We start from the raw sequence: 57,671 nt of genomic DNA, 5'->3' as shown, positions 1-57,671 counted from the left end.
GTATATTGTTCAAATATTAATTAACATTTAAATATTTTTAATATAAACACAGTTAGTATCAAAAAATCAAAGTATCTTATGGAGGAATGCTATGCCAAATTATGATTATATAAAAATGTTAAATAAAAAAGTAGAACTATTGTCTAAAGATTTAGAGAAAAGAAATTGTAAATTAAAAGTCTCAAACGAAATAGATTTTTTTACTAAAATGCCAAATAGAAAATGTATATATCAATATATTGATAATTGTATTTCAAAAAATACTTCTATTGGAATTATGTTATTAAATATTGATAATTTTAAATTATTCAATGATATATACGGATACCTAGTTGGAGAAAATTTATTAATTAATCTCATTCAAAAACTATTGTATTATGTTCCAGAATCTAAAGGAATAGTTGGCCATTTAAAAGGAGAAGGATTTTTGATTGCTATCCCAAATATATCAAAGGAAAAATTAGATGATATGGGAACATCTATTATAAAATCTGCTAGGGAATTAAAAATACAACTTCCTAATGAAAAAGAAGTCTATTCTAATGTTACATTTAGTATTGGTAGTACAGTTTGGAATGGTAAATCAGATGTAACTACTTTAATACTTTTAAATCAAGTATATAGTGCTTTAAAAAAAGCTAAAAGTGAAGGTAAAAATAGATACATTTCATTTGATTTTAATGATAATAATTTTTATAATAAATTAGAAAGTGATAAAGAATTTTTATCAGAAATATCATATGCTTTATTGGATAAACAAATTGAGGTATTTTACCAACCACTTTATAACATAAAAAGTAATACTATAGTTGGATGTGAAGCACTTGCACGCTGGAGACATCCTCTTAAAGGGCTTCTCACTCCAGATAAATTTATATCTTTATTTGAACACTCTGGACTTATAATAGAATTAGATTTATATTTATTTGAAGAAAACTGTAGAAATATAAGAAGATGGATTGATAACAATGATGTGTTTGTATCAATTTGTTGTAATTTTTCTCGTCTTCACTTTTTTAACCCTAATTTTCCAAGTACTTTAAAAAATATTACTGAGAAATACAGTATATCTACATCAAATTTTAGCATTGAAATTACAGAAAATATATTAATAGAAGATACAAATACAATTATTCAACAACTAAACGAATTACGTTCTTTTGGTTTTTCTGTATCAATAGATGATTTTGGCTCTGGATATTCATCCTTTGGTATGTTGCAAAATCTCCCTTTGGATATAATAAAAATTGATAAAATATTTTTATCCCATGACTTAAATGATTTTAAAAATACAACAATTTTGTATTCTATAATAAATATTGCAAGAGCTCTTGGTATGCTTACAGTATGTGAAGGTGTTGAAACAAAACAACAAGTAGAGTTTATCAAAAGCATAAACTGTGACATTGCTCAAGGTTTTTATTATGCAAAACCTATGGAATGTAAGCAATTTGAAAAGTTACTATCTAAAAAAAATACTTCAGATAAAATGTTTATCAAATATTCTGATATAGGAAAATCTTTAATAGAAAAAATCTTTGATGCATTTTTTATTATGCAAGATATGCAAAAACTAAGAGCAAATGTTATTGAAAATATTAAATGGTTTGATTTTTATAACAAAAAAGAACTTATATCTTTTTCTGAGGTGATAGAACACTTTGAAAAACATATCAAAGGTAAAAAATTTTCTATTCTTTATAAAAGTATAACTCCACATGATGTTGGTTCAGATTCATTACTAATTAGTGGAGAAGCTGTTTTATCTGATGAAACTACTGATTATCAAAAATATAGTAATTTCTATTTTAGTGCAAATTGTATTATTTCAGAAAATAAATTAATCTTAACAAAAATACATTTAGATTTAATTAAAACTGCTGGTTATATAAATGAATTTGAATCATATTCAATACCTAAAATGACAAACACTCATCTCGATGAAAGTAGTACTTTATCACAATTTTATTCAATGCTACCTGTAGGTATCATTCGCTATGATTTACTTGGTGATATGATTATTACATATATGAATGAGGAAATGTTTGATATTATAGGTTATACAAAAGAACAATTTTTTGGTGAAATGAGTGGCAACTTAAGAGCAATTGTTCATCCAGATGATTTAGATTTTGTTTATAAAAAAAGTTTAGAAATGATTGACACAAATAATATTAATCCTTTTTTATACAGATTTATAAAACGTAATGGTCAGATTGTTACAGTTATGTATAAACAATGTAATCTTTCTGCAATTGATGGAAGATCTATTGCACAAGGTATGTATATCGATGTTGATAAAATAAAAAATTTAATAGATATTTAATTTTAACTGTCTCAACTATAAATAAATTACAAATACTGTTATAGATTTATTAAATTAAAATTCCAATTTATGTATAATTAATAACAATCGTTCGACAAATTGATGATAAAATTCCCACTATGTGCTATAAGTTAATATATAATGCAATAAAATTAATTTAAATTTAAGGCACTAGGCTATTTAGAGTAACTATTTTTGATTTATTTGTGTTTTTATAATAAAATCATTTGATGCTATAAATCAGAGTTAACATAGATAAAATAAGTTTTTATATAAAAAACCTACTTTTACTTAAAATATTGCATAAATTTTTCTTATTTCATAGAAATGTCATAGTTCAACAAAGTTTTCTAATTTAAAAGCATTAATGTATAATATAATTAATTTATATAATATTAAGAAAGGGGAATATCATGAGCACACTCTCAAAAAAAGCACCTGAATTGGTAAGACATATTTTAATGAGTTTTTATGTAAATCGAGATATTAATGAGGTATTAAGATATCTGTCAAAAGATATTACTTGGATTGGTCCAGGGGAACAAGAGTTTCTCACTTCTTTTAATGAAATAAAAGACTATTTTTATGCTGGTCAAAATGAAGTCCCTTCTTGTGATATGAATAATGAAACATTTGAAGTTGTAAGTGAAGATAAATATAGGTGTATTGTAGTAGGAAAATATACTATTCGTACTAAAGAAAATGACCAAATGATTTTAGAGGTGTGTCAGCGTTGTACATTTGAAATAATTGAAAATAATGGACAGTTATTGGTGAGACATATGCACATATCAAATCCATATAGTGAAATGCAAGTTGATGAATTCTTCCCTAATAAAATAGGAACACAAAGTTATGATTATTTGCAAAGATTACTAAAGGAAAAAACAGAAGTAATTGAAATGATTACCAATAATATCAATGGTGGATTAAAAGGAAGTAATGATGATGATACATATTCATTCTTCTATGTCAATGAAGGATTACCCAAAATATTAGGATATACATACGATGAGTTTATTGAAATGAGTGGTGGCTCTGCAGTAGGTGCTGTATACCCACCAGATTTACCTAAAGCACTAGAAGATTGCCAACGTTGTTTTGCAAAAGGCACTACCTATTCATCTGAATATAGAATACGTAAAAAAGATGGAACATTAATGTGGGTATTAGACTCTGGAATGAAATCCTTAAATAGTGATGGTATCGTAAAAATTAATAGCATTATTACAGATATCACTCAACTAAAAAATATAGAGTCTGAATTAAAGTTAGAGAGAGAACGCTATCGCATTGCTTTACAAAACATTACAGATATTATGTTTGAATATGACATTGAAAACGATAACTTTATGATATATCAACGAGTTGAAATAGACCGAAAAATTGAACTAGAAAATTTTGAAACGAAAAATTATTCTAACATATTGAAAGATGGAAAAAGTATTCATCTTGATGATATTGGTAAATTATTAGAAGTACTTCGCGGAAATCTTCGTGAAACAATTGAAATACGACAGTTAGAATCATTAACTAAAGATGAATGGAGATGGATTCGTGTTCAATGTTCAGTTATTTATGATGGTGATCATAATCCAATCAAAACAATTGGCGTTTTGAAAGATATAACTGAAGACAAATCTAAATTAGAAAAATTAATTGCTCAAACTCAACGAGATCCATTAACACAGCTTTATAATCAAAAAGCATCAGAAAATTTTATAGATGAGTATCTTAACAGTACTAAACAAAAAAATAATGAAGCTTTAATGGTCATTGACATTGATGACTTTAAAACTGTAAATGATTCTTTTGGACATTTAGAAGGAAATGAAGTTTTAGTTGCTGTTTCAAAAATATTAATGCAAAATGCAGATGATAAGGATATAGTTGCTCGTATTGGCGGAGATGAGTTTATGATATTTATGAAATCGTTGACAAAGGATTTTGTAATAAAAAGTATTAATGATATTTTAACTGATGTAAGCAAAATAAAAGTAAAAAACAATCATCAAATAACATTAAGTATTGGTATCGCTTTTGCTACAGATTCAAGTAAATCATATAAAAACTTATTTTCTAAAGCAGATGAAGCTTTGTATTTAGCAAAAGCAAGTGGTAAAAATTGTTACAGAATATGTGAATAATATATTTATTTAACATATTCCATATTAATATAAATTTAATTTATAAGATATATACTTTTATAAATGCTATAATGAAGCACTGTAAACAGTAAATTCTTCCCAAGTTAAGTTATTACAATCAATATAATTTTTAATAATTCAACTTCTTTACTATATGCTCCAATCCTCTAACTACTACTTATATATTAAACTTTCTGAGGTTAACATATAGACCTCTTTACTGGTTTTTATACTATCTTTTAATCTTATACATATTTTATATATAACGAAATATTTTTGTATAAAAATATTTCGTTATATATAAGTTTCTAATTTTATAATCAATAATATAAGTTAAAATATTTGTCAATTTAATAAGATGTATTTTTAATTTGTGTTATTGTTTATAAGTCATCTCGATGATATACTGAAATTATTTAAAACATCTTTCATATGCTTAAAGAATAAAAGTACTATGAAAACAAAAAATTTAAAGAATATCCCCCTTTTACTGACAGTTTTTTCTTGGCATCAAAAGATGGAAATGCGATTTTTCCAAATGTCAAAAAACTTGATATTTCAGGAAGTCGCTACTTTAAATCAATTAATAAACTTAAAATACCTCTAAATCTAGAATCTTAATCAACATTTATAGTATATTCAAGTTGTAGTGCTAAGTTTACCCATTTACTCAAGTATCTAAATCTATTGTTAACTCTTTTTCATACTTTTTATAATTTTTTAATTTTTCTACTTCCACTTCAAGTAAATTGGATAAAATATTTTCATTTATGCTATCTTCATTGATTAATTTATTAAGTAAATGTTCTATATAATTACTATCTATCTTTTTTATTTCCATAAAAATTAGCCCTTCTAAATAAAATTTTATTAATTTATTTTTATTATATTATATTTGAAATTAAATCAATTTGTATTTGTAATTTTTTAGACACTCTTTATACTTATACTACTGCTATACTTTGATTAGGAAAATTAAATCTAATATAATTTTGTGATTATTTAAAAAAAGTCATATCTTAAAGGAGGTTTTTCTATTGAAGTTAAAAGAAAAATGGATTGATTTATTAAACCCAAAATATATTGAAAACGAGGAAAAAAGAAATAAAATACAGATTATAATATTTTTTTCTATAACTTTTGGTTTAACTTATTTATTAGGTTTTCTATTATATTTCAATAAGTTTATTGACCCAGAAAATTTTGGATTATTTATGATGATATTGCCCTTATCCTCAGTTGCAATCGCAAAATTTTATACAGAAGGAATGACTAATGATAAATATAAATTTTATTCATTAATAATATTATTTTTTCTAATTTACTTATTTTTACTTATTATTGAATTATTAAACTTAATAAATAATCAGCAATTTCAATCATTAAATACTATATTGGTTATTATAAGTAGTTTATCTATTATTCTTTATTCTGACAGTATAAAAGATTTGTCTCCTATAAAAAATATTAAAGTAGGTTGTTTATTAATTTTTTATTTCATGTTTTCCAAAATTATTCCAGAATCACTTAGCCTAATAATACAAGGAAATCAACCTAACTATGAAGGTATTTTTAATTATATATTCTCTTCTATGATGTTATTCTTATATATATACCCTTTTTTTGGTGAAGAATATGGTTGGAGAGGATTTTTGCAAGATATATTTTTTGATAGATTTGGTAAAAAAATTGGTATTCTAGCACTAAGTATGTGTTGGAGTTTGTGGCATTTACCTCTAATATTTACATTATATACACCCGAAACACCAGTATTAGGCTTAATAACTCGCTCAATATATATATTTGGAATTTCAATATTTTTAGGATATGTATACATGAAGACTAAAAATGTATGGTTTTGTGCTATAATCCACGCTTTAAATAATACATCTTTTCTTATATCAGGTTCTAGTATTACCTATTGTTCAACTATTACTTATTCTGATATATTAGAAATATCCATACTTATTTTAATTTTTTATGTTCCATTTCTATTTACAAAAGAATATAAGCAAAACATATAAAAATTATTATGTAAAGGAGATATACTATATTAACTTTTGGAATACCTATCTTATATTTATTGGAATAGGAATTATAATATTAACTACAATAATATACTTAATTAAATATAAAATTATTTTTTGTAGTGAAAAATATTTTAATAAATTAGAATCAATGTATGGAAATATAGATAAAAAAAGAATTGTTAAGTTGGAAGTACTTTATCGTTATGTAATAGGACTTGAGTACATAGTTATAGGTTTATTCATAAGAAAATTAGATGTTGCAATAATAGCATTAATATTAGTATCTATTATAACAATAGTATCCTATTATCTAGTCAGAAAGAAATATATAACTGTATAAATTATTTATAATAAAATGCTAATATAAGTGATAATCAAAAGAAGGTGATATGATTACTCTATCACCTTTTGCTTAGTCTAATATTGTATGATTTCATCCTGTTTTTGTTAACTAACTCTATTTTTATATAAAATCGTTCAACAAATTGCTGATATAAACTCTTAAATATGCTATAAATTAAAGTATATTATTTACAGAATGTAGATGGACTAAGGAAGGATTTTTAATATGCCTAAATCTAATAATGAGATATATAATATGGATGAATTGAAAAAATTCATAAAGAGGAAATAATTGATATAGAAAATATTATGATTATAGTTTTAAATTTTATAATAATATGAAAGAAATGAACTCTATTGAAAATATAAGAAAAGGCTAGAATTAAGTCATCCTTGAAATCTAAAAATAACCCTGTAACCTCATTTTATATTACTTTGTATGTAGCATTTTTAACAACCTTCTTTGTAATTATAATTAGTAAATTAAAAATATACTTTATTATCATTGAAAGTTTTATCTTGATTTTCTTTATTCTTATTCTAGGTAAAGCAAATAAAAAATCAATAGAGTTTAAAGAATACCAGATATATTGCATGACTTCATTACAAATGTTGGATGACATGGAAAATAAAAAATTTATAGAAAGAAAATATATAAAAAGAAGGTAACAAATAACTCTAGTTGCTACCTTCTAACCATCAATTCTTAAGTTTTGATATACTAAAATTTTCAACTTGAGACTTAAATAACTGCTCAATCTCGTCAATTATACTTTGTATCTTATTTTCATGTTCTAAATCATAATATATATTTATCTCACCGATGCTATTTATACTTATAGAATATTCTTTTCTTTCTATTATACATATGCTTCCACAATCTGATAAATCATTCTTGTATATTGATTTTAATTGTCTTTTTATCTTGAGAAAGTCTATCGCTGGATAAATATTATTTGGATAAAAACTCTTATCATTTATTAACATCTTATCCACCCCTTATCATTCTATTTATTAAATTTATACCTTAATCAAAATCATATTAAACATATTTTCCATATTTTTCATAATTATTTATAATAAAATATTAAATCTATATTTTGGCTTTTACAAACTCTCTAGCCTTATCCATTGTAGACCACACATCATTGTCATATATCTGAGTGAATTTTTTTCCTATAATCTTACTCATTTCTTTTATTTTATTGCAAGTTACTCCACCAATTACATACAGATTTTGTGTTTAATGTGGCTTATAGGCTTCTATATCTGTAACTAGATAACTTTCTTTTACTCTCTTGTAATATAGTCCTAAAATGTCTGCTGATACTTTATCATCACCACTATAAACAATTGTTTATACATTTGCTTCACATCATTATTTACAATACTCTTATTTAATATACCTTCTACAATTAACTTGGCCATACTTTCATATACAAGTTTTTTAGTTCTCTAATAATCTTCTTTATTGTCACAGAAAAAACTTTCAATTAACATTGCTGTAGGCTTTGAATCATTTAAAATATATCCACTAATATTGGTGCAACTCCAAGCAAAATAAATAATTCAAATTCTAAGTTTTATACAAAGCAAGAAGCACAATTGTTATTAGAAAAATAGAAAAATATCCTTATAGGTATACCAATTTTTCTGATGCTAACTCTTGGATTGCATTTTGGTAAAGCTGTATCACTTAGATGGTCAGTTAAAATACTTTTTTTCTATTTGTCAGTTAAATGTCAGTAATATAGATAATACAATTTACTTATAAAACATTTAAAATCACTATTGTTTAATAAAATTTATAATTATTTGCTATTTGCTGTTGACATTGGTACTATACTATAGTTTATCATCTATATTAGTAATAAATAAAATTATTAATTAATAGTTTCATAATTTTTATAATAGCTTTACAAGGAGTGATAATAAATGGATACAAAAATATCTATAGACGAAAACATAAGTTTGGGCAAAAGGTTTTTTAAATACTTAGCTCCATCTGTAGTTGCAATGTGGGTTTTCTCATTATATACAATGGTTGATGGAATATTTGTAAGTAAAGGAGTTGGAGAATTAGCCTTAGCTGCTGTTAATATATCTATGCCTTTTATTAATTTTATATTTGCGGTTTCTTTGTTATTTTCAACTGGTGCATCTACTATAATCGCAATTTATCTAGGAAAAAAAGATATCAAATCTGCAAATGAAGTTTTTTCATTTAATTTAGTATCAATAATTATACTATCATTAATTATATTGGCAGTAACCTTTTTTAACTTAGATAGATTGGCACTATTTTTAGGTGCCACAGAATCTACAATTGGTATGGTTAAAGACTACCTAGGAATAATAATATTTTTTAATGGTTTCTTTATAGTCTCCTATTCTTTAGAAGTTATAATAAAAACTGATGGATTCCCAATATTGGCTACTGTTGGTGTTATAATATCAGCCCTTACAAACATCATACTAGATTATTTATTTGTAATAGAGTTTGGATGGGGTGTAAAGGGTGCTGGTATTGCGACTGGTTTGTCTCAAGTTTTTTCTACTGTTTTTTTCTTAATACACTTTTTTAGAAAAAACTCAACTTTGAATTTTTCTAAATTTAAGGTTAATTTTAAGACACTTAGAAAAATTCTCTTTATAGGTTTCCCTGATTCAACTACTGAATTAAGCTGCGGTATAGTTGTTTTACTTTTTAACTTGAGTCTTACTAAATATATAGGAGAAAATGCGCTTATTTATTATAGTGTTATAAACTATATAAACACATTGGTTCTTATGACTATGATGGGTATCACTCAGGGTATGCAACCACTTACTAGTTTTTATTATGGTGCAGGAAACATAGATAATGTAAAGAAATTATTGAAGATGGGTGTAAAAGCTACAATAATAGCTTCAATAGCTGTATTTGCAATCTGTATGACTTTTTCAGAACCAATAGTTTCTCTGTTTATTCACCCAGAAGAGACTATATTATTCAATGAAGGAGTTCATGTATTTAAAATATTCTCTATATCATTCTTATTAGTTGGATTTAATGTAATAATTTCAGGATTCTTTGTTTCAGTAGAAAAACCATCAATTTCTACAGTTATATCTCTTGGTAGAGGTCTTATAATCGTCTCTCTAAGTTTAATTGTAATGATACTAATGTTTGGTGGTCAAGGAATATGGATGACTACTATTGTTTCTGAATTTATATGCCTTATTGCATCAATAATTTTCTTAAAGAAGAATTTTTCTACATTAGATTCTAGTCTAAAAAAAATAGCTTAAACAAAAGTAGCAATAATAATATATAAAATACAGAATACCTATTATACAATCTTGCAAACATCAATACTTTGCATACATTAAGATTGTATAATAGGTATTTTATTTATGTACTTATTTTATTTCTAAATAACCATAACCATCTTTTATTACATTTCCTTTTACTTCATATTCTACAGGAGTTCTAAATACTGGCCCATCTACTACAAATGTATGATATTCTCCATGCTCTCCACATGGGTCTGAGCCTGTTTCTTTTATCTTTTTCACAAGTTCTCTGGTTAATTTTTTTCCTAGAAATTCCTCTCCTAAATGCTTTAAGTTTACTTTTGTTATGACACTACAAAATCCACTATCTATAAATTCATATACCAATTCCTCTCTACTTTCTTGCCACAATGGTAGTTCTACCTTCATACCAACTGCATCACATCTGTCAGAGTCCCACTTTTTGTGACTTTCTATATCTATATCTCCATATGCACATATTGTTGCTCCCATGTTTTTAGCTTTTATTAAAGCTCTCTCAAAACTCTCTTCATACCCTTCTACTCCACATTCAGCAACTAACAAAGGTAGTCCAATACTATCACTTACTTGTTTAAGCATCTTATGCTCTAAGTTATGAGTCCATGATTTTCCATGTTCTTCACTTATAGTTGTCAAGAGTGCCACAGGCTTATATCCTTTTTCCAACATTCTATTTAATGCTAATATACTATCTTTACCACCACTAAATGACATTACAAATTTTTCATCAGCCATTCCTAACACCTCTTTCTTTTAACTTTACTTACTATCCTAATTATACCAAATTTTTAAGTTATATAGCAAATTATATAGTATTTTAAATCATTAGTTTACTATAAAGAATGTACCTAAAATTAAAAGTATAACCCCTATGTATTTGTATAAATGCATTGTTTCTTGTCCCAAAATCACACTATCAATAAAAAAACCGATTAGAACTTGAGATACAAGTGTTAATATAAGTGTATTTGATACCCCTAAGTTTGGAATTGCTTTTACTGTAAAATATATTATTAGCCCTCCAAATACTCCTCCTAGCAATAACTTATAATTAAAACCATTTAAAGATACTAAACATTTTAAATCTCCAGCAACTATTATACTTGCAAGAAAAAATATTGCTCCTACAGTCAAACTTATAAAGGTGGCAACCAATGCTGTTGTACTCTTACCTAATTCTCCATTTATAAAAGCTTCAAGAGCAGTAGACCCACCCGCCAATAATGCAAATATTATTGCCCATAATTTTGTCATGGACAAACCTCCTCCTATATAATTCTATTAATAAGAGTTTATGATACAACCTATTAATTAATTACTAACTAGAGTTTTATTTTTATACTATGTGGCTTTATTTGAGTATAAATTTCTGTTATAATTGTTCTATTGATTTTGGAGGTGATTTTATGTATACAAATTTTAATATCAATTTTGATAACTTTAATAAAAAGGAAAATGCTACTAAATTTATGATAATGGGAGTGTTACTTGTTATATTAGGATTCTTGTGCCTTACGTTTAAGACTCTAGGTATAAAATTAATTTCTTGGACTTTTGGAGTTGCACTTTTATTCTTTGCATATTTAAATCTTAAAAACATTAATGAGTTAAAAAGATATGCTACTAAAGAAGAAATTAAACCATCTACCAATGTTCAATGGATTCTAATAATTACATGTATACTACTTTTTATATTTCCTCAAAAAATACAGAGTATTTTCTCATTACTTTTGGGCTTTTATTTAATTTTTAATCAACTCGTAGTGTTTGTAAATAGTAAAAATAATCCATATTCTAAGTTTACAACTTGGAATATAGTTAAAACTTTATTTGGTATATGCCTTATATTGTCACCACTATTTTTATCTAGATTTATAGTCTCAATAATGTCATTTTTTATAATATTATTTGGACTTGCTCTATTTTTTTCTGGAAACAAATCTAGAAAGTATTAATTATTTTGTTGCTTTATTCTTCATTACTTAAAATAGAATTTGTTTAAGTCACCTATTTGTGGTAATATGTTTTTTGTACAAATTTAATGTACAATTTTATTAGAAATAGGTGATTACTTTGGATAAATTTAAATATGCTTTTGATAATAAAAGATATCATACTTGGAATTACTACCTTAGAAATACATTTGGAGAAAAAGTCTTTAAAGTATCAATAAATGCAGGATTTACTTGCCCAAATATTGACGGAAGTATTGGCTATGGTGGTTGTACTTATTGCAGTAAAGAAGGTTCAGGCGACTTTGCTGGAAATCCTAAGGATAATCTTATTAATCAATTTTATAATATAAGAGAAATGATGTTAAAAAAATGGCCTCATGCTAAATATATTGGCTACTTTCAAGCTTATACAAATACTTATGCACCTCTTGAGGTTTTAAAAGATAAATATGAAACTATACTATCTCTTGATGATGTTATAGGCCTTTCAATCTCAACAAGACCTGACTGTTTACCAGATGATGTAGTTGATTATCTATCTGAACTTAATAAAAGAACTAATCTATGGGTTGAACTTGGACTTCAGACAATTCATGATTCTACATCTAAAATTATAAATAGAGGACATGATTATAAAACATTTGTTGAAGGTGTTGAAAAATTAAAGGCTAAAAATATAAAAGTAGTTGTACACATTATAAATGGTCTACCTGGTGAAGATTATAATATGATGATGGAAACTGCTAAGGCAGTCGGCAAAATGAATGTGGATGGTATAAAAATACATCTATTACATGTTATAAAAGATACTCCTATGGAGAAAATGCTTCAAAATGGGATGTTAACTCTTATGAGCCAAGATGAATACATTAATCTTGTTTGTGACCAACTAGAAATATTACCTGAAACTATGATAATTCATAGACTTACTGGCGATGGTAAAAGAGATGAACTGGTTGGACCTTTATGGAGTTTAAAAAAATGGGAGATTTTAAATCAAATTGATGATACATTAAAATCTCGAAACTCCTATCAGGGGTGTAAATTTATTCAAGGTTAAATAAATGATTAAAGATAACATAATAGCTATAGATAGCTTTATATAAACATAAATCTATCTATAGTTATTTTATTGTTTCCAAAGCAAATTTCATATTAAAAATTACAATGAAAAATACCCCTATATAAATATATAAGGACAAAATACATACTCTTAAATACTTTCTGTTTTCTCAGTTTGTTTTAATTTATTAGACTTATAGAACATTTTTATTCCATCATAAGAAAGATTAAGTGCTATTACAGCTGATATCAACATTAACATCACTCCAAACAGCTTTCCTATAGAAAAACTTTCTCCTAGCATAGTGCATCCAATTATAACAGAGCCAACTAATTCTACTGATGCTACAACACCTGCAACAGATAACTCTACACCTTTAGATATACCTGCTGCATAAAAAATATATGCAAGTGCCGCTGGAACAACCCCTAACATCAACATACAAGATAAAATATTTAAATCTTTAGCATAGGTTAATATTTCCCATGGTCTAGCAGAAGGAATCATAAATATCGCTCCAAATAAAAAGCTGTAAACTAATATTGTTGAACTTGAAAATTCTTTTAAGGCATTCTTACTAATAGTTGGCATAAGTGCATACGCTATTGCAGATAATATTCCAAGCAATAATCCCATAGTACTTAAGTTTTGAAAATTTAAACTTCCACCAGTTACTGCCATAATAGCTCCAATAAAGCAAAAAATCAGCGAAAATATTTTACTTCTAGTAATACTCTCTTTATAAAAAAATTTTGAAAATACAGCTAAAAACAATGGCGATGTATACAATAAAACTGCTGCTACAGATACACCTACAGTATCAATAGCTTTAAAGTAACATAAATTAAACATAGCTTGACATATAATTCCTATTATTACTGAATAAATAATTCCTCTTTTGTTTATTTTCAAAATATGTGGTGTTCTTATAGCTGAATAAACACCTAAAACTATAAATCCAAAAAATAATCTTGTAAATGCTACTTGTTCTGATGTCAATCCACTTCCCATCAGAAACTTTCCAAACAACCCAAGTGTAGCCCATAAGATTCCTGCTGTTGCTATAAATACATACCCTTTACTTTTTTCTCCCATCTTAAATACCCCTCTACTATTATTTAGTCAATACACATCATTTTTATCAAGCAAAAACTATGCCACTTTTATTTTATTTATATCGACACTAAAAACTTAGAATTTGCAACAATATTACTAGTTTTTCAACTTTTCTATAGTTATTTCAAGTATATTTTAAGTTGATTTAGACTCGCTTTAATTGTAAAATAAGTTATATATAACTTATTCAAAGTTAAAATAGACTGAAGTTTATGTATTATATAAAGATTATACTTTTAATTATATTTAATAAATTAAATATATTTTAATATATCATTAAAAATTTAGGGGGACAATAGGGAAAATGGATTTAGATTTAGAGTTTTATAAAAAAATATTAGAGGCTTCTCATGACGAAATATGTGCATCTGATGATAAAGGTATAATAATATATTGTAATAAGGCATTTGAAGAAAATTATGGTCTAAAAAAAGAAGATATTTTAGGAAAAAATGTTTCTTTCTTAGAAGAATCTGGATATTCAACAAAAAGCCCCATACCAGTAGTATTGAGAACAAAGTCTAAATTTTCACTTGAACAAGATACTCAAACAGGAAAAAAACTTATTATAACTGCAAGTCCTGTATTTGATGAAAATGGTGAGCTAGAATTCACTGTTGAAAATTGTAGAGATATAACCGAACTTAATAATATAAAAAATAAACTTGAAGATACAAAAAAACAAGTAAAAAAATACAAATCTGAAGTGGAAACACTATATAGAACCGCTCTTAGGATTGAAGATACAGTAATTATGGATGGCATAGTTATGAGACCTATTATGAATACAGTCAACCATGTTTCTAAAACTGATGTAAGTGTACTATTATTAGGAGAATCTGGAACAGGAAAGAGTTCACTTGCTAGATATATACATCACAATAGCAACAGGTCAAGTGGTCCATTTATAACTATAAACTGTGCAACCATATCTCCACAACTACTTGAATCTGAACTTTTTGGATATACTTCAGGTGCTTTTACAGGTGCAAGTACCAAAGGTAAAGTTGGTCTTGTAGAATTGGCTAACGGAGGAACTCTTTTTTTAGATGAAATAGGTGATATACCACAAAATCTACAAGCAAAATTTTTACAATTGATACAAGATAGGACTTTTACTCCAGTCGGAAGTTTAAAAAATAAAAAAGTTGACATAAGAATTATATCCGCTACAAATGCTGACTTAATTTCTAAAGTAAAAGAAAAAAAATTTAGAGAAGATTTATATTATAGATTAAATGTTATAGAAATAAAACTCCCTCCACTTAGAGAAAGAAAGGATAATTTAGTAGAGATTATAAAATATTATTTTAATAGATATTCAAGTGACTTTAATCTAAACAAGACAATTTCAAAAGAAGCTATAAGTATTATTGCAAACTACAGATTTCCAGGTAATATAAGAGAGTTACAGAATATAATTCAAAAAATCTTACTTACTTGTAGAGATAATCATATAACAACAGACGATTTACCAAGTATACTCACTAAAAATGTAAATATTGTAAATTATGGAAATAACCCTCCAACATACACAACCAATGTAGATAATTCTCTACATATTGATTATAAGAACAAAAACTTTGACACCTTGATTATGGAGTATGAAAAAAATGTAATTTTGGATGCTTATGAGAAATTTGGTAGTTCTTATAAAGTAGCTAGACAACTTGAAATTTCTCAATCCAAGGCTAATAGGCTAATTAGAAAGTATACTAATACTTAATTTTAAATTTGATAAATAAAAACTTAACATTATTTACATATTGTAAATTTCGCCAATTACTGGTATTATGAATATGGTTGAAATTATTTAAATAAATGTGATTGACTTAATTTCATATATTTACCATTAAACTTTTATCATAAATATCATATCATAATAATATATTTAATAAGTCTAATAAACTATACGAGGTGTAAATATGTTAATGAATACCCATTTTATTATGGCAAAATCGATACTTAATAATATAGATGAAAATAAAACATTCTTTATAAGCGAAAAAAATTTTATATATGGTAATATAAAGCCAGATGCTTTTTCTAAATATAAATTAAAAAAACATTATATGGATGAATCATTTAATATGATTGCTTCTAAAATAAAATATCTGTGCAGTCTTACTATAGACAGTGTTTCTAAATATTTTTCAGTAAGTAGACTTAGTCAAGAGCTTGGTGTTATCTGCCACTTTTTATGCGATTTTTTCTGCTTAGCTCATAGTGAACGCTGGGAATTTAAGCATAGTTTGAATAAACATGTTACTTATGAAAGAGAACTTGGAGCATTTGCAAAGGATGTTGATTTATCTAAAATTAAAGGTAATACTATAAATAGTGGATTTGAAAAATTTTTTGTTAAACTTTACAATGAATACAAAAAGAAAAGCGACTATATGAATGATTTAAAATTTTCAGCTTATACTTGCAATAGTGTTATAAATTATATATTAGATTCTATTTTATCTAATACAATAAAATCATACCATATAGCAAATTGTGGTTAACTTAAGAATTTTAAACTGACAATTAATATAATCAAAATGACTGCTCTACAGAATATAAAATCTAGTTTTATAATTCTACTGAACAGTCATTTTTTTATACTGAATAGGTAATACCTTATAAAATTGATTAATTAGTAAATCAACAAACAAAAATAATTTACTAATTTTTTATTACTTCTCATCAATCTTATATCTAACTGTTTATTTTTATGATAGCATCTATAGCACTTTTTACACTATCTACTACATAATTTGCACTTTGTTTTACTTCTTCTCTTGCCTTTGACATTACAAAACTATATTTAAATCCCTCTAACATACAAATATCATTTGGAGAATCTCCAATAGTAGCAACTTCATCTGGACTTACATTTAGAGTTTTTATTACATGTTCTATGCTACCTCTTTTCGATACACTTTTAGGAACTATGTTTAAAGTATAAGTACTAGAAAAATATATTTCCAACACTTCACTAAACTCACTTTTTAAATATAATTCTATTCTAGACAACTCTTCTAAATTTTCAGAGCATATACCAATATTGCCTATAAGATTATCAAAACTATCTCTTTTCTCAAAATCGGGGTCCACTATAAAATCGCTAGAATAATGTCTAAAAGCTGTTGTGTCACTATCTACAATTACATCTCCTTTATATTTAAAATACAATTGTGCATCAGTTGATTCAAATCTATCAATAACTTTTTTTACTAATTTATCATCTATAGTTTGCTTAAAAATCACATTATAGTCTTTATCATGTATAAATGCACCATTTTCACATATATAATAGCCATTCATATCTAAGCTCCCTTCGATAATATCACGAGCCTGTTTGAAAACTCTACCTGTAGCAACATTAAACTGTACTCCTCTTTTTTCTATTTCCTCAATTGCTACTATATCTTCTTTTGTTATAGCTCCATTTTCATATAAAGTTCCATCTAAATCACAAAATATATGTTTTATCATAAATTAAAAGCCTCCAAAAATGATTTTATATTATACCAATACTTTAAATATAATCAATATCACAATAGTTTAAAGTTTTTCTAATTGTATTCTCAGCTCATTAAGTAAATCTCTAGTAGCTCTCAATCTTATTTTTCTTCTATCTCCATTAAATATATTTTTTTTCACTATTATTTTTCCATTTATATATATTGCAGTATAAACCAACCCTACAGGCTTTTCCTCAGTTCCTCCACCAGGTCCAGCTACTCCAGTTGTAGATATACCTATATTAGCTCCAAGCCCTTTAGCAACGCCCTCAGCCATTTCTATTGCTGTTTGTTCACTTACTGCTCCAAAGTCTTCTAAAGTTTCTTTTTTTACTCCCAATCTTTTCATTTTGGCTTCATTAGAATATGTTACACATCCTTCAAGAAATACAGAAGATATTCCTGGGTAGTTTATAAGAGATGAAGATACCAAACCTCCAGTACAAGATTCAGCCACTGCTATTGTTAAGTTTTTTTCTACAAGAAGCTTAGAAACAGCATCTTCTAATGCAGACTCTCCTTCAGATACTGAAATATCTCCTTCAGTATATACATATTTACCTACTCTGTCCTTTATCTTTTCTTCTACTGGTCTTATAAATTCAAAAGCTTGTTCTTCATTTTCAGCTTTTGCAGTTATTCTTATTGTAACTTCTAATTCCTTTGCATACAAAGCAACTGTTGGATTAGTTTGTTCATCAATTATATCTAAAATTTCCAATTCTAGGTTTGACTCCCCTATTCCATACAATCTTAAAGTTTTTGATACTAGCATTTCCTTTGTAAATTGTTGTAGGTAAGGTTTGACACTTTCATTAAACATTGCCTTCATTTCTCTTGGAGGTCCAGGTAGTACTATTATACTTTTATCATCTTTCTTTAAAATAGCTCCTGGTGCTGTTCCATTATTATTTTTTAATACTATAGCATCCTTTGGAAAATATACTTGTTTCATATTATTTTCGGCCATTTTTTTTCCTGTTTTAACAAAGAATGATTCTAAGACTTCTAATGATGGTTTATGTAATTCTAATTCCTGTCCAAAATACTCTGCTGCAGTTTCTTTTGTCATATCATCACCAGTTGGTCCAAGACCTCCTGTAGTAATTACTAAATCACTTCTTTTTAAGCTTTCATCAAAACATTCTAAGAGTCTTTGCTTATTATCTCCAACTGTACTTTGATGGTATACTTCTATTCCCAATGCTGCAAGTTCTTTAGCTAAAAATTGAGAGTTTGTATTTACTATATCTCCCAACAGTATCTCTGTTCCTACACTTATTATTTCTGCTTTCAAATTTTATCACTCCTTGATTTATAGCCACTAAGACTAGTCTTAAGTTCATACCACTAATTTTAGCAAAAATAATGATATAAATAAAGTTAAAAAATCATTCAAATCTATCTGTAAGTTAGATTATCACTCTAAAACCACACATAATATAAACTTCACATGTAGTGGTACTTTCATCATCAACCATTAATTCATATAATTAAGTAAGTAAATTAAAAAATTTAATTTAAAAATAATAAAATTTAAAATAGGGGTGTATAATATGAAAATAGCAGTTATAATGGGTGGAATATCATCAGAGAGAGAAGTTTCTTTAAATTCAGGAAAAGAAATATATAATAATCTTGATAAAAGTAAATATGATGTTGTAAAGGTGATAATAGATGATAAAAAAGATATATTTACAAAAATACCAGAAGATACAGATTTTGCAGTACTAGCACTACATGGGAAATTTGGTGAAGATGGATGCATTCAGTCAGTACTTGAGACTATGGATATACCATATTCTGGATGTGGACCTCTTTGTAGTGGAATGTGTATGGACAAAAACATCACTAAAAAAATGCTTAGAGATTCAGACCTTCCTACTGCTCCATGGGCTTTAGTAAAATCAATTGATGAAATAAATTATGATGAGATAGACAAAATAGGCTATCCAGTATTTATAAAACCAAATTCAGGAGGTTCAAGTGTTGCTACATTCTTCATCCATTCCAAAGATGAAGTTGAAGAAGCAGTTCGTAAAGGTTTAGAAGTTGATGAGTTTGTAATGATTGAAAAATATATACCAGGTGGAGAATATACTTCATTCATATTAAATGGCGAAGTATTTCCTACTATATCTATAAAATCAGACTCAGGATTCTTTGATTATGAAGCTAAATACTCACTTGAAAAAGGAGCAAAAGAAGAAGTTATTTATTTAGATGATGAACTTCAAAAAAGAGTAAATGAGATTTCTGAGACTTGTTGGAAAATTTTTAATTGCAAAGCATATGTAAGAGTTGATATGATTATAAGTGAAGGTATTCCTTATGTTCTTGAGCTAAATACTCTTCCTGGCATGACTAAAACTAGTTTAATACCTAGAAGTGCCGCTGCTAAAGGTCTTGAGTATAGCCAATTATTAGATAAACTTATAGAATACTCTTTAAATTAGATAATACAATTTGAGGTGGTAATTTGATATTTTCAAATCTAAGATTAAATGATAGTGAACCAATTTATATACAAATTAAAAATTATATAAGTGATATGATATCAAAAGGATTAATTCCAGACAATAGTAAGCTCCCTTCTACAAGGGAGCTTAGTCAGCTTTTACAAGTTAGTAGAAATTCCATAGTCTTAACTTATGAAGAACTAAAATCAGAGGGCTTAATCTACTCTGTTTCAGGAAAAGGTACATTTGTTAATTCAAAAAATAAATCTTCAAACACTACATGGTCTTTAAATTGGGATTGTTTAGAGAATACATACTCTAAAAAAGCTAATGAATTAGATATTATAAAAAGCGAAATACCTTGGAGCTCTAACCTAATATCATTTAAAAGTATATCTCCTGATGGAGATTTATTTGATATGGAGGAATTAAAAAAATCTTTTTTAAATAGAATCTCATTAGAAGGTCACAAACTACTTAACTATGGATATGCACAAGGTTATAAACCTCTTATTGACTATTTGCTTGAATATATGACAAATAAGGGCGTTGATATTAATAACAAAGATATATTAATTACAAATGGATTTACAGAAGGCTTTGATATTATTATGTCCTCTTTCACTCAAGAAGGAGACTATATAATTTGTGAAAATCCTACTCACAACACAGCTATAAAAATTATGAAGTCACACAATCTCAATATTTTAGGTGTGGATATATCTGAAAATGGTTTAGATTTCAATATGCTCGAAAATCGTTTAATTGAGTACAAAAATAAAATAAAATTTGCATATATTACACCTTCTTATCACAACCCAACAGGGATTGTAATGACCCCTGAAAATAGATATAGATTCTATAATCTTATGAAAAAATACAATATAGCAATTATAGAAGATGGATTTAATGAAGAATTACTCTACAATAGTTCTCATATATTTCCCCTCTGCTCTCTTGATAATATGAATAATGGTGTTGTATATATTGGTAGCTTTTCAAAAATTTTATTTCCTGGAATAAGAATTGGATGGATTTTTGCAGATAAAAAAGTTATAGATAAGTTAGAAAGTGTAAAAAGGTGCAGAAATATACATGTATCTTTTTTAGACCAAGGTATTTTATTTGATTATTTAAGTAATGGAGGATTTGAAAAATACGTAAAAAAAATACGTAAATTCTATGGGGATAAATTTAACTTCGCCTATGAATGTGTAAAAAAATATATGCAAACGGAATATATCTTAGGTGATGGTGGTTTGCATATATTTATCAAGCTTAAGAATATAGATACTAGAAAGCTATTAGAAAAATGTTACAAAAAAAATGTTATCTTCATGCCTGGAGATTTATTTTTTACAAATGGCTTTGGTTCTGACACTTTAAGACTTGGATTTTCGAGACTCTCTTTTGAAGATATTGAAACTGGTATAAAAATAATAGGAGAAACTATAGATGAAATGTCCTAGGTTAACTAAATATTGTTAGCCTAGTTTATTTTTATGAGGTATAATATATATAGTTTATATGAATCTAACATGGGGGATAATATGAGTAAAAAGTCAAAACGAAAGAAGATTAATAAATTAAAGCTAACAATTGTAATAACTGTATTATTTCTTGCCTTACTATCTATATATGAGATATTTTTCTCTAAATCCAACAAAAAAGATAATATAAAAAGTCAAGAAACTATGCAAGATAAAAACAATACAACAGAGGATTCTAAAAATAATCAAAACTCTACTAAAAAACAGGAAGATAACAACATTAAGCCCACTTTTTCATATTCTTCAATACCAGATAACATAAAAAACAAAATGATTGGTAAATCTATGCCTTCTGATGAACCTATAGGATTTGATAGTTTATCTTACTTGCAACTTACCTACTACGGATTTGATGAAAAAACTCATCAAGGTGAGATGATAGTAAATAGTGAACTAGCTTCAGAAGTTGTCGATATTTTTAAAGAGTTATATGAAAAAAAATATCCAATTGAAAAAATTAAATTAATAGACGATTATGATGCTGTAGATGAAAAATCTATGTCTGATAATAATACATCTGCATTTTGTTATAGAACTGTAGCTGGTACAAATACTGTCTCAAATCATGGTAAAGGACGTGCTATAGATATAAATCCATTACAAAACCCACATGTTTCTGGAGACAATGTTAGCCCTAAGGTAAGCACTGTTTATGCAGATAGGTCGGCTTTAAAATTTGGAATGATAAAAAAGGGTGATGATTGTTATAATGCTTTTGTAAGCAGAGGTTGGAGTTGGGGTGGATATTGGAAAAACCCAGACTACCAACATTTTGAAAAATAATAGATTAGAAATAAAGGTGAATTATATGAATTTAATGACATTGGAAAATATAAGTAAAAGCTATTCTGAAAAAAAATTACTTGAAAATATATCTCTTGGTATCAATGATGGAGAAAAAATAGGACTTATTGGTGTAAATGGTACTGGTAAATCTACTTTACTTAAAATTATTGCAGGAACTGAAGAAAGTGAAACTGGCAATATAACAAAGGCTAATGGTATTAGAGTAGAATATCTTCCTCAAAACCCAACTTATGATGAAAATTCAACTGTTCTAGAACAAGTATTTAATGGAACTTCAGAAGAATTAAAACTCCTTGGTAAATACCAAGAAACTTTAGAAAAACTTAATTCTAACTTTACAGATGAACTAAATAAAAAATTATTATCCATGCATGAGAAGATAGATGCTTTAAACCTTTGGGATTTAGAAAGCGAAGCCAAATCTGTACTTACAAAGCTTGGTATAAATGATTTCAATCAAAAAATAATAGAACTTTCTGGTGGTCAAAGAAAAAGAGTTTCTCTAGCCTCAGCTCTTATTACTCCTTGTGAGCTTTTAATACTAGATGAACCAACAAACCATCTAGATAATGATACCATCGATTGGCTTGAAGAATACCTAAATTCAAGAAAAGGTTCATTGCTTATGATAACTCATGATAGATATTTTTTAGACCGTGTTACAAATAGAATAATTGAATTAGATAAAGGTAGATTATTTAGCTATGATGGTAATTATTCAATATTTTTAGAAAAGAAAATGGAAAGACTTGCATTAGAATCAAGTATTGAGGATAAACGACAAAATTTAATTAGAACAGAACTTGCATGGGTTAGACGTGGAGCTCAAGCTCGTAGCACAAAACAAAAATCTCGTCTACAAAGATTTGATGAACTTGTAAATAGAGACTCTTTCAAACCTGATGAAAATATTGATATATCGGTTGCCTCAAGTAGGCTTGGAAATAAAATAATAGAAATACACAATATATCTAAATCTTTTGAAGAAGTTACAGTTATAGATAATTTAGAATATACTTTAGCACGTACAGATAGAATTGGCATAATAGGTAAAAATGGTATGGGTAAATCAACTCTAATAAACATAATAAATGGGAAATTAGCCCCTGATAGTGGATATATCTCAATTGGAGAAACTGTAAAAATAGGTTGCTTTTCTCAAGATGATTCTCATATGAACATTGACATAAGGGCTATAGACTATGTAAAAGAAGCTAGTGATTATATAGAAACTTCTGATGGTACTAGGATTACAGCTTCTCAAATGTGTGAAAGATTCCTTTTTAATGGTACCATGCAGTATACTTTGATAGGCAAACTATCTGGTGGTGAGAGAAGAAGACTACACCTTCTTAGAATTCTTATGACAGCTCCTAATGTACTTCTTTTGGATGAGCCTACAAACGACTTAGATATAGAAACACTAAAAATATTAGAAGAATATCTTGATGAATTTAAAGGTGTAGTAATTACAGTATCACATGATAGATATTTCCTAGATAGAATCTGTAATAAAATATTTGCATATGAAGGAAATGGAAAAATTCATATTTATACAGGTAATTATAGTGACTATCTTATTTATAGAGAGATTCAAGGAATTGAATTTGAAGAATCTAAAAAAGAATCACTTAAAAATGATGATTCAACTGCTCCAAAAAAAGAAAAACCTAAAAATGATAAAAAACTTAAATTCTCATACAATGAGCAAAGAGAGTTTGAAAATATTGATTCTGACATAGAAAAACTTGAATCTAAAATTGCAAAACTTGATGAAAGTACTTCAAAATTTGCAACTGATTTTACTAAACTTCAAGAAATTTTAGATGAAAAATCAAAATTGGAAAAAGAACTTGAGTACAAATATGAAAGATGGGAATATCTAAATAATTTAGCTGACGAAATAGCTAATAATAAATAATATTAAAACATCTAAGTTTAATAACCTTTACTTTAAGTTTATAAGTTATAAATATTTAAAAGAGCTATATGTCTTTAAAAACATATAGCTCTTTTTTAACTATCTTCTAATTTTTATATTCTGATATATCCTATAATAATTCTTTATTATAAGTCTATATCCATTCTTTCAACATAGTGACAATTGACATCAATATGATTTAAAAAAACCAATAACCTTTCATAAAGTGGATAAGATTCTTCTCCATATTTGGATTCTAAGTTTTCACCTATTTCCCTAACAGTCTTTTGACCATCAATTTGTAAAAATACAAAACTAGAATATTCATCTAGCTCTATTTTTTTATATTTAGGTATTCTAGCTTTTAACTTTCTAAAAAACTTTTGAATCTTATGGTCCTGTTTTTCAAGTATAGTTACAATACCATTTTCATCTACTTCATATTCAAGTCCATCAGTAATTTTAAATACAATATCTAAAACATCATTACTCTTGCTCATTATTTTTTACTTTAGATAAAATGATAGGTAATGTTGTAAGTACAACTAAAACTATTAATAAAGCAATTGCCATTGAATTTGTAGCAGCAAAACCACTTGGTACTTTTGGAGTTATAACTCCAGTTACTTGTAATATTATACCTATTAAACCAATGATAGATCCACCTGCAACAAGACCAGAAGATAAACTTATACCATTAGAAACTTTAGCTTCTTTTTCTTTTTCAGATTTAGATACTAGTTCAACAAATAAACGAATTAATGCTCCAACTAATATTATAGAAGTTGTTGCTATTGGTAAATAGAATCCTATAGCTATAGTCATTATTGGTAAGTTTAATGCATATAACACAATTGCCATAAATACTCCAACAATAATCATAACCCAAGGTAAACTACCTGACATAATACCAGAAGTTAATGTTGACATTAAGTTTGCTTGTGGTAATGCAAATTGTACATTATCACCAGTAGCTTTAAGTTGGTCAGAAAGTAATAAGATTACTCCTACAACAACTATAACACCAACTATACTTGCAACTGTGAAGTAACGTTGCATTTCATTTTTGCTACCACCAATGATGTAAGTTACTTTTTGAGATTGAGTATATCCTCCAGCTATAGCAATAGCAACAACTATAAATGACCCAAATAAAAGTAATGATTTATTAGCTTCTAAATCAGTCCATCCCATTATAACAAATACTAATGTTACAATAACTAAAGAAGCTATAGTCATACCAGAAACTGGAAGATTTGATGTTCCTATTGTTCCTGTTAAACGTCCAGCTACTATGACGAATAATAAAGATAATAAAAGAGATATGATAGCTCCAATAATTGCCATAGCAATATTACCAGAAATCAAGAACGCTGCTAAGAACCCAACTACTACTCCACCTAATAAAAGTATCATTTGTATAGATGAACCTTCTTCTGCATCTCCAGTACTTGATTTAGCTTTAAGTGTTTCTTTTATAGAAGCGATTATAGTTGGGATAAGTTTTATTGCACCAATAATACCTCCACAAAGCATCATACCAGCACCTATATATTTTACATAACTACTAGATATAGCTCCAACATCCATTTGGTTAAGAGGCATTGCAGGATTATTCCATACCATAGCTCCATCTTTAGCCATATCAGTAAAGTAACCTATTAAAGGTGCAATACCAAAGTTTGATAAGATACTTCCTGCAAACATTGTTAAAGAAACTTCAAGCCCTACTATAAACCCAATTCCTAAAAGTAGAGGGTTTACTTCAATATCAAATTTCCATTTGTAAAATTTACTTCCTACAAGACTCATTACATTGTTTGCTACATTTAAGAATGAACCAGTTAATACAGTGATAAATCCACTTATTACAAATCCAATTCCCATGTATTTAATTGAGTCTCCACCAGCCTCTGAAGCAACAAGTGTTTCAGATATAGCCATTGATTCTGGGTACATAAGTTTACCATGTTCTTCAATTATTAAATAATTGTGAACTATTGCTGCAACTCCTATACCAAATAAAACACCACCAACTCCAACAGCTAAGCCTTCTAAAAATGTGATTTGGCTTCCAATTAAGATAACTGCTGGTAATACGAAAATGAATCCACTTGCAACAGATTCCCCACCACTTGACATACCTTGGATTAAGTTCTTACCAAGAATACCCTTTTGGCGAGCAAATGCTCCAACAAAAGCAGAACCTATTATAGCTCCTGGAATACCTGCTGCAACTGTAAGACCAGCTTTCATTCCAGAATAAGTTGTAGATGCGGCAAAAATGGCAGCTAAAATGATACCGATAATCAATACAGCTACATTTCCACCGGTTCTGGACTTATCTGTGATGTATGGAACGTAATCTTTTCCACTAACCTCACCATAAGCTCCCTTAGGTAATTTTTTGTTCATAAAATTTTCACCCCTTTTCAGTTTGTATATATTATAACATATATACATATAAAACTTAACTTTTTATTATTTTACAAATAGCGAGTAAAAACTACTAAAATTTAATCCCATATTATTAATTTCTATTTTTAGATATTTTTATGCTAATTTTCTTTTTATTTTTCGATTATACTAAAAAGGATTAAGATAAAAAATAAAAAATTTTTTTATATTAAAATTAAATTTGTTATAAAAACACCTTAAAACACGGAAAAGTATAAAAAATACAATAATCATCCTTATAAACAGATTTTCACCACAGTAAAAATGTACAGAAAATTCTTTCTTTTATGTCAATTGATTCATTCTTGAAAATAGGTGTCATAAAGAAACTTCTATAGTTCCTTTATAACACCTGTCATAATACAAAATCACTCTGGCAATGCCCTTTTATTTACTTTTCCAATTGGTGTAACTGGTATTTTATCTATCCTCATTATTATTGTTGGAATCATGTATGGAGGTAAATGCTCATTTAAATATTCTCTAACTGTTATGTCATTTATTTTTTCACTATCCTCATCATCAATCACATAATATGCACATATATACATATCTCCATCCTCATTTGTTCTTGAGATACAAACAACACTTTTAATTTCTGTAATATTGTTTATTATGTTTTCAATCTCATACAGCTCTATTCTAAATTCATCAATTTTTACTTGATTATCCATCCTACCAATATAATCCAAATTTCCATCATCTAGCCATCTTACCAAATCACCAGTTCTATACATTAATTTATTATGTTCACAAGTTTTGTAAGGATTTTCTACAAATACTTGCTCTGTTAAACCTTTTTTATTTAAATAGCCTCTTGATATTTGGATTCCTGATAGACAGAGTTCTCCTGGAACTCCAATTGGGCATAGTTTATTTTTTTTATCTAATACATATGCATAAGTATTAAAGATTGGCTTACCTATTGGTATTTTCCCATACTCTTTATCCACATGAAAAGAAGTTGATACAACAGTAAATTCTGTTGGTCCATACTCATTATATAACTCATAGTTACGTTTTCTATATCCTTTTAATCTTTCTCCTCCTGTCTGCACAATCCTAAGTGAACTGTTGTTACAGTTTTGTATAAATAATCTTGCAAACGCTGTTGGTAATGCTAGTATAGTTATATCATTTTCCTCACAATACTCATTTACTGTATATTCATCAAATTTTGCTTCTTCTGGCATAATGTTTATTGAAGCACCCATCAATAGATATGGAAATAGTTGTTTCATTACAGCATCAAAACTAAAACTTAAATATATCCCACATATATCACTTTCTGTAGCACTTATAGCTTCTATACTATAATAACACATGTTTACTAAACTCTTATGCTCTATAGCTATAGTCTTTGGTCTACCAGTTGACCCTGATGTAGATATTGTATATGCACAGTTTGATGGTGTTATTTTTTCAGTTAAGTCATATCTAATTTTAAATATATCTTCATCATTTATATCAATTACTATTGTGTTTTCATTTATAACCTTACATCTAAGTTCGTCTGTAGTTATTACTACTTTTGCATTACTATCTTCAAGAAGGTAATTTAATCTTTCTTCTGGATTACTTGTGTCTATCGGGAAGAATGCTCCTCCTGATTTCATAATTCCTATGGCTGTAACAATTATATTAATGTCTCTTGGCAACATTACAGCTACTATATCTTCACTTTTTACCCCTATATAATTTAAATAACCTGCAAGTCTATCAGTTAACTCATCAAGTTCTCTATATGTCAAATTTCTATTTTCATCTCTGGCAGCTACATTATTAGGTGTTCTCTCAACTTGTTCCCTAAATAAATCAATATAACTTCTGTCATATGGTATCTCACATTGATTATCATTAAAATCTTTCAATAATATTCTTTCTTCTTTCTTACATACAAATTCTAAATCTTCTATTAAAATGTTATTATTCCTTATTATCTGCTCTATTATATAATCAAATTGATTTAATATCCTTCTAATAGTTTCTCTTTTGTATATAGATGGCTTATATTTTATTTTTATTTTTAATGCCCTTTTAGTATAAACTATTACAGATAAATCATATCCTTTTTTTTCTATGTCATAGTCATATGATAAATCAAAACTTTTAGCTACAAATATTGTATTTATAAGTTTAGTATTCAGATGATTTTTATTCTCTATATCTGATAATAAATAGTATCCATATTCTAAAGACCTACTCCATTGCCTTTTTAAATTTTTTACAACATCTATAAACTTTTCGCTTTGTCGAACCTTAACTCTTATAGGAATTATATTTATTGTTTTTCCAAAAACTACATCATCTTCATATGTATACTTTTGTAATATAAGTCCATAGATAGTTTCTATAATAGAACTTATGCTTATATTATTCATTTTAGAATATTGAATTAGTTTCTCATGTTTTTCAATATCAATCTTAAAAATTTCATCTACAACTTCGTCAGAACAATCTTTATAAAAAAAATCATTTGGAATTTTTGCTAGATTGGTATAATCATCTAACAAATCCATCCAATAATTCATAGCTCGTTCTAAATTAACTTCATACATATCAAAATTCCCCCTTACTACTAAATCTATAGAAAAAATTCTTTTGGAATTTCATTTTTTTAAATACAGAAATATATTAATAATATATATGCAAGCTCTAAACACATGAGCTTGCATAAACTTATACTTATATATTATGACTATTAAATTCGTAATATTTATAATGTTTAAAATATATTATAACACAGATATGATTTTATTTTCTTACATTTATATAATATATAAATTATAAATTGTTATTTAATTAATGTATAATTATATTGTTTAGAATATGATATATTATATTAATTAAAATTTTATAAGAATAAGTTATATTTATTGAAAGGAGCTTTACAAATGAACATTTATGCTCACAGAGGTTTTAGTGGAAAATATCCAGAAAACACTATTCTCGCTTTTAAAAAATGCTTAGATATGGATATATACGGAATAGAACTTGATGTTCACAAGACTAAAGATGGAAAAATTGTAGTTATTCATGATGAAACGGTCGATAGAACTTTTAATGGACATGGTTTTGTAAAAGACCTTACTTTAAGAAAACTAAAAACATTGAACTCATCCTTTGAGGGTTACCAAAACAATAAAGAATGTAAAATTCCAACTTTAGAAGAAGTCTTAATCTTAATTTCGCCTACAGACCTTATCTTAAATATAGAACTAAAAACTGACAAAGTAAATTACACTAATATAGAAAAAGATGTTTTGAAACTTATTTTAAAGTATAATATGAAAAACAGAGTTCTTATATCTAGTTTTAATAGTAATAGCTTAAAAAATTTTCATAAGTTAGAACCCAGTATAAAAACAGCTTTATTATGCTACTTACCTATAAATAATGTAGTTGAATTTGCTAAATTTCTAGGAAATAGCTATCTTCACCCTCCTTTAATTTTAGTAAATGAATCTCTAGTTGAACTTTGTCACAAAAATTTACTAGGTGTCAATGTGTATACTGTAAATGAAGAAGAAGATATGCTACATTGTCTATCTCTTAATGTAGATGGTATTTTTACTAACTATCCAGATATAGCTTTAAACCTTTTACAATCGAAGCAATATAGCTAGTTATATAGTAGTTTATACTCCTTGACTTTTATATGATTAATATGTACAATTTTATTAAATTTAGCTTGGAGGTATACTTATGGATAACTTATTAAATGAACTTGAAGCTTTAAAAAGTAATTTGGATAATTTACCAATAGAAAAAATAGAAAATTACGATTTGAGTAAAACAGTTTTATTTATAATTGATGTCAATAATGGTTTTGCAAAACAAGGTGCCTTATACTCTCCCAGAGTAGAATCTTTGATAAAACCAATTGAAATTTTCGCAAAAAAAATATCAAATAAACTAAATAAAGTAATTGCATTTACTGATTGTCATACACCTAAATCTATAGAACTTTTAAGTTATCCTGTTCACTGTTTAGAAAGTGATGTGGAAAGTGAATTGGTTGACGAAATTAAATCTATAGAAAATCTACAAGTTTTCCCTAAAAACTCTACTAATGGATTTTTCGCACTAGAAAATTTAGACTTTGATGGGATAGACAATATAATTATAGTTGGTGATTGCACAGATATATGTATATATCAATTTGCAATAACTCTAAAATCTTATTTTAATCAATATAATATCGAAAAAAATATAGTTGTTCCTATGAATTTAGTAGACACTTATGACATTCCTAATGTTCATCCTGCAGAGATTTTAAACCTAGTATTTTTTAATAGTATGCTTCAAAATGGAATTAAGGTATTAAAGGAAATTAGCTTATAATAAATACTTTATAGATTTATATAGGGATACAACTTTGATAATAAGATTGTTCTATACAAATATTACTTAATACAATTAATTTAACATAACTAAAGTATATAAATATAGAAATCGCAATTTAAATATTCTTCTATACCTCTTCTGTAGGAGAAATTAAATTGCGACTTCTATTTTTTACATAATACTAATCAACTATACCGCTTCAATAGTTAAATTTACTTTTTAATAATCGTATTTATTTGTAGTTTCACACATAACTACTTTTATCTTTTTATTAAACATATTCTTATATTCTAATAAAAACTCATTTAATTCTGAGTCCATAAGATTTATTTTTTTGTCACTACAAAGCATTATTTTTTCTTGATCTATTATTACATTAATATCATTTAAATCATTTTTTATGAATGTTGTTATACAACTCTTAGGTTGAATTTTTTCACCATATTTCTCATAAAATCCTGCACTCTTTTTAAACGATTCTAAATCTTCTGTAGATACTTTGCTGGAAGTATTATTACTCATAAAACCTGCTGTAGAAGGGTCGATTCCAAAGTTTCTAAGTTGTTTTTCTACTTCTTCAGTGTCCATACCATATCTTTCCATGAACTGTTTTTGTATTTTCATAAACTTTTCTTGAGATATGTCATTATCTTTCATATAATCAAATATTTTTCTTGAAAATTCAGCCATCGACATCTTTCCATCCATAACAGAAAAATATAAGTTATATATGTATTGCTCAAATTTATCTACATCAGAATCTTTAACTTTGTTTTTTAATTCGTTAAAGTCAATTATTCTATCATCAGACATTTTTTATCCTCCTAGCTAAATTTTTACTTGTATAAGATTATACCATACTTCTAATATATTTATATATACACTATTTTTTTAATTTAACCATTTTTTCTGTTGCATCTAATTCACACATTCTTCCTAAAGGAATAGTTATCATTGGTATACAGTGCCCAGATTGTAGATTATATATAGCTGGCTTATTAACCTTCTGCGCAAATTCCTCCAATAGTTCTATTAAATCTTCTTCTTTGATACAGTCTTTAAAATCTCCAAAAATTATACCATTACATTCATCCAGTTTTCCTGAAGAATACAATTGAGTTAACATCCTGTCTAATTTATATTGACATTCTCCAATTTCTTCAATGAATAAAATTTTATCCTTTGCATCTATTTCATATTTAGTTCCTATTGTAGAAATTATTAGAGATAAGTTTCCTCCCATTATTATTCCCTCTGCTTTGCCTTCACATACAGTATAAATCTTTTCTTCTTTTGGATTTTCTAAGTATAACTCATCTTTAAATTCTAAAGCATCTACTAGAGATTTATAAGTAAATTCATCCCATTTAGCTACATTCGCTGCCATTATTCCATGATATGGTAAAAGACCACAATTTTTATAAAAAGCTAGATTTAAACCTGTTATATCAGAAAAACCTATAAATGGTTTAGGATTTTGTTTTATTATTTCGTAATTTATTTTATCTAGTATTCTTGTTGTTCCATAACCTCCTCTTAAACACATAATTATATCTACTTCTTCATCTAAGAACATCTCTTCTATATCTCTTACTCTAATATCATCATTCCCAGCTAAATAACCTTTATAATTTAGTCCACAACTTTCAGAAAATTTAACTTTATAACCATACTTCTCCAAATTAAATTTTATTTCTCCTAGACTTATATTTCTCAATGGTCCAGAAGGCGCAATTACTCCTAACATCTAAACACCTCTTCTTCTAAAATGATATATTCTAATTTATGCTAAACATCTCTACTATAATTATAAGACATTTTATTTATACTTGATACAGAATAATGTTTTATATAGAATAATATAATTATAATAATGAAGAAAAATAAATTTTTAATTTTAATATAGTTAGGATGTGTTTTATGATTAATATTAAAGCTCTTTGCCATGATATAAATGATTGGGTTATAGATATTAGAAGAGATTTACACAAAACTCCAGAACTTGGCTTAGAAGAATTTCAAACTAAGAAAAAAATTATTAAATATTTAGATGAAATAGGTATAAGTTACATTGAATATGAAAATCACACAGGAGTAACTGCATATATAAATGTAAATCCAAACTTTGAGACAATTGCTATAAGAGCTGATATAGATGCTTTACCTATAACAGAAAAACTCAATCTTCCTTATAAATCCATTAATTTAGGTAAAATGCATGCATGTGGCCATGATGCACATACTGCTATTTTACTTGGCACTTGTAATATACTATTTAAATTAAAGGATTATTTAAATGTAAATGTAAAGTTTTTTTTCCAACCTGCTGAAGAAACTATTGGTGGCGCTAAACTTATGATAGAAGATGGATGTATGAAAAATCCAGATGTAAATTATATATTTGGTCTTCATGTAAATCCCAATATTGATAAAAGTTTAATTGAACTAAAATACAATACTTTAAATGCATCAACAGATACACTTTGTATAACTGTATATGGCTCAAAATGCCATGGAGCTTATCCTCATCAAGGTGTTGATGCTATAGTTATCTCTGCTCATATCATAACTGCTTTGCAGACAATTGTCAGTCGAAATACAAACCCCACTGATTCTGTAGTTATTTCTTTAGGAAAAATTGAAGGCGGAATTAAAGAAAATATAGTTTGCGATAAAGTTGTTATAAAAGGAACCTTAAGGACTTTAACGCAGGAAACCAGAGATTTTTCAAAAAAACGAATTAGAGAAGTTTGTGATTTTACTTGCAAAACATTTGGTGGAAATATTGATGTTGAAATTGAAGAAGGTTATCCTTCCCTTATAAATTCAAATTCTCTTGTAGATTATGTTAAACAAAATGCAGTAGAATTATTTGGAAAAGAAAATATTTTGATTAAAGATACACCTACTCTTGGTGCTGAAGATTTTTCATATTTTTTGGAATATTGTGAAGGTGTTTTTTATCACCTTGGTTGTGCAAATCAGGGAAAAAATATTAATTCTCCTCTTCATACAGATACCTTTGATATTGATGAAGATTGTCTTATTACTGGTGTTATGCTTCATTCAAAAAATGTATTATCCTTTTAATTATATGCTTCTATCTCCTTTTTATATTGACTCTCACATGGTGTTAGGGTTTACTCTAAAATTACAAATAACAAACCAAATAATTGGAGGTAATATTATGAAACAAATTTTAGTAAACCCTATAGGAAAAATACGTGTTCAAGGTGAAGAAATTTCTATCAAATTGGATAAAAAGTATATACCTGCATTAAAAGCACTTGATGAATTTAGTCATTTAAATGTAATCTGGTGGTTTGATGGATTTGATGATGTTGAAGCAAGAAGTATCTTAGAAACTCCAAAGCCTTATAAAAAAGCACCTGATGTTATGGGAATATTTGCGACAAGGTCACCTATTAGACCTAACCCAATAGCATTAACTACTGTACAAATTATTAGCATCGACCATGAGCATGGTATAATAAGAATTCCATATATCGATGCTAATGATAATAGCCCTGTTATCGACTTAAAACCATATACTCCAAGTATTGATAGAGTTGAAAATCCCTCAGTCCCTGAATGGTGTAGTCATTGGCCTAAATGTGTAGAAAAATCAGGGGAATTTGATTGGGAAAATGAATTTGAATTTTAATTTATTTTAGATAGAGTATTAAATTAAAGGTAGAGTATTAAATTAAAAAATTCTAATTTAATACTCTACCTTATTATATTTTAATTCTATAAAATATTCGTTGTATTTCATTTTCTTGAATTATATAATTGATTTTATCCACTTTCATATTGGCAAATTATCTTGTATACTTAATATAAATAATTATAAAGGAGAATACTCATGACAATATTTAGTCTACAAACAGCAAATTTATTTGGATGGATAGCTATTTATAGCCCCTTAAACATCTTCTTTTTTACTAATTCTATAGAATAATTCTATAATTCCACTCTTTCTCCTAATCTTAAAACACTACAACCATTAAACAAACTTAAAAATAATATCTATCAATGTTTTAAGTATGTTAAACTAGTAAATGTAGCTACTTCTGTGTTACAATTTTATATAAATATTGTATATAGCAATAATAGGATAATAGATACTAGTTAGTGTTATATTTCTAATATCAGTTATTTTTCAGTTACAGATTTAATAATAATTAATAATGAGAAATAATATTTTTCTACCTCTTATTAATTGTATGTTTACTGTTATCTGTTATTATCATTAATAATAAATTTAAGGGGGCTTATATTATGAAGTTATATTTAAGTGCCGATATAGAAGGTACTTGTGGCATTGTAAATTGGGATGAAACAAAGCTTGAATGTGAATTTTCACAACACTATAGAACACAAATGAGCAAAGAAATAGCAGCTGCATGTAATGGAGCTACTCAGTCTGGTATGCATGAAATACTTGTTAAAGATGCACATGATAGTGGTAGAAATATTAATCCAGATATTTTACCTGAAAATGTCAAAATCCTTAGAGGATGGACTAAAGACCCACTAGTTATGATGGCTGGTATTGATAAAAGTTTTGATGCATGTGTATTTACTGGCTATCATTCTGGAGCTACTTGTAATGGGAATCCACTTTCTCATACTATGGATATTGACTATGACTATTTTAAAATAAATGATGAAATAGCATCTGAATTTACTATAAATGCTTATGCTGCTGCATACTATAATGTTCCTGTAGCATTTTTAAGTGGAGATGAAATGCTTTGTGAAAGTGCAAAAAAACTAAACCCAAATATAATCACTGTTCCTGTTTCAAAGGGAATTGGAAATGGCTCAATTTCAATCCACCCAAATCTTGCACTAAAAAAAATAGAAGAAGGTGTTCAAGAATCTTTATCTGGAAATTTATCTAGACACTTAATAAAATTACCAAACAAATTTAAAATTGAAATAAAGTTTAGAGAACATTACAAGGCTTTTAAAGCTTCTTTTTACCCAAGTATGAAAAAAATAGATTCTCAAACAATACTATTTGAAACAGAAGATTATTATGAATTTTTAAGAATGTTGTTATTTATATAAATTTCATGTTATACATAAGGAGTTGATTAAGATAAGTAATAAAAGAAGGATTCCTTTAGGCGAATTTATTTCTGTATTTTTATTTTTTGCTGTTTTTTTTGGTATAACTTTTTGTATTTTCACTGTTATAGGAATTGGCTTCTTATCATTCTTAGGTTTTGAATATAAATCTCTTGGGTCTGTACTAATTTTCTTTTTAATATATTTTTGTATAACTACCCCAATTGATTTTCTATGCACTACCATTTTAGATATATTTAGATATGTAAACAAATTGCCGTATTCAATTTATAAATTTTGCGAATTTATAATTGATTTTATACTGACTTTTTTAGCTATGAACATAATTGATACATTTATGGATTCAATAATGATTCCTTTAAGTACAGAAATTTTATTTGCCTTACTTTCTTATCTCTTATCTGAATGCATGGATTTTTTTGATAAAGATAAGAAAAAATCTTAATAAAAAGATAGATTACTTAATAGACGATTTATATATCCCTATTATCTAATCTATCTTTATTTGTGTAATCTTTTATATTTAAAATATAGTTTCTTCTATTTCTTTAGTCATCTTTATAGCATCATCAAAAAATTTATCTATATGCACCACTTCATCACTCAATCTTGAATACTCTGCTGCAAATGCCATTACATGACTTTCTATAGCATCTTTTGCTGCTGCTCTTCCTTTTTCTAAGTCTTTATTTAAAACTAATTTAATAAATTCAGTTATGAGATTTCTATCATATTCTTCTACCATATCTTTCTTATTTGATGGATTTATAACTACTTCTTCATTTTTTCCAAATTCTTTAATTCTTATCTCATTTTTATTTAAATCTCCACCAACTTCTCCCTGACTAAACATCATCTTTATAGTTCTTCCATTTTCTTTAGTAAATGCACATAAATTAAAAGTAGCAGTTACTCCATTTTCAAATTGTAATATATTTACCATGTTATCTACTACATTATTATCACATCTGTAAACACATCTTCCATATGGACTTGTCTCAAGTATCTTTAAAAGATTCTCTTTTGTAGGATTTATATGCACAGCTCTATTTATATTTCTGTCATTTTCTAGGTAAATTTGTTTTGCAGAATATGGACATTTCTTTTCTACCAAACATTGAAGGCAATTCTGTGCCATTTCTCCCCCAGCATTTTCATTATTAAGATGCTTTAAACTTCCAAATGCAGAGATTTTTTTACATCTACTACCTACCAAATATAATAGAATATCCATATCATGACAACTCTTCGCCAAAATCAAAGGGCTTGTCTCATTACTATTTCTCCAATTCCCTCTAGTAAAACTATGAGCAAAATGCCAATAGCCTATATTCTCATTATATTGTATACTAACTAATTCTCCTAATTTTTTACTTTCTACAATTTCTCTTAATTTATTGTAAAATGGAGAATATCTAAGTACATGACAAATCATAAAAATCTTATCTTTATACTTCTCACATAGGTCATTTATATGTACTAATCCATCTAAACTATTAGACATTGGTTTTTCCAATAATATATGATAACCTTTTTGAAGAGCTAAACTTGCTACATCATAATGTCTATCATCATTTGTAGCTATTATGACTGCATCTGCCATTTTATCCTGTTTAAAGAATTCTTCTAGACTTTCAAATACATTTTTGCTATTTAAGTTATACTTCTGTGCAAATAATTCACGTCTTCCTTTTTTTGGCTCTGCTACAGCAACTATCTCACATGTATCAGAATTTTCATAAATATATGGAGCATATGCATATGTACCTCTATTACCTGCTCCAACCACAGCAACTTTTACTTTTTCCATACTTTAAATTATCCCCTTTATATTATTCTACTACTTTATTATATTCTATTTTTAAATATATTTGGATATTTTTGATAAAAGAAACAGCAGTTATAGTTTTTTACTTTTAACTGCTGTTTTAACTTAGTATGCTATTCTTTTTTAGAATCATATTATTTATTTTTAATGTAAATTTTAATACCATTTTTATTTATTTTGCTTGTCAATTTCTTTTTCTAGCTTGTCTAATTTTTTATTGTATAAAAACATATAAAATGCTGCTGAAAAGACTATTACATATCCTACAACACTTAGCATATCTGGATAAACATTAAACAAGAATATACTCAAGATTGCTGAAAATATTATATTACTATAGTCAAATATAGAAATTTCTTTGGCTGGCGCATACTTATATGCTAAAGTTATACCAAATTGACCTAAACTTGCAAATACTCCACCTAGTAATAAATATACAAGTTGCATAAGAGTCATTGGTTCATACACTGCAAAAGCTATTGGTCCTACAGTAACTAATGAAAAAACTGAAAAGAAAAACACAATTGTATAATAATCTTCTCTATCTCCAAGAATTCTTAAACAAGTATATGCCATTGCTGCAAATACAGCTCCTGCAACTCCTCCTAGATATGGAATTACTTCAACACTAAATGTTGGTTTTATTATAAATAAAGCTCCTATAAATGCAATTATAATTGCCCCTATCTGTTTTATGTTTATTTTTTCTTTTAGAATAATTGCACAAAATATAACTACGAGAAAAGGACTCATTTTATTTAGCATATTAGCATCTGAAAGCATCAACTTATCAATTGCATAATAGTTAAATATAACCCCTAAAGTTCCAAAAATTGACCTATATAAAAGAACCTTCATATTTTCTTTTTTACCTGTTAAACTTCCTTTATGTTTTATGATTAGCCAAAACGCTATTATAGCCGATACCAAGTTTCTAAAAAATACTTTTTGAAAACTTGGTAAATCGCCTGCCAGTTTTACAAATGCAGACATCATTGCAAAACCAAGAGCTGATGCTATTATAAACATTATACCTTTTATTCGATTTGATTTGATTGTACTACTCATATTTACCTCTTTTCTATACAAATACATAAACCTATATTTAAAAACTACTTAAAAAACTAAAATTTCTAAATTAAATAATAATTATCTAAATATTCCAATTTATACTATAATTAAAAGTATAAATTATGTCAAGTAACTAATAAATCTTTTCAATTAATAACAATAATAATTATAAGTAAAAAGTTATATCTTTTTATAGATTATTCGCCAAATATATACTATAATTTTATATAGTATAGACTTTTTTTAATTTATTATTTAGATTTTTAGTGGATTTTTTAATTATGGAGGTATTTAAAATATGGAAATAAAAAGATATGAAGGAACTGGAAGAATGAGTAGAGCTGTAGTTCACAACAATACAGTTTATTTATGTGGACAAACTCATGCTGAAGGAGGAGTAGTTGAGCAAACTACTGAAGTTTTAAATAAAATAGAAGATTTATTAAACAAATATGGTTCAGACAAACAACATTTACTATCTGTTACCATTTATTTAAGAGATATGAAGGACTTTGAAGCTATGAACTCTGTATGGGATGCTTGGGTTGAAAAAGGATTTGAACCTGCTAGAGCTTGTGTTGAAGCTAGACTTGCTAGAGAACACTTATTGGTTGAAATGAGCGTTGTTGCTGCTACAAAATAATTGTTTTAAATTTAATAAGCAAATATAATTACTTTAACCTATAAGGAGATATAGTATTGATTAATACTACATCTCCTTATTATTTAATTCATCAATTTAATTGTTTTCTATTGGCAATATCAACCTAGATGGATATTTTCCTCCATGATAAATTGCATTTTTTGCTTTTATATACTCAATACTATTATAACTATCTTCAGTGTTACTATTTTGGAATATAAAGTTTTTCGCACTAGATGTTATATCTAACCTAATTCTATGCCCAGTTTTAAATGTATTTGATATTTTTGAAGTTGTTATTGTAAACTTATAAATTTCTCCTTCTTCCATAAATTCTGACTTGTAAAAACTATTTCTGAATCTAGCACTTAGTATACCATCAGCTAATTTAATTGAGTTTCCATCTAAATCCACATCCATAATTTTTATAACCCAATCAGTATCTTTTGCCGAACTTGATGCAAAAAATTCCAACTTTATATCACCTGTTATAGTAAATTCTTCACTAAAAGCATCTGATGTGTAGCACAACATATCACTTCTTTTCTCCAAATCTTTATAATTATTTGGAACTCCCACTTCATTTTCTGACATATCAATCAACTGTATTGAAGGGTCTTTTGGATTATATATGTAACTATCATAATTTTCTTTTGAACATTCTTCAAAAGATAGTTTTCCATCTCCTAAAGATGTATTAGCATTTCCACCACTTATTAAATAGATACTTTTATCTATTTTATTTGCTATTGGCCAATTATCTGCCATCTTCCATTCATTCGAACCTACTGAATAATACTCTATTGGAGCAGTCTTATCTATATCATTTTCTACTCCTTTTAAGTATTTATCAAACCATAATAGATAGTTATAGTCTACATCATATCTCAATGAATTATCTCCAAAAGGAATATCATTTATATCCCTTATCGTGTTTGAATTATGCATCCATGGACCTAATATAGCCTTTCTCTTTCCTCTTTCATAATTTTTTATTACATCCAAAGCTTCTGTAGTACCCATACCATTATCATCATACCATCCAGATATGACTAATGCAGGCACATTTATTTTATCTTTTTTTAGATGCCAATCCATCCTATCCCAATATTCATCCTTTTCTACTCTTTTTATCCACTCTTCTAAAAATTCTATTCTATATCCAAGTGCTTCAATAGGTATATTTTGTATCGGTCTTATATTTAAAACATCATCCCAGTCATCTCTTAGCATTTTACTTCTATCGACTTTACTTCTTGATACCATAAATGCCCATGCAAGCATTCCAGATACAAAAGCTCCACCTTTTCTTGGTATGTCAATGAAAGGACTACCTGCTGTAACTATACTAATTAAAGCTTTTAGGTGTTTGTTTCCTGAAGATGCAGCTGCCCATTGAACATAACCAAGATATGAGGCTCCCATCATTCCAACAACTTCATTTGACCAGTCTTGTGCTACTATCCAATTTATAGTACTATCTCCATCTTCTCTTTCATAAATCATAGGCTCCCACTTACCTTCTGATTCATTTCTTCCCCTGACATCTTGTATTACAACAGCATATCCCCTTTGTACATACTTATAATATATTTCTTTGTCATTTTCTTTTCCATATGGAGTTCTCATAAGAATTGTAGGTACTTTTTTAGTAGAGTCTTCAAACTTAGGAAGATATACATCTGTAGAAAGTTTTATTCCATCTTTCATATCAATCATATAATTTCCATCAAATTTTATAGGATATATCGCTTCATTCTTATGTGTTTTCTTCCACTCTTTTAATATCGTATAATCCTCATATTCATCCATAATTAGTATAGTACAAGTTTCCCTGGACAAGCATATAAAACCAACTATTTTATTATCCAAAACAATTACATCTAAAGGAAATTTTTTATTTCTTTGAACCCAGATATAGTCATTAAACTTAGAATATGTTTCTCCTAACTCATTTACAACCATACTTTTATCTGTGTTTATTAAGCTATTACTATAAACATTAAAGTTTTCAAATAAGAAGTTTAAATCTATTTTTGTAAGATTTAAATAATATATTCCTTCATCTTTATTCATAGGTTTTATTTCTTCTATTTCATTTGTAAAAGGATTTAATTTTTCAATAAGTAATGTTTCATCAAATACTACATTACCACTATACAAACCAGATATATATAACTTAAACTTTTTCAATAAAATTCACCTCCTAGAGACCAAGAACCATTTTTATTGCATATGCCACCGATATACCTGCATAATTTCCTAATACTCCACCAATTACCCCCATCACTACAGCTACACTTACAAGCGAATTCCATTTTGCTGAAGCGGCTACTAAAGCTGACGTTGGACCATCAGCAATTGCTCCAACTATAGAAAGTATTACATATTGATACTTTATCTTTAACATTCTAGTTACAAATAGATGGAAGACAAATGAAGCAAAGATTATGCTAAAGCAATAAAATGTTATAGTAAAAGTTGAACCTAAAAATTCTTTTATATCTACTGAAAATCCTATTGTACATAAAAAGAATAATGCAACAAACAATCCTAAATCTAAATTCCCCTTTAATTTTTTTACTGGTTTTAATTGAGCAATTATAATTGAAATTGTTGTAACTAAAAGAATTCTTGCTGCACTGCTAAAGCTTGAACTAAAATATCCTGAAAGAATTGTTGCAACCTCTGTAACAACAAAGCCTATAGCCAGCATCCAAGCGATATCTTTTATGCTCCACTCTTTTGATTCCATAAATTCTTCATTCTGGCAATCTTCTAACTCTGATTCTTCTAAATGATATGGCCAAAACTTTTGAAACTTCTTAGAATTTTTTAATATTGCTGGAAGTGCAAACATAAATATTAATGTTGGAACTCCAATTACATAATCAGCTGCATTCGCTGCTGCTAGAGTTTGTCTACTTACATTAAGACCTGTTCCAATAGCTGTAAGATTAGCACTTCCTCCAGTATATGTACCTACAAACATCCCTGCAACTTTCCATCCTTCTGATATTTCACCTGCAAATACCAATCCAAATAAAAACGCCATTATACTTACTGTCAATACTGCCACAAAAATTGCTATTAAAGGCTCTCTTGATAGCTTTGTCATTTCTTTTAAATCAACACTCATCAACATTATAGTCATAGAAACTGGTATAGCATATGTAGAAATAGTTCCATACAATTCTGTACTTACTGGAACTACCTTTAAATTTGAAAGTATTATTCCCATTATGATTATTGTAAGTGCTGGTCCTAGACTCTTAGTTACTTTATATTTTTGTAAGTAAAATCCAAATGCAACCATAGCTGTCATTATTGCAAGTATACTACCTGTACTTGAAAAAAGTGTATTCATATTTAACCCCCTAATTTCATCATAAGTTTACTTCTATTCCTAAACCTGGTTTGTCGATAAGATTCATAATATCTCCATCCATTTCAAATCCTCCAGATATACTTTCTAACTCTTCACAAAACATAAAACTATCAAGGTCAGCTTCTGTTATATTCTTCTTAGATGCTATTAAATTTGCTGCTGCTGTTATACCAATCCTTGTCTCAAGCATACATCCTAACATACAATTAACCCCACTTGCTTCAGCTATATTATTGATTTTTATTGCAGGGTAAATTCCACCAGATTTCATTAACTTGATATTAAATGTATCAACTGCATTTTTCTTTATAGCTTTAATTGCATCTATTGGTGAATGTAATGACTCATCTATCATAATCTTAGTATTACTCTTATTTCTTATGTAAGCAGTTCCATCTAAATCCCAATGTGGAAGTGCTTGTTCAATCGCATCAACGCCAAATTCTTCTAGTTTTTTGATAGTATTTATGCTACTATTTACATTCCAGCCTTGATTTGCATCTATTCTAATTCTTATATTATCTCCAACAGCTTCTCTAATTAATTTTACAGCTTCAATATCTTCTTCAGGTCTTATTCCAGCTTTAAGTTTCAATATTCTAAAACCTTCTCTAACTCTTCCCAGTGCTTCTTCTGCCATTTTCTCTGGTTTATCTATACCTATAGTTACATCTGTTTGAATTTTGTTATCATATCCTCCAAGAACTTTATAAAGAGGTACATTCATAATTTTACCTTTAAGGTCATACAAAGCTATATCAATTGCTGCTTTGGCAGAAGTATTACCTATTATGATTCCATCCATAATTGTATGTATAGTTTCAATATCTAATGGGTCTTTACCTATAAGTTCCTTTTTAAACATGATTAATATAGAAATTACAGTATCTAAAACTTCACCTGTAACTGCTGCAAGAGGAGCAGCTTCTCCAAATCCACAGTAACCTTCATCAGTCTCAATTTTTAAGATTATGCTCTCTCCATATTCAATTGTTCCAAACGAAACTACAACAGGCTTTCTTAATTTGATTCTTAATTTTTCAAATTTAATATCTGTTATTTTCATGTTAACCTCCTCATTTTTTGAAGTAATAATTTAATTTTTTTATTTTTATACTTCAAATTATATTATTACTTCAATGTATCTGTCAATATAATTTACTGAAAATTTAATTTTTTCTAAAATATCCTACAATAATACCTTTAAAATTAATAATCCTATATTAAATTTTTCTGCATTATATTAATTCATCAACAATTTATTTTTATAAGATTTTATTTGCACCCCACTAATTGCTAATTCTTAAAATCTTCCATTCATCTTTCTTGCTACTACTTCTATGTTATGCTATAATTACTTTGTTTTAATCGAATATTTTGTATAAATTTTATTATTTGGAGGTTCTTATGCTAGGGGAAAAGATGAGAAATATAAGAAAAAACAAGAAAAAAACACTAAGTGATGTTTCCAAATTGACAGACTTATCTATAAGTTATATATCTCAAATCGAAAGAGATGCTATTGAACCATCCCTGTCTTCATTAAGAAAAATCGCTGAAGTTTTAGATACTCCTTTATATATGTTTATGGATGATAATAACACGGATGATTTAGTCATCAGAAAAGAAGATAGAGTTATGATGAAGTTTCCAAAAAGTGAAATGTTTTATGAGATAGTATCTCCAATGCCAACAGCTGATTTTGCACCTTCAATCTTATTTTTAGAATTTGAACTTAAACCAGAAAGTGAAGATACTAAAGACTATATCTCTCATGCATCAGAAGAAGTGGTTGTATTGACAAGTGGTATAGTTGATATTTGTATAGGTGAAAATATAGTAAGATTAAATCCTGGAGATTCAACATTTATAAAAGCTAATACTCCTCATAAAATTATCAATCCAAGTAAAGATAAACCAGCTCGTGGATATGGTGTTATATCACCTCCCATTTGGCCAATAAAGTCCAAGTAAATATCTACAATACAATTGTTTAATATGTAAAATGTTTTAATACATAAAACCAAAACGTAAGCTCTTTTAAAATTAATGTATTTACTCAAATAAAAATAGCTATTTGACTAATTCAAACCATTTTAATAATGGCAAATAGTAAATAGCTATTTCTAAATTGTACTTTAAATTGTAACAAAAATTAATATTAATTAAATTTAAATTAAACCGCTATATCGTTTAATACTTTGGCTTTAACAACTCTTATATTTTTCATACTTTTATATATATCTTGAATCTTATCTTCTTGTTCTTTCAATAATCTATGAGCTTCATATATATCTACAAACTCAAACTTTACTACATCATTTGGCTTTGCTTGTGCTAACTTACACAAATCTACACTTATAACATTTCCTATTTTAGTATAACCACCACTAGTTTGTCTATCTGATAACATTATGATAGGTTTCCCGTGTCCAGGTACTTGTATAGCTCCATAAGAAATACCATCAGATATAATATCTGCTCCATTAATATGCTTTATACTATCTCCTTCTAATCTACAACCCATTCTATCTATTTCATTTGTAACTTTATATTCATTTAATAGAAATTTTTCTACTTCCTCTTTAGAAAAAGCATCAAATTGAGGTCCTTTTACTATTCTTAGTACTATTTCTGAACTATAATTTGGAATGTATTTTGAATTTAATTTTTTGTTTATTGTAAAATCTTTTTCTTGAGCAAAAGTATTTATATAATCACCTTTTTTAAGTGCTCTACCTTCAAATCCACCAATCTTAGCTCTTGTATAAGTTGATTTACTTCCCATTGCAAGTGGAACATCTATTCCACCAGCTATTGATACATATGCCCTAGCCCCTGAGTTTACACCTCTAAATGATAATATGTCACCAGGATTTATTTGATATGACCTCCAATTTTGAATCTCTTTTCCATTTATTCTAGCTCCTAAATCTCCACCAGTTACTGCTATTTGTGTATATTCATCAAAGGTAATTGTAGGACCTAACATTAGAACCTCCAAAGAAGCTTCATCTTCAGAGTTTCCAACTAATATATTTCCCACTCTATGTGCATATTCGTCCATTGCTCCACACCCAGATACACCATATTGTCCATATCCAACTCTACCTCTGTCTTGTATTAATGTTTGGAAACCTCCTAATTCTACTTTAAATCCCATATATACCACTCCCTGTATTATCACTATTTTTAAACACTTAAATTATTTTTTTCAATTTCTATAAATTCATCTAAAGTTATTGGAACAAACTTTATAAAATCTCCAGCTCGAAGTAAAATTTGTTCTTCTCTATTTTCGTCATATAGTTTTAAAGGTGTTCTACCAATTATTTGCCATCCACCAGGGCTATCTATAGGATATACACCTGTCTGAGAACCAGCTATTCCCACACTTCCACCATAAATTTTAGTTCTTGGTACTTCTAATCTAGGTGTAGCTATTCTTTCATCCATTCCACCTAAATATGGAAATCCAGGAGTAAATCCCAACATATATATTAAATACTCTCTGTCTGTGTGTATATTTATGACTTCATCTACAGTCAGATTATTGTAACTTGCAACAGTTTCAATATCTATACCAAATACCTTATCGTAACATACTGGAATTTCATGTATTTTAGGTTTTGGCAGCTCTATACTTTCTAAATTATTTTCTATTTTTTTTAAGCTTTCAATTAAACTATCAAAATCTATTTTCAAGGGATTGTAGCTTATCATAAGTGACCTATATGTTGGCACCATTTCTGTAACAATACCTTTAAGATTTGATATTTCTATCGCTCTCATAAACGAAATTACTTTTTTATTTATATCTTCCGATATTTCATTTCCAAATTCAGCAACTACTGCTTTGTCTCCTGATAGCAAGTATCTAGTTTCCATAAATGTCACCTCTTTTAAATTAAGCAAATAAAGTACTCAGGCTACTAAGAGAAGTTATCCCTGCATAAGCAGATATTAAAACTACTATTAATCCAAATATCAAAAGCCATGTAGGATGTTTATAATCACCAACAATATCTTTTCTCTTAGATGCTATAAGCATTATTCCTAAAGTTATTGGAAGTATTAAACCATTTAAAGCTCCTGCTAAAATTAATAAAGTTGCTGGCTTTCCTATAAACGCCATTATAAGTGTTGATATAGCTATAAATGCTATTATAAAATACTTTTCATTTTTTGCTATGAAAGGATTTAGCGTCTTTAAGAAAGAAACTGATGTATAAGCAGCTCCTATAACTGATGTAATTGCAGCAGACCATAATACAAGCCCAAAGAATTTATATCCTATCGCTCCTGCACTAAATTTAAAAGCTGAAGCTGCTGGATTTTCTGGGTCAAGTTGAATCCCTTTTGAAACCACTGCTAATATTGCTAAAAATAAAAGTACCCTCATCATAGTTGCAACTAATATCCCTAAAAGAGATGATTTAGTTATTTCTTTTATATTTTCTTCACCTGTTATTCCACCATCTATTAATCTATGTCCTCCAGCGAATGTTATATATCCTCCAACACTTCCTCCAAGTAGAGTTATTATTGGAAATATCAGTGTCTTTGGATTTTCTGGTTTTACCATTCTATAAACTGCTTCTCCAACAGGAGGATGATTTGATATTGCTACATATCCAACTATAATTATCATACCTAATGCTAAAAACTTAGTTATCTTATCTACTAAAGAATTTGAATTTTTTGACATAAATACAAATATTGCTATTAATCCACTTAATACAGTTCCTAATGTCATATTCATATTAAACATTACATTCATACCAAGTGCAGCTCCACCAACATTTCCTATATTAAAAGCTAATCCACCAAGGCCTACTAAAAAGGCTACTAGGTAACCTAAGCCAGGTACTATTTTATTTGCTATATCTTGACCTCTAAGACCTGATACACCAATTACTCTCCATACATTCACTTGAGCTCCTATAAAAAGGATAGTTGTAATTAGTACTACAAATGAAAAACTTGGCCCAAAATCTTGAGTAAACTGTGCTGTCTGAGTTAAAAATCCTGGCCCAATTGCTGATGTTGCCATTATAAATGCGGCCCCTATAAGTGCCCCAACGTCTTTTTTACCTTTTTCGTTATCTGTAATATTTTTTGTACTCATATTTTATTTCCCCCTCATATTATCAGTCTTACAATGTGTCCTCTGATGAACAAACTTCCATATTTTCTAATGGACAAACTTCTATACTTTCTAATTCAAAACGTTTTCTTATTTCTTTAACAAACTCTATTGCTTTTGGATTGTCTCCATGCACACATATAGAGTCCGCTTTAATATGTATAATTTCGCCAGTTATAGTTTCCACTGTTCCTTCTTTTACCATCTTAACAACTCTATCTATTGCAGTTTTTGTATCATGTATAACGGCTCCCTCTACATTTCTTGGAACCAAAAATCCGTTGCTATCATAGGCTCTATCTGCAAATACTTCATTTGCAAACTTAAGTCCAACCTCTTTAGCTGAATTTATCATTTCACTATTATATAACCCTAACAATGTAATATCTTTATTAACTTCATATATAGCTTCACAAATCGCCATAGCTAAATTTTTATCTTTTGCAGCCATATTATATAAAGCTCCATGTGGCTTTACATGCTGTATATTACATTCATTTGAAGTTGCAAATGCCATTAATGCTCCTAATTGATACTTTGTATAATCTTTAGCTTCTTGTTTTGTTATTTTCATCTCACGTCTTCCAAATCCTATTAAATCTAAAAACCCTGGATGTGCTCCTATTTTAACTCCATTTTCTTTAGCGAGTTTTACTGTTTTATCCATATGGCTAGGATCTCCTGCATGAAATCCACAGGCTATATTAGCTGATGAAATATATTTTAAGACTTCTTCATCTAAACCAATCTTATATGTTCCAAAACTTTCTCCTAAATCGCTATTTAAATCTACTTTATACAATTTATGACCCCCCTTGCTAACATTTTGATAGAATAAGTAGTTTTAATTTTTAAATTTTGTTTATTATATATATTGCATGAAATATTTTATTACTTGTATGCAATCTATTTTTTCAACTATTTTAATACATTTAATTAATATAATTTTACCATTTAAGGAATTTTTTTGCAATTAATTTAAATCGACATTCATTTGTACTTCTTTTTCAAAAACATTTTTCCCATTTTTTAGTTAATAATTAATTATTTATAGATGAATTATAGCTTTTAACTTTCATTTTTAAAGCATTTTTCAATTTTAATAACTTTGTATGCAAGACAGAAGTGTTTTTTTTCATTCATTTGTTTATTTCATCTATATAATTATCTATTTTTGTCCATAGAATGTCTTTACATTCCCTTAAATACTTCATTTCATACTTTGAATGGAAAAATTTAAATATGTATACTAAATGCATGTTAAAATATTATTTTAAAAAGACGACAATATTTGTACATAATGTAGACATATAAATTTATAAATTATACAATAGTATTATTAAGATTATATATTTTTTAACATAAATTTTATATTGGAGGAAAAACAATGGAAAAAAACTATACTATGCCGATATACCAAAAGATAGCTTTGGATATTGCAAATAAAATATATACAGGTGAAATACAGGAAGATTCAGTATTGTTTGGACGCTCTGTTTTGGCTGGTAAATACAATGTATCACCAGAAACTATAAGAAGAGCTGTTAAAATTTTAGAAGATATTGGCGTTGTTAAAAGCATAAAAGGTAAAGGTGTTATTGTACTATCACCAGACAAAGCTTCTTCTTTTATAAAAAAATATAGAGACATTACAAATATATCATCATATAAATCAACACTTTACAATTTAATAGATACTAAATCAAATCTAGAAAATGAAATCTTAGATACTATAAATAAAATTATAGATTATTCTAATAGACTAGAAATAATAAACCCCTTAGTGCCCGTTCAGTTCACAATAAATTCTAATTGTAAGTACATTGGCCAAACAGCTGCACAAACTAAGTTTTGGCAAAATACAGGCGCTACAATTGTTGCAATCAAAAGAGGTGAGGAACTTATAATCTCTCCTGGTCCATATATTGAATTTTTAGAGGGAGATATTCTTTTGGTTGTTGGAGACCAGCATATTTATAATTCTATACCAATGTTTTTATACGAAAATGAAAAATAGATTATACTATTTGGTTACAACTATGCAGAAATATAAATTTGAGAATAAAAAAGTAAAAATAAAAAAGTAGAGCTTTACAAAGCCCTACTTTTAAGTTTAAACACATCTAACCTTTAAATTTCTGACTCATCTTCTTTTTCCCAACTTAAAGCTCTTGATACAGCTTTCTTCCAACCTTTATATAATCGACGTCTCTTCTCTTCACTCATATTTGGATTAAACTCTTTTTCGACTGACCATTTTGATGTAATTTCATTTCTTCCAATATAGAATCCTACACACAATCCTGCTAAATAAGCAGCCCCCAAAGCTGTAGTTTCTACTATTTTAGGCCTATCTATATCTACATTTAGTATATCTGACTGGAATTGCATTAAGAAATTATTATTACTGGCTCCTCCATCAACCTTTAATGACTTTAATTTTAATTTTGAATCATGTTGCATTGCTTCCAATATATCCTTTGTCTGGTATGCAATTGATTCCAATGTCGCTCTAATTATATGCTCTTTTTTTGCACCTCTTGTAAGACCCAATATTGAACCTCTAGCATACATATCCCAATATGGAGCACCAAGACCTGTAAATGCAGGTACTACATACACACCATTAGTATCTTCTACTCTATTTGCATAAAATTCACTGTCGCTTGCAGATTCAATCATTTTAAGTTCATCTCTAAGCCATTGGATAGATGCTCCACCAATAAATATACTTCCTTCCAATGCATAAGTTACTTTTCCATCAACACCCCAAGCAATCGTTGTAAGCAAACCATGTTTAGATTTAACTATATTGCTACCCGTGTTCATAAGTAAGAAGCAACCTGTTCCATAAGTATTCTTTGCAGTACCTTCTTCAATACAATGTTGACCAAATAAGGCTGCTTGCTGGTCTCCTGCACATCCAGCAATAGGTATTTTAGCCCCTGATAACATACGCTCATCTGTATGCCCATAGACATAGCTAGAAGGTTTTACTACTGGCAACATACTTATTGGTATATCTAATTCTCGTAATATATCTTTATCCCATTCTAAGTTATTTATATTGTACATCATTGTTCTAGATGCATTTGAATAATCTGTTATATGTACTTTCCCACGTGTTAAGTTCCATATTAACCATGTATCTATAGTACCAAATAACAATTCGCCTTGTTCTGCTTTTTCTTTAGCACCTTCTACATTATCTAGTATCCACTTTATCTTTGTTGCTGAAAAATATGCATCTATCAAAAGACCAGTTTTTTCCTTTATTGATTCCTCTAATCCTTTACTTTTGAGTACATCACAGATTTCTGATGTTCTTCTACATTGCCATACTATCGCGTTATAAATCGGTTTCCCAGTATACCTACTCCAAACAATGGTCGTCTCTCTTTGATTAGTTATACCTATTGAAGCAATTTCTTCTGGTCTTATACCTGCTGTTTCTATTACCTCTCTCATTACCCCACTTTGTGAACCCCATATTTCCATAGGGTCATGTTCTACCCAGCCAGCTTTTGGATAAATCTGTTTAAATTCCTTTTGCGCAATTTTTACTATTTCGCCTTTTTTATTAAATAATATAGCTCTTGAACTAGTTGTCCCTTGGTCTAGTGCCATTACATATTTCTTTTCCATTATTTTATTCTCCTTATCATATAATAATATTATTAACTTATTAAAAAGAAAAATCTAATATTACATAATTTTAGTACATATTACTGCTTAAATATAAAAAATATAAATCTAATTAGATTAAATGCTTATATAATAAGGCATCTATTTTACGCCATATCTATATATTAATATTATACATTATAGCTTGCATATTGATTAATAAATTTTAAAGGTTTATAATAAACAGTGTTCATAATAATTTTAATGAAAGAGGTGGTCATATGCCTAAGATTTTAGAAAATGTAAAGGAAGATATACTAAAAGTGTCTCGAGATATGATTTTGGAAGAAGATTACTCAAATATTAGCATAAGAAAAATAGCCCAAAGGTGTGGTATAAGTGCAGGTACAGTGTATAATTACTTCAAATCAAAACAAGAAATAATAGAATATATTATAAAATCAGAATGGGATTTATTGATAAGGCGAATTGAATACTCTAATAAAAATAGTAATAATTACATTGAAAAACTAAATATTATCTTTACAGAAATAAGAAATTTTATAAACAAAGTTCATAATATTCAATATGACGATTTTTTAGATACTTTTGAAATGAAAAGATTTATCGAAATGAAAAAACAAAAAAATGATTTTCATGAGCAACTTTCAAATAAAGTATATGAAGCTTTACAACAAGAAGATTTCTTTAATAATGATAAATTAGTATGTAATATCATAATCAAAATGTTTTTTTCATACTCAACCTATCTTCATATAGAATTTGAAGATTTAAATCCGTATATTGAAAAATTAATACATTAAGGTGGTGTTTACCTTGAATTCTAATACTAGTGTTCAAAGCAAAGATAATAATCCAAAGTTATTTTTAGTACTCACTCTTTATCTTTTAGGTATATTTATGGGAGCTATTGATACTGGAATAGTATCACCAGCAAGAACAATTATACAAAATAGCCTAGGTGTAAATGAAAAAACAGGAATTTGGATGATTACTATATATACACTAACATATGCATCTGTAATCCCTATTTCTGGTAAATTAGCAGACAAAATAGGAAGAAAATATGTATATTTAGTTAGTATATTTCTATTTGGTAGTGGCTCATTAATCTGTGGATTATCATCATTATTTTCCAACTTTTACATTTTACTAATTGGCCGTGTTATACAAGCTATTGGTGGAGGCGGAATTATGCCAATTGCTACAGCAGAATTTGGAACCACTTTCCCAGAAAACAAAAGAGGTATGGCTTTAGGTTTAGTTGGAGCAACTTATGGTATAGCAAATATTTTAGGTTCAAGTATAGGTAGTACAATACTAAGTATATTTGGAACTCAAAATTGGAAGTGGTTGTTTTTTGTTAACCTTCCAATATGCTTGGTTATAATTATTGGAGGAATACTATGTATTAAAAATAATAAGTCTACATCTACAGAGAAAATTGATAAATTAGGAACATTAATGTTGATATGTATAATAGTATCTTTGTTATATGGTCTTATGAATATAGACTTTTTTAATTTTAAAAATTCTCTACAAGATACATCAGTTTATCCTTATTTATTGACATTTATAATACTTATACCTATTTTTATATTTGTTGAAAATAAAGCTAAAGACCCTATTTTGAATTTCGAATATTTTTTGAATCCAAGAATACTAATAGTACTCATTTTATCTTTAATTGTTGGTATTGGAATGATGGGTATGGTATTTGTTCCACAATATGCTGAAAATGCATTAAAAATAAATGCTGGTTCTGGTGGATATTTTGTTGCTATATTAGGATTATTTGCAGGTATTGCTGCTCCTTTGAGCGGAAAACTTATTGATAAGTTTGGCGCAAAAAAGATACTGTTACTTGGATTTTCAGTATCTATGATAGGCTCTCTTTATCTGATTTTAATTGCACTAAAAACCAATACAGTATTTAGTGTATGTGTAAGTCTTATATTTATGGGATTAGGAATGGGATTTACTATGGGAACACCTTTAAATTACATGATGCTTTCAAATACAAAAATAGAAGAATCTAATTCTGCACTTGCAACACTGTCTCTGATACGTTCAATTGGAACTTCAATTTCACCTGCAATAATGATTGGATTTATAGCACATGCGGGATTATCTGTACAGGATAATATTATGGATATAGTTGGTAAACCATCAACACCTAAAATAGTTCAACTTGAAGAACTTGAAACTATGATAGATGATTTAAAGTCAGACCCAGAAATGGCTAAGAATTTGAAAAATATTTCTATACCAAACATGAACGATTCATCAAGTATTAATATGGATATGACAGATGGCAAACTCCCAAAATACTTACTAGACAAAGTTCAATCAGCAGATACAACCAATATTACCAACATCACAAAAGAAATATCAACAACAATGTTTGATGAAAAAGTTCCTTCTGTAATTACGAAAATAGAATTAAATGTCCAAAAAGGAATAGATGGTACTCAAAGTGGAATAAATGGTATTGAAGAAGGTGAAAACAAACTAAACAGTGGCATCAAAGGAATTCAAACTGGTATTGACAATATGATAAAAGCTAGAACTGGTATTAATCAAGGAATAGCTGGAATAAAAAAAGGTATCGCTGGCACTGATAAAGGCATAAAAGGTATGGAACAAGGTATAAAAAAACAAGATAAAGCTATAAATGAAATGACACTTGCTTATAATAAAATACCTACAATACCACAGGGTACTACTCCTTCTGATAATGAAAATTCATCAAATAATCAAGAGCAAAATAACACTAGTAATTCTGACTCAAACAGTAATAAAAATGATTCTACAGAAAATAAAAATAACAATTCTAGTGAAAATAAACAAAATTTAAATGAAAAAAAAGAAGCTCTAAATTCTCAAATACAACAACTAAAAAAAGCAAGAGCTGAGTTAAACACCAAATTGCAAAAAACTAAATCTCAAAGAAAAGAATTAAGTAAAAAACTTAAAAACATAGAATCTCAAAAGAAAGAACTTCAGAGAAAATTAAATGATTCCATAAATAAAAAACAAGACATGGAAAAAGGTTTTGACACAATGGAACAACAGAAAAAATCGCTTCAATTAGTTCTAGCAAAAACACAGGAATTAAAAGATGAAATACCAAAAGCTTTTAATAAGTCAAAACTAGATTATATAAATTCTATAGAAAACAATAAAACAAAAATAGAAAATACACTACAATCTACTCTAAATTTAGGATTTAGACAGATGTATATAACAGTTTTTTGTGTAAATTTACTTGCATTCATAGTATTGTTATTCTATAAAGAAAACAAAACTAGATAAACAAATCCAATAGTATTATATTGTAAGCCTATATTATATTTTAAACATTTGAAATTCTTTATCTTTAACTAATATAAACTACAGTATAATACTATTCTCTTTCTAATATCTATCCTTAATATAATTTATATATATTCTTCATTATTAGAAAATTATATTTTCATACCCAAGTATACTTTAAAAGTAATCTATAAAATATATTATTGAAACTATTTTATTTTCAATATCTACTTTTGTCTATTAAAAGATATCTATAAATCAAAATAAACCATATATTTTCAATTATAATATGTTAAAATCATAGTATGAGTATATTAATTTAAGCAAAATGTCATTCAGACTTTATTTTAGTAATTTTATAGAAGAAAAGGAATATACCTCGATTTTTAATGTCATTTGGACTTCATTTATAAAAAGAAAGGAGTGTGTTTCATGGATACTTTAGGAAAAAGAATTGCTTATTTGAGAAACTCCAGAAAACTTACCCAGCGTAAACTTATGGATATTTTAAAATTTGAAAACTTAGGTAAGTTTGAAACTGGAGGTAGAAAGCCTAATTGCGATATATTAATGTCAATAGCTGATTATTTTGATGTTAGCACTGACTGGCTTCTATATGGAAAAGAAAAAGTAAACTCCAATAATAGTGTTAAAGAAAATAAGGAAGATTATTTGTATAATCTACATGTAACTGATGATGAAATGATGGTATTAAACCTCTATAGGCAATTGAATGAACGTGATAAAATAAAAATAGAAGGAATGCTAGAGTTTAAGATATCTGAATATAAAGAATTAGAAAAACATTCTCCTACTGAGGATAACGATAAACCAGTTTAAACATACATAATTTGATACGAATTTACATCATTTGTAGAGATTCTTTTTTTGTGATAAATTGGCAACTAAAATATGGATATTAAATTGCTCAAATAAACTATGATTTAATTACAAATACATTTATTGTAGCTGAATTAACATATCCATATTTTAGTTTATATGTTTTTTATATGTTTTTAAAAATATTCTATATCACTATGTAATTCTTTCTATCCCTAATTAATATATTACTTACGTCTTTAATTCTTCCAACATCTTTTTATATACAATTGTACATCCTTCGTAATTTTCCTCTTTAAGAAGGATTGAGCATGAAGTAGAATATTTAGTTAAAATATCCAATTTTTCCATGTTTAAACTTCGTACACCATTGAGAGCTGTAATAAAATCATCAATTGCTCTACAGCACTCTATTACTCCATCTGAATCTAATTTACACATAAGAATATGTCCCTTCTTCATATATTAGTTATTAATATTAATCTTCTTCTGAGTATTCTATATTAAGCAATTGATAAATTGATGATTTATATTTTTTTCCTGTCCTTCTGCCATTTAAAATAGCTGACAAATAGTTTTCATTAACACCGACTTTTTTTGCTAATTCCCTTTGAGTCATGTTTAATTCAATAAGCCTTTGCTTGACCTGTATTCCCAAAAAAGGTATCCATTTTTTTCGAGTATCCATTTAATCAAGTTCCCTTTCTAAATAATTTATATTTATTTTTATTATTAAACTTATACACCTCCCTCTGTTTAGTATATTTTTTAAATATGTACAAATATTAAGTACATGAATTTATTTAATACTAAATAAGATTTTTTGATTACTTTGTGCTAAAATTAGGATGTAATTTCGTATCATTAAATTAATTATAAAGTCATTTTGACCTTAAAATTGCAACTATCTATATTTTAAAAAGTCTTTCTGACATTAATTGAATGGAGAGTGTTTATGGATACTTTAGGAGAAAGAATTGTTTATTTAAGAAAAACAAAGAACCTTAAGCAATATGAATTAGAAGAAATGTTAAACTGTGATAATTTGAGTAAATTTGAAAGAAATATTAGAAAACCAAATTATGAGATATTAAAATCCATAGCTGATATATTTAATGTTTCTGTAGACTGGCTATTAAATGGAGATAATATATCACAAGAATCAAATTTAATTTGCGATTCCTCACCAAACTATCCATTTAATAGCATCAGTTCTAATGAAATAAAACTTTTAAAAAATTTTAGAAAACTAAGTGATTATGATAGAGCAAAAATAGAAGGTATGATTGAATTAAAACTTCATGAATATGAAAAAGAGAAAGATTTTGAAAAAACTGAGTATGATAAA

50 protein-coding genes (1 of these 50 cut by a window edge) are annotated in these 57,671 nt (G+C 27.4%); 26 read left to right on the top strand and 24 right to left on the bottom strand.

Annotated elements, in window-relative coordinates:
• Positions 1–91: 91 nt before the first annotated feature.
• Positions 92–2,326 carry an EAL domain-containing protein gene (locus tag IC758_RS07060; RefSeq protein WP_227482294.1) on the top strand — a complete coding sequence of 745 codons (2,235 nt, stop codon included), beginning with the start codon at positions 92–94 and terminating at the stop codon, positions 2,324–2,326.
• Between the two features lie 413 nt (positions 2,327–2,739).
• A complete protein-coding gene (locus IC758_RS07055; protein ID WP_227823702.1) occupies positions 2,740–4,473 on the top strand; it encodes a sensor domain-containing diguanylate cyclase in 1,734 nt (577 codons plus the stop codon).
• Between the two features lie 670 nt (positions 4,474–5,143).
• On the opposite strand, the gene IC758_RS07050 is transcribed toward IC758_RS07055, so the two are convergent.
• Positions 5,144–5,314 (bottom strand): hypothetical protein, encoded by a 171-nt coding sequence (locus tag IC758_RS07050; RefSeq protein WP_227482292.1) that lies wholly within the window; start codon positions 5,312–5,314, stop codon positions 5,144–5,146.
• 196 nt (positions 5,315–5,510) lie between these two features.
• Here IC758_RS07050 and IC758_RS07045 point away from each other — a divergent pair, with 196 nt between their 5' ends.
• Both IC758_RS07045 and IC758_RS21200 read left to right on the top strand, forming a co-directional pair.
• A complete protein-coding gene (locus tag IC758_RS07045) occupies positions 5,511–6,497 on the top strand; it encodes a CPBP family intramembrane glutamic endopeptidase (protein ID WP_227482291.1) in 987 nt (328 codons plus the stop codon).
• A 28-nt stretch (positions 6,498–6,525) separates the two neighbouring features.
• Positions 6,526–6,843 carry a hypothetical protein gene (locus tag IC758_RS21200; RefSeq protein ID WP_227482290.1) on the top strand — a complete coding sequence of 106 codons (318 nt, stop codon included), beginning with the start codon at positions 6,526–6,528 and terminating at the stop codon, positions 6,841–6,843.
• A gap of 701 nt (positions 6,844–7,544) precedes the next feature.
• On the opposite strand, the gene IC758_RS07035 is transcribed toward IC758_RS21200, so the two are convergent.
• Positions 7,545–7,832 (bottom strand): hypothetical protein, encoded by a 288-nt coding sequence (locus IC758_RS07035; RefSeq protein ID WP_227482289.1) that lies wholly within the window; start codon positions 7,830–7,832, stop codon positions 7,545–7,547.
• Between the two features lie 948 nt (positions 7,833–8,780).
• Here IC758_RS07035 and IC758_RS07030 point away from each other — a divergent pair.
• The gene (locus tag IC758_RS07030; protein ID WP_227860837.1) at positions 8,781–10,136 is read left to right on the top strand and encodes an MATE family efflux transporter; all 1,356 of its coding nucleotides are present in this window, start codon (positions 8,781–8,783) and stop codon (positions 10,134–10,136) included.
• 111 nt (positions 10,137–10,247) lie between these two features.
• Here the strand turns inward: IC758_RS07030 and IC758_RS07025 are convergent, their stop codons facing one another.
• Complete coding sequence (locus tag IC758_RS07025) at positions 10,248–10,898, bottom strand: diphthine--ammonia ligase (RefSeq protein WP_227434322.1); 651 nt, start codon at positions 10,896–10,898, stop codon at positions 10,248–10,250.
• 90 nt (positions 10,899–10,988) lie between these two features.
• Positions 10,989–11,417 (bottom strand): DMT family transporter, encoded by a 429-nt coding sequence (locus IC758_RS07020; protein WP_227434321.1) that lies wholly within the window; start codon positions 11,415–11,417, stop codon positions 10,989–10,991.
• A gap of 152 nt (positions 11,418–11,569) precedes the next feature.
• On the opposite strand from IC758_RS07020, the gene IC758_RS07015 reads away from it, so the two are divergent.
• Positions 11,570–12,118, top strand: a complete 549-nt coding sequence (locus IC758_RS07015) for a DUF308 domain-containing protein (RefSeq protein WP_227434320.1) — start codon at positions 11,570–11,572, stop codon at positions 12,116–12,118.
• Between the two features lie 118 nt (positions 12,119–12,236).
• Entirely contained in the window at positions 12,237–13,178 is a 942-nt protein-coding gene (locus IC758_RS07010) for a TIGR01212 family radical SAM protein (RefSeq protein WP_227482288.1), read from the top strand.
• A 153-nt stretch (positions 13,179–13,331) separates the two neighbouring features.
• On the opposite strand, the gene IC758_RS07005 is transcribed toward IC758_RS07010, so the two are convergent.
• Positions 13,332–14,276: a DMT family transporter gene (locus IC758_RS07005; protein ID WP_227434318.1), complete on the bottom strand. Its 945-nt coding sequence runs from the start codon at positions 14,274–14,276 to the stop codon at positions 13,332–13,334.
• 325 nt (positions 14,277–14,601) lie between these two features.
• Here IC758_RS07005 and IC758_RS07000 point away from each other — a divergent pair, with 325 nt between their 5' ends.
• Both IC758_RS07000 and IC758_RS06995 read left to right on the top strand, forming a co-directional pair.
• Positions 14,602–16,023: a sigma-54 interaction domain-containing protein gene (locus IC758_RS07000; protein ID WP_227434317.1), complete on the top strand. Its 1,422-nt coding sequence runs from the start codon at positions 14,602–14,604 to the stop codon at positions 16,021–16,023.
• A gap of 199 nt (positions 16,024–16,222) precedes the next feature.
• Complete coding sequence (locus tag IC758_RS06995) at positions 16,223–16,807, top strand: zinc dependent phospholipase C family protein (RefSeq protein ID WP_227434316.1); 585 nt, start codon at positions 16,223–16,225, stop codon at positions 16,805–16,807.
• A gap of 193 nt (positions 16,808–17,000) precedes the next feature.
• Here IC758_RS06995 and IC758_RS06990 read toward each other — a convergent pair whose 3' ends face one another.
• Positions 17,001–17,780 carry an HAD family hydrolase gene (locus tag IC758_RS06990; protein WP_227434315.1) on the bottom strand — a complete coding sequence of 260 codons (780 nt, stop codon included), beginning with the start codon at positions 17,778–17,780 and terminating at the stop codon, positions 17,001–17,003.
• Between the two features lie 69 nt (positions 17,781–17,849).
• Positions 17,850–19,106: a competence/damage-inducible protein A gene (locus IC758_RS06985; protein ID WP_227831182.1), complete on the bottom strand. Its 1,257-nt coding sequence runs from the start codon at positions 19,104–19,106 to the stop codon at positions 17,850–17,852.
• A gap of 259 nt (positions 19,107–19,365) precedes the next feature.
• Here IC758_RS06985 and IC758_RS06980 point away from each other — a divergent pair, with 259 nt between their 5' ends.
• From IC758_RS06980 to IC758_RS06965, 4 genes are all read left to right on the top strand, one after another.
• Positions 19,366–20,265, top strand: coding sequence for a D-alanine--D-alanine ligase (locus tag IC758_RS06980; protein ID WP_227482284.1), 900 nt, complete (start codon positions 19,366–19,368; stop codon positions 20,263–20,265).
• 23 nt (positions 20,266–20,288) lie between these two features.
• Entirely contained in the window at positions 20,289–21,737 is a 1,449-nt protein-coding gene (locus IC758_RS06975; RefSeq protein ID WP_227831183.1) for a PLP-dependent aminotransferase family protein, read from the top strand.
• 81 nt (positions 21,738–21,818) lie between these two features.
• Positions 21,819–22,601 carry a M15 family metallopeptidase gene (locus tag IC758_RS06970; protein ID WP_227831184.1) on the top strand — a complete coding sequence of 261 codons (783 nt, stop codon included), beginning with the start codon at positions 21,819–21,821 and terminating at the stop codon, positions 22,599–22,601.
• Positions 22,602–22,626: 25 nt separating this feature from the next.
• Positions 22,627–24,546, top strand: a complete 1,920-nt coding sequence (locus IC758_RS06965) for an ABC-F family ATP-binding cassette domain-containing protein (RefSeq protein WP_227834615.1) — start codon at positions 22,627–22,629, stop codon at positions 24,544–24,546.
• Between the two features lie 146 nt (positions 24,547–24,692).
• On the opposite strand, the gene IC758_RS06960 is transcribed toward IC758_RS06965, so the two are convergent.
• The 3 genes from IC758_RS06960 to IC758_RS06950 all read right to left on the bottom strand — a co-directional run bounded on the left by IC758_RS06960 (position 24,693) and on the right by IC758_RS06950 (position 29,561).
• Positions 24,693–25,046: a PqqD family protein gene (locus tag IC758_RS06960; protein WP_227831185.1), complete on the bottom strand. Its 354-nt coding sequence runs from the start codon at positions 25,044–25,046 to the stop codon at positions 24,693–24,695.
• Positions 25,033–26,961 carry an OPT family oligopeptide transporter gene (locus tag IC758_RS06955; protein WP_227434308.1) on the bottom strand — a complete coding sequence of 643 codons (1,929 nt, stop codon included), beginning with the start codon at positions 26,959–26,961 and terminating at the stop codon, positions 25,033–25,035. Before IC758_RS06955 ends, IC758_RS06960 begins: the two co-directional genes overlap by 14 nt.
• A gap of 410 nt (positions 26,962–27,371) precedes the next feature.
• Positions 27,372–29,561, bottom strand: a complete 2,190-nt coding sequence (locus IC758_RS06950) for an amino acid adenylation domain-containing protein (RefSeq protein WP_227434307.1) — start codon at positions 29,559–29,561, stop codon at positions 27,372–27,374.
• 336 nt (positions 29,562–29,897) lie between these two features.
• Between IC758_RS06950 and IC758_RS06945 the strand changes: the two genes are divergently transcribed.
• Both IC758_RS06945 and IC758_RS06940 read left to right on the top strand, forming a co-directional pair.
• Positions 29,898–30,629: a glycerophosphodiester phosphodiesterase gene (locus IC758_RS06945; protein ID WP_227434306.1), complete on the top strand. Its 732-nt coding sequence runs from the start codon at positions 29,898–29,900 to the stop codon at positions 30,627–30,629.
• Between the two features lie 79 nt (positions 30,630–30,708).
• Entirely contained in the window at positions 30,709–31,347 is a 639-nt protein-coding gene (locus IC758_RS06940; protein WP_227860836.1) for an isochorismatase family cysteine hydrolase, read from the top strand.
• Positions 31,348–31,569: 222 nt separating this feature from the next.
• Here IC758_RS06940 and IC758_RS06935 read toward each other — a convergent pair whose 3' ends face one another.
• Entirely contained in the window at positions 31,570–32,163 is a 594-nt protein-coding gene (locus IC758_RS06935; protein ID WP_227434304.1) for a DUF3867 domain-containing protein, read from the bottom strand.
• Between the two features lie 70 nt (positions 32,164–32,233).
• On the bottom strand, positions 32,234–33,097 hold the full coding sequence (locus IC758_RS06930; protein ID WP_227434303.1) for a S66 peptidase family protein: 864 nt from the start codon (positions 33,095–33,097) through the stop codon (positions 32,234–32,236).
• A gap of 173 nt (positions 33,098–33,270) precedes the next feature.
• On the opposite strand from IC758_RS06930, the gene IC758_RS06925 reads away from it, so the two are divergent.
• From IC758_RS06925 to IC758_RS06910, 4 genes are all read left to right on the top strand, one after another.
• Positions 33,271–34,440: a M20 metallopeptidase family protein gene (locus IC758_RS06925; protein ID WP_227482277.1), complete on the top strand. Its 1,170-nt coding sequence runs from the start codon at positions 33,271–33,273 to the stop codon at positions 34,438–34,440.
• Between the two features lie 97 nt (positions 34,441–34,537).
• Positions 34,538–35,014, top strand: coding sequence for an SAM-dependent methyltransferase (locus IC758_RS06920; protein ID WP_227482276.1), 477 nt, complete (start codon positions 34,538–34,540; stop codon positions 35,012–35,014).
• A gap of 617 nt (positions 35,015–35,631) precedes the next feature.
• Positions 35,632–36,426, top strand: a complete 795-nt coding sequence (locus IC758_RS06915; protein ID WP_227434300.1) for a M55 family metallopeptidase — start codon at positions 35,632–35,634, stop codon at positions 36,424–36,426.
• Positions 36,427–36,448: 22 nt separating this feature from the next.
• The gene (locus IC758_RS06910) at positions 36,449–36,892 is read left to right on the top strand and encodes a regulatory YrvL family protein (RefSeq protein WP_227434299.1); all 444 of its coding nucleotides are present in this window, start codon (positions 36,449–36,451) and stop codon (positions 36,890–36,892) included.
• A gap of 78 nt (positions 36,893–36,970) precedes the next feature.
• Here the strand turns inward: IC758_RS06910 and IC758_RS06905 are convergent, their stop codons facing one another.
• Entirely contained in the window at positions 36,971–38,257 is a 1,287-nt protein-coding gene (locus IC758_RS06905) for a Gfo/Idh/MocA family protein (RefSeq protein ID WP_227434298.1), read from the bottom strand.
• A gap of 186 nt (positions 38,258–38,443) precedes the next feature.
• On the bottom strand, positions 38,444–39,343 hold the full coding sequence (locus tag IC758_RS06900; RefSeq protein ID WP_227482274.1) for a DMT family transporter: 900 nt from the start codon (positions 39,341–39,343) through the stop codon (positions 38,444–38,446).
• A gap of 301 nt (positions 39,344–39,644) precedes the next feature.
• Between IC758_RS06900 and IC758_RS06895 the strand changes: the two genes are divergently transcribed.
• On the top strand, positions 39,645–39,989 hold the full coding sequence (locus tag IC758_RS06895; protein ID WP_227434296.1) for a RidA family protein: 345 nt from the start codon (positions 39,645–39,647) through the stop codon (positions 39,987–39,989).
• A gap of 96 nt (positions 39,990–40,085) precedes the next feature.
• Here IC758_RS06895 and IC758_RS06890 read toward each other — a convergent pair whose 3' ends face one another.
• The 3 genes from IC758_RS06890 to IC758_RS06880 are packed head-to-tail and all read right to left on the bottom strand — an operon-like array spanning position 40,086 to position 44,443.
• Positions 40,086–42,182 (bottom strand): CocE/NonD family hydrolase, encoded by a 2,097-nt coding sequence (locus IC758_RS06890; RefSeq protein ID WP_227834618.1) that lies wholly within the window; start codon positions 42,180–42,182, stop codon positions 40,086–40,088.
• Between the two features lie 13 nt (positions 42,183–42,195).
• Positions 42,196–43,356, bottom strand: coding sequence for a DUF819 domain-containing protein (locus IC758_RS06885; protein WP_227434294.1), 1,161 nt, complete (start codon positions 43,354–43,356; stop codon positions 42,196–42,198).
• Positions 43,357–43,375: 19 nt separating this feature from the next.
• Positions 43,376–44,443, bottom strand: coding sequence for a mandelate racemase/muconate lactonizing enzyme family protein (locus tag IC758_RS06880; protein WP_227434293.1), 1,068 nt, complete (start codon positions 44,441–44,443; stop codon positions 43,376–43,378).
• A 341-nt stretch (positions 44,444–44,784) separates the two neighbouring features.
• Between IC758_RS06880 and IC758_RS06875 the strand changes: the two genes are divergently transcribed.
• Entirely contained in the window at positions 44,785–45,351 is a 567-nt protein-coding gene (locus IC758_RS06875) for a helix-turn-helix domain-containing protein (RefSeq protein WP_227434292.1), read from the top strand.
• 202 nt (positions 45,352–45,553) lie between these two features.
• Here the strand turns inward: IC758_RS06875 and IC758_RS06870 are convergent, their stop codons facing one another.
• From IC758_RS06870 to IC758_RS06855, 4 genes are read right to left on the bottom strand one after another with little or no spacing between them, the layout of a single operon-like run.
• A complete protein-coding gene (locus IC758_RS06870; protein ID WP_227831189.1) occupies positions 45,554–46,540 on the bottom strand; it encodes a biotin-dependent carboxyltransferase family protein in 987 nt (328 codons plus the stop codon).
• A gap of 29 nt (positions 46,541–46,569) precedes the next feature.
• Entirely contained in the window at positions 46,570–47,265 is a 696-nt protein-coding gene (gene pxpB / locus IC758_RS06865; RefSeq protein WP_227434290.1) for a 5-oxoprolinase subunit PxpB, read from the bottom strand.
• A 19-nt stretch (positions 47,266–47,284) separates the two neighbouring features.
• The gene (locus tag IC758_RS06860) at positions 47,285–48,505 is read right to left on the bottom strand and encodes an NRAMP family divalent metal transporter (RefSeq protein ID WP_227434289.1); all 1,221 of its coding nucleotides are present in this window, start codon (positions 48,503–48,505) and stop codon (positions 47,285–47,287) included.
• A gap of 28 nt (positions 48,506–48,533) precedes the next feature.
• Entirely contained in the window at positions 48,534–49,325 is a 792-nt protein-coding gene (locus IC758_RS06855) for a LamB/YcsF family protein (RefSeq protein ID WP_227434288.1), read from the bottom strand.
• Positions 49,326–49,910: 585 nt separating this feature from the next.
• Between IC758_RS06855 and IC758_RS06850 the strand changes: the two genes are divergently transcribed.
• Positions 49,911–50,540 carry a TrkA C-terminal domain-containing protein gene (locus IC758_RS06850; RefSeq protein ID WP_227434287.1) on the top strand — a complete coding sequence of 210 codons (630 nt, stop codon included), beginning with the start codon at positions 49,911–49,913 and terminating at the stop codon, positions 50,538–50,540.
• A 113-nt stretch (positions 50,541–50,653) separates the two neighbouring features.
• Here the strand turns inward: IC758_RS06850 and glpK are convergent, their stop codons facing one another.
• Positions 50,654–52,168 carry a glycerol kinase GlpK gene (gene glpK, locus IC758_RS06845; RefSeq protein WP_227860835.1) on the bottom strand — a complete coding sequence of 505 codons (1,515 nt, stop codon included), beginning with the start codon at positions 52,166–52,168 and terminating at the stop codon, positions 50,654–50,656.
• Positions 52,169–52,428: 260 nt separating this feature from the next.
• Between glpK and IC758_RS06840 the strand changes: the two genes are divergently transcribed.
• The 3 genes from IC758_RS06840 to IC758_RS06830 all read left to right on the top strand — a co-directional run bounded on the left by IC758_RS06840 (position 52,429) and on the right by IC758_RS06830 (position 56,323).
• Entirely contained in the window at positions 52,429–52,971 is a 543-nt protein-coding gene (locus IC758_RS06840; protein ID WP_227434285.1) for a TetR/AcrR family transcriptional regulator, read from the top strand.
• A 4-nt stretch (positions 52,972–52,975) separates the two neighbouring features.
• Positions 52,976–55,483, top strand: a complete 2,508-nt coding sequence (locus IC758_RS06835; RefSeq protein ID WP_227834621.1) for an MFS transporter — start codon at positions 52,976–52,978, stop codon at positions 55,481–55,483.
• Between the two features lie 432 nt (positions 55,484–55,915).
• A complete protein-coding gene (locus tag IC758_RS06830) occupies positions 55,916–56,323 on the top strand; it encodes a helix-turn-helix domain-containing protein (protein ID WP_227434283.1) in 408 nt (135 codons plus the stop codon).
• 231 nt (positions 56,324–56,554) lie between these two features.
• On the opposite strand, the gene IC758_RS06825 is transcribed toward IC758_RS06830, so the two are convergent.
• Positions 56,555–56,764: a hypothetical protein gene (locus tag IC758_RS06825; RefSeq protein WP_227434282.1), complete on the bottom strand. Its 210-nt coding sequence runs from the start codon at positions 56,762–56,764 to the stop codon at positions 56,555–56,557.
• Between the two features lie 37 nt (positions 56,765–56,801).
• Entirely contained in the window at positions 56,802–57,011 is a 210-nt protein-coding gene (locus IC758_RS06820; RefSeq protein ID WP_227434281.1) for a helix-turn-helix transcriptional regulator, read from the bottom strand.
• A gap of 267 nt (positions 57,012–57,278) precedes the next feature.
• On the opposite strand from IC758_RS06820, the gene IC758_RS06815 reads away from it, so the two are divergent.
• Positions 57,279–57,671 carry the 5' portion of a helix-turn-helix domain-containing protein gene (locus IC758_RS06815; RefSeq protein ID WP_227434280.1) on the top strand. The gene runs 18 nt beyond the window's last position, so the window shows 393 of its 411 coding nt (coding positions 1–393); its start codon is at positions 57,279–57,281; its stop codon lies off the right edge, out of view.

This window comes from Clostridioides sp. ES-W-0016-02 (genome assembly GCF_020641035.1).
Lineage (GTDB): Bacteria > Bacillota > Clostridia > Peptostreptococcales > Peptostreptococcaceae > Clostridioides.
This window is presented reverse-complemented; position numbering and strand designations above follow the sequence as displayed.

What these genes read in the sequence shown, in the direction of transcription:
- IC758_RS07060 (WP_227482294.1), top strand. Translation starts at nt 92, where the DNA reads ATGCCAAATTATGATTATATAAAAATGTTAAATAAAAAAGTAGAACTA.
- IC758_RS07055 (WP_227823702.1), top strand. Translation starts at nt 2,740, where the DNA reads ATGAGCACACTCTCAAAAAAAGCACCTGAATTGGTAAGACATATTTTA.
- IC758_RS07050 (WP_227482292.1), bottom strand. Translation starts at nt 5,314, where the DNA reads ATGGAAATAAAAAAGATAGATAGTAATTATATAGAACATTTACTTAAT.
- IC758_RS07035 (WP_227482289.1), bottom strand. Translation starts at nt 7,832, where the DNA reads ATGTTAATAAATGATAAGAGTTTTTATCCAAATAATATTTATCCAGCG.
- IC758_RS07030 (WP_227860837.1), top strand. Translation starts at nt 8,781, where the DNA reads ATGGATACAAAAATATCTATAGACGAAAACATAAGTTTGGGCAAAAGG.
- IC758_RS07025 (WP_227434322.1), bottom strand. Translation starts at nt 10,898, where the DNA reads ATGGCTGATGAAAAATTTGTAATGTCATTTAGTGGTGGTAAAGATAGT.
- IC758_RS07020 (WP_227434321.1), bottom strand. Translation starts at nt 11,417, where the DNA reads ATGACAAAATTATGGGCAATAATATTTGCATTATTGGCGGGTGGGTCT.
- IC758_RS07015 (WP_227434320.1), top strand. Translation starts at nt 11,570, where the DNA reads ATGTATACAAATTTTAATATCAATTTTGATAACTTTAATAAAAAGGAA.
- IC758_RS07005 (WP_227434318.1), bottom strand. Translation starts at nt 14,276, where the DNA reads ATGGGAGAAAAAAGTAAAGGGTATGTATTTATAGCAACAGCAGGAATC.
- IC758_RS07000 (WP_227434317.1), top strand. Translation starts at nt 14,602, where the DNA reads ATGGATTTAGATTTAGAGTTTTATAAAAAAATATTAGAGGCTTCTCAT.
- IC758_RS06995 (WP_227434316.1), top strand. Translation starts at nt 16,223, where the DNA reads ATGTTAATGAATACCCATTTTATTATGGCAAAATCGATACTTAATAAT.
- IC758_RS06990 (WP_227434315.1), bottom strand. Translation starts at nt 17,780, where the DNA reads ATGATAAAACATATATTTTGTGATTTAGATGGAACTTTATATGAAAAT.
- IC758_RS06980 (WP_227482284.1), top strand. Translation starts at nt 19,366, where the DNA reads ATGAAAATAGCAGTTATAATGGGTGGAATATCATCAGAGAGAGAAGTT.
- IC758_RS06970 (WP_227831184.1), top strand. Translation starts at nt 21,819, where the DNA reads ATGAGTAAAAAGTCAAAACGAAAGAAGATTAATAAATTAAAGCTAACA.
- IC758_RS06965 (WP_227834615.1), top strand. Translation starts at nt 22,627, where the DNA reads ATGAATTTAATGACATTGGAAAATATAAGTAAAAGCTATTCTGAAAAA.
- IC758_RS06960 (WP_227831185.1), bottom strand. Translation starts at nt 25,046, where the DNA reads ATGAGCAAGAGTAATGATGTTTTAGATATTGTATTTAAAATTACTGAT.
- IC758_RS06955 (WP_227434308.1), bottom strand. Translation starts at nt 26,961, where the DNA reads ATGAACAAAAAATTACCTAAGGGAGCTTATGGTGAGGTTAGTGGAAAA.
- IC758_RS06950 (WP_227434307.1), bottom strand. Translation starts at nt 29,561, where the DNA reads ATGTATGAAGTTAATTTAGAACGAGCTATGAATTATTGGATGGATTTG.
- IC758_RS06945 (WP_227434306.1), top strand. Translation starts at nt 29,898, where the DNA reads ATGAACATTTATGCTCACAGAGGTTTTAGTGGAAAATATCCAGAAAAC.
- IC758_RS06940 (WP_227860836.1), top strand. Translation starts at nt 30,709, where the DNA reads ATGGATAACTTATTAAATGAACTTGAAGCTTTAAAAAGTAATTTGGAT.
- IC758_RS06935 (WP_227434304.1), bottom strand. Translation starts at nt 32,163, where the DNA reads ATGTCTGATGATAGAATAATTGACTTTAACGAATTAAAAAACAAAGTT.
- IC758_RS06930 (WP_227434303.1), bottom strand. Translation starts at nt 33,097, where the DNA reads ATGTTAGGAGTAATTGCGCCTTCTGGACCATTGAGAAATATAAGTCTA.
- IC758_RS06925 (WP_227482277.1), top strand. Translation starts at nt 33,271, where the DNA reads ATGATTAATATTAAAGCTCTTTGCCATGATATAAATGATTGGGTTATA.
- IC758_RS06920 (WP_227482276.1), top strand. Translation starts at nt 34,538, where the DNA reads ATGAAACAAATTTTAGTAAACCCTATAGGAAAAATACGTGTTCAAGGT.
- IC758_RS06915 (WP_227434300.1), top strand. Translation starts at nt 35,632, where the DNA reads ATGAAGTTATATTTAAGTGCCGATATAGAAGGTACTTGTGGCATTGTA.
- IC758_RS06905 (WP_227434298.1), bottom strand. Translation starts at nt 38,257, where the DNA reads ATGGAAAAAGTAAAAGTTGCTGTGGTTGGAGCAGGTAATAGAGGTACA.
- IC758_RS06900 (WP_227482274.1), bottom strand. Translation starts at nt 39,343, where the DNA reads ATGAGTAGTACAATCAAATCAAATCGAATAAAAGGTATAATGTTTATA.
- IC758_RS06895 (WP_227434296.1), top strand. Translation starts at nt 39,645, where the DNA reads ATGGAAATAAAAAGATATGAAGGAACTGGAAGAATGAGTAGAGCTGTA.
- IC758_RS06885 (WP_227434294.1), bottom strand. Translation starts at nt 43,356, where the DNA reads ATGAATACACTTTTTTCAAGTACAGGTAGTATACTTGCAATAATGACA.
- IC758_RS06880 (WP_227434293.1), bottom strand. Translation starts at nt 44,443, where the DNA reads ATGAAAATAACAGATATTAAATTTGAAAAATTAAGAATCAAATTAAGA.
- IC758_RS06875 (WP_227434292.1), top strand. Translation starts at nt 44,785, where the DNA reads ATGCTAGGGGAAAAGATGAGAAATATAAGAAAAAACAAGAAAAAAACA.
- IC758_RS06870 (WP_227831189.1), bottom strand. Translation starts at nt 46,540, where the DNA reads ATGGGATTTAAAGTAGAATTAGGAGGTTTCCAAACATTAATACAAGAC.
- pxpB (WP_227434290.1), bottom strand. Translation starts at nt 47,265, where the DNA reads ATGGAAACTAGATACTTGCTATCAGGAGACAAAGCAGTAGTTGCTGAA.
- IC758_RS06860 (WP_227434289.1), bottom strand. Translation starts at nt 48,505, where the DNA reads ATGAGTACAAAAAATATTACAGATAACGAAAAAGGTAAAAAAGACGTT.
- IC758_RS06850 (WP_227434287.1), top strand. Translation starts at nt 49,911, where the DNA reads ATGGAAAAAAACTATACTATGCCGATATACCAAAAGATAGCTTTGGAT.
- glpK (WP_227860835.1), bottom strand. Translation starts at nt 52,168, where the DNA reads ATGGAAAAGAAATATGTAATGGCACTAGACCAAGGGACAACTAGTTCA.
- IC758_RS06840 (WP_227434285.1), top strand. Translation starts at nt 52,429, where the DNA reads ATGCCTAAGATTTTAGAAAATGTAAAGGAAGATATACTAAAAGTGTCT.
- IC758_RS06830 (WP_227434283.1), top strand. Translation starts at nt 55,916, where the DNA reads ATGGATACTTTAGGAAAAAGAATTGCTTATTTGAGAAACTCCAGAAAA.
- IC758_RS06825 (WP_227434282.1), bottom strand. Translation starts at nt 56,764, where the DNA reads ATGTGTAAATTAGATTCAGATGGAGTAATAGAGTGCTGTAGAGCAATT.
- IC758_RS06820 (WP_227434281.1), bottom strand. Translation starts at nt 57,011, where the DNA reads ATGGATACTCGAAAAAAATGGATACCTTTTTTGGGAATACAGGTCAAG.